The following is a 56,043-nucleotide window of genomic DNA, read 5'->3' on the forward strand; positions in this document are numbered from 1 at the left end:
ACGCCACGGCCAATTTCTCCCGTCCCGCCAGCCGACGGATCACCACGTAGAAGACCGGTGTGAACAGCAGGCCGAAGAAGGTGACGCCCAGCATGCCGAAGAACACGGCCGTGCCCAGGCTCTGGCGCATTTCCGCCCCCGCCCCCGACGCGATCATCAGAGGCACCACGCCCAGGATGAAGGCAAACGACGTCATCAGGATCGGGCGCAGGCGCAGGCGGCAGGCCTCGATCACCGCGTCATAGCGGTTGCGGCCTTCCGCCTCCAACTGGCGGGCGAACTCCACGATCAGGATGGCGTTCTTCGATGCCAGACCGACCAGCACAACAAAACCGATCTGGGCCAGGATATTGTTGTCCATGCCCCGCATCATCAGACCGCCGACGGCCGACAACAGGCACATGGGCACGATCAGCAGGATGGCAAACGGCAGCGACCAGCTTTCATACTGTGCGGCAAGCACCAGGAAGACGAAGAAGACGCAGAGCGGGAAGATATAGAGGGCGGAATTGCCCGTATTCTTCTCCTGGTATGACAGGTCGGTCCATTCCGCCTTGAAGCCCGGCGGCAGGGCCGAGGCCGCCGCCTTCTCCATCTCGATGATGGCCGTGCCGGAGCTGACGCCCGGCAGGTTGTTGCCCTGCAATTCCGCCGCCGGATACAGGTTGTAACGCAACACCCGGTCGGGCCCGGTGATGAACTTGAAATCGACGAAGGAGCCCAACTGCACCATCTGGCCGCGGTCATTGCGCGTTTCCAGCCGGCCGATGCTTTCCGGGTCCAGGCGATATTGCCCATCGGCCTGGGCCGTAACCTGGAAGGTGCGGCCGAACAGGTTGGTGTCGTTGACATAGGCGGAGCCCAGATAGACGGCCAGCGTCTGGAACACGCTGTTCATCGGCACGCCCAGCATCTGCGCCTTCACCCGGTCCACATCCAGATAGACCTGGGGGGCGCGCGACGAGAAGGGCGTGAAGACATTGATCAGGCCGGGGATCTGGTTGCCCGCCTGGGCCAGGGCCCAGGTCGCCTGTTCCAGGGCACCCGGTCCGGCGCTGCCGATATCCTGGATACGCATGGTGAAGCCACCCGAGGTACCCAGGCCACGGATGGGCGGCGGTGGCACCACGAAGATCAGCGCCTCGGGGATGGCCATGGCCACGCGCTTTTGCAGGTTCTGCAGAACAGCGGTGGCGGTCTGGCCCTTGGGCAACCGCTCCTCGAACGGGTCCAGCGGCGTGAAGATGGCGCCGGCATTGGGCGCGATGGTGCGCGTCGCACCGGAGAAGCCGGCGAACTGCACCGAATGCGCGATGCCCGGCGTCTCACGCGCGATCTGTGCGGCCTTCTGGATCACCTTGGTGGTGTTGGAAAGCGAGGTGCCTTCCGGCGTCTGGATGGCCATGATCAGGTAGCCCTGATCAAGGGCCGGGATGAAGCCGCCGGGAATGCGGGTGAACAGGAACCCGGTGGCCGCGATCAGCAGCACATAGATGACGACCACGATCGGCGTCAGATGCGTGATCCTTGCCACCAGCCTGGCATAACCGTCCGCCATCCGGTCGAACAGCCGGTTGAACCCGGCGAAGAACCGGTCGGCCAGATTGGAGACCAGGGCCAGCCGCTGCTGAGCGACATGATGGCCCTCGGTATGCGAACGCAGCAGCCGGGCACAGAGTGCGGGCGACAGGGTCAGCGAATTGAAGGCGGAGATGATGGTGGCCGCCGCGATGGTCACCGCGAACTGCCGGTAGAAGGCACCCTGGATACCCTCGATGAAGGCCGTCGGGATGAAAACCGAGGACAGGACCAGGGCGATGGAGACCAGCGCTCCCCCCACCTCGTCCATGGTGATGCGCGCACTCTCGATGGGCGAATGGCCCAGCGACAGGTTGCGCTCCACATTCTCCACCACGACGATGGCGTCATCGACCACGATACCCACGGCCAGCACCAGGCCGAACAGGGTCAGATTGTTGATGGAATAGCCCAGGGCCGACATCACCGCGAAGGTGCCGATCAGCGAGACGGGAATGGCCAGCACCGGGATGATCGCCGCCCGCCAGCGCTGCAGGAACAGCATCACCACCAGCACGACCAGCACCATGGCCTCGCCGATGGTCTTGATCAGTTCATGGATGCTCTCGGCGATGAAACCGGTGGTGTCATAGACGATGCGATATTCCAGGCCGGGCGGAAAATCCGCCGACAGGGTCTTGATCGCTTCCCTCACCCGCGCCGCCGTCTCCAGGGCGTTGGAGCCCGGAAGCTGAGAGATGGCAAGCACCACGGCCGGCTTGCCGTCCAGGAAGGAATTGGTGACATAGTCACGGGCACCCAGCTCCACCCGCGCCACATCCTTCAGCCGGACAATGCGCCCCTCATCGCCATGCTTGACGATGATGTTCTCGAACTCATGCGGTTCGGTCAGGCGGCCCTGGAGCGTGATGTTCAGCTGGTAATCGCGGGGATTGTCCAGCGGCGGCTGACCCAGGCCACCACCGGCCACCTGGACATTCTGCTGCTGGATGGCGGCCACCACCTCGCCCGCCGTCATGTTCAGGGACGCGATCCTCTGCGGGTCCAGCCAGACGCGCATGGAATAATCGCGGGCACCGAACAGGTTGATATTGCCGATCCCCTCCAGCCGGTTCAGCACGTCGCGGACGCGCAGCAGGGCGTAGTTGGAGATGTAGAGCTGGTCATAGGTGTTGTCGGGCGACAGCAGGTGGACAACCATCATCAAGTCGGGGCTGTCCTTGCGCGTCACCACGCCGTTGCGCCGCACCTCTTCGGGCAGGCGCGGTTCGGCCACGGCCACGCGGTTCTGGACCAGCACCTGTGCCTTGTCCAGGTCGGTGCCCAGCTTGAAGGTGATGGTCAGGTTCATCTGACCGTCGCTGGTGGAGTTGGACGACATGTAGAGCATGCCCTCCACCCCGTTCACCTCCTGCTCGATCGGGGCGGCGACGGTGTTGGCCACCGTCTGGGCGTTGGCGCCGGGATAGCGGGCATTCACCGTCACGGTGGGGGGCACCACATCCGGGTATTGCGAAACCGGCAGCGTGAAATAGGCGATGGAGCCGACGGCGATCAGCAGGATCGACAGGACGATGGCGAACACCGGCCGGTCGATGAAAAAACGGCCGATCTTCATGGCGTACCCCCGGATGCGGCCTGGATCGGCTGTTCAACGGGGGTCACGGCGGCACCCGGCTTCACGCGCTGCAGGCCGGCCACGACCACCTTGTCACCGGCCGTCAGCCCCTCGCGGATGACGCGCAGCCCATCAACCAGCGGGCCGGTGGTGACGCCGCGATATGTCGCCTTGTTGTCCTTGTCCACGACATAGACGAAGCGTCGGTTCTGGTCCGTGCCGATGGCGGCATCGGGCAACAGCAAGCCATCGTAATTCGGCCGCCCCACCAGGCGCAGGCGGGCGAACATGCCCGGCGTCAGCACCATATCGGGATTGTCGAACACAGCGCGGGCGCGGATGGTGCCCGTGCCATCATCGATCTGGTTATCGACGAAATCGATGCGGCCCTGATGGGTGAAACCCTGCTCATCCGGCAGGGACAGGATCACGGGATTGGCATTGTCGCGGCTGCTGGGCCGTTCGCCCGACCGCGACTGGCGCTGATAACGCAGGTAGGAGGCCTGATCGGCATCGAAATAGAAATGGATCGGGTCCAGGGAGACGATGGTGGTCAGCAGGGTCGATTGCGCCGATCCGCCGCTGACCAGATTGCCCACCGACACGCGGTGGTTGGACACGCGGCCCGTCACAGGCGCCTTCACGGAGGTGAATTCCAGATCCAGGTCGGCGGCACGCGCCTGCGCCTGTGCGGCCAGCAGCTGTGCGGTTGCCGCCTGAAGCTGCTGCGACCTTGTATCCAGCACCGATTGCGACACGGCCTGGGTCTGGCGTAGGTCGCGGGCACGGTCCAGTTCACGCTGTGCCAACTGAACCGATGCCTGCGCCTGGGCCACGCCGGCCCTGGCGGCATCGGCCGCCGCCTGATAGGGGCGCGGATCGATGACGAACAGCGGATCGCCCTTGAACACCACCTGCCCGTCCTGGAAATTCACGGCGGTCAGGTAACCGCTGACCCGGGCGCGGATTTCCACATCCTCCACCGCGGCGAAGCGGCCGGTATATTCATCCCATTCCTGGACGTTCTTCTTCACCGGCTGGGAGACGACGACCTGCGGCGGCGGCGGCGTGGCAGCCCCTTGCCCGCCCTTCCCGCACCCGGCCAGGGCCAGAAGACCCGTCAGCCCGGCAGCCACCAGAACCAGCCGGCCGGCATGGCGCGCACCCATAGAAACCTCCAAGAAAACAACCCCGTTCAGCCTTCAGCATGACAAGGGTTGCCCCGGATGCATTCCATAATCTTGCTGCGTCCTTGTTGCGGCAGCGAAGAATGATGCAGGGGAGATATCGATAAATACCTGGACGGGCTGGCTTATACCGTCGGGCGCGTCACATGCCCCATCTTACGGCCGGGACGGGCATCGCCCTTGCCATAGAGATGCAGGCGCGCACCCGGCTCGGCCAGGATCGACTGCCACTGGTCGACATCATCGCCGATCAGGTTGGTCATGACGCACGGGGCGATCACCCCCACAGGTCCCAGTGGCAGACCACAGATGGCGCGGACCAGCTGTTCGAACTGGCTGGTCTCGGCGAAATCCAGGGTCCAATGGCCGGAATTGTGCGGACGCGGCGCCATTTCATTGACCAGGACGCGTCCATCACGCGTCACGAACATCTCCACCGACAGCAGGCCCACCACATGCAGTTCGCTGGCAATGGCCTCGGCGATGCGCACGGCCTCCGCCGCGACATCCGGCGAAATGGCCGCCGGAACGGTCGTGGTCTCCAGGATGCCCGACTTGTGCCGGTTCTCCACGGGCGGATAGGACAGGATGCTGCCGTCGGCCTGGCGTGCGGTGACCACGGAAATCTCGCGCTCGAAATCCACGAAACCTTCCAGTATGGCCTCGTCGCTGCCGATGGCGTCGAAGGCGCCGGTCAGGTCGTCGCCGGGATTGAGGCGCAGCTGGCCCTTGCCGTCATAGCCCATGCGGGTGGATTTCAGGATGGCGGGCAGCCCGATCTCCGCCGTCGCCTGGGTCAGCTGTTCCAGGTTGCGCACGGCGCGGAAGGGGGCGGTGCCGATGCCCAGCTTGTTGGCGAAGCTCTTCTCCGCCACCCGGTCCTGGGCTACCGACAGGACATTGGCGCCGGGATGCACGCCGATATGACGGGCCAGGAATTCCACCGCATAGGTGGGCACATTCTCCCATTCCAGGGTGATGACATCCACGTCATCGGCAAACCGGGCCAGGGCCCGCAGGTCGTGCCATCCGGCCTGGGTATGGTGGGCCACCACCTGGCCGCAGGAACTGTCCATGCTTTCCGGCGCGAAGACATGCACCTTGTAGCCCAGGCGCGCGGCGGCCAGCGCCGTCATGCGACCCAACTGGCCGGCACCCAGGATGCCGATGATGGAGCCGGGGGGGATAACGGTCATGGTCGCAATTCCTTGGCAAACGCGTTCCTGAGAGGCGCGGATCAGACGGGCTCGTCCACGGGCACAAGCGCCACGGCATCCGTCGCCCTTGTACGCCAGGCGGTCAGGGCCCCATCCAGCCGTTCATCGGACAAAGCCAGGATGCCGGCGGCCAGCAGCCCGGCATTGATGGCACCCGCCTTGCCGATGGCCAGCGTGCCCACGGGCACGCCACCCGGCATCTGCACGATGGAAAACAGGCTGTCCTGGCCCTTCAGCGCGTGACTTTCCACGGGCACGCCCAGCACGGGCAGACTGGTCATGCTGGCCGCCATGCCCGGCAGGTGGGCGGCACCACCGGCCCCGGCGATGATCACCTTGATGCCCCGCCCCTTGGCGGAGGTGGCATAATCATAAAGACGCTGCGGGGTGCGGTGGGCGGACACGATCCGCGTCTCGAACGCCACGCCCAGCTCGGCCAGGACATTGGCCGCATGCTTCATGGTGCCCCAGTCGGATTGGCTGCCCATGATGATGCCGACGGGCACGGGTGCGCCCTGGCTGTCGCGGGTGGTATCGAAGCTCACGGCTGCCGGCTCCCCTGTCGTTCCCTGGGTACGATCCTGGAAAGCGCGGGATTATAGGCACCCTACCCCACGGCACAACAGCCGGGCACGCGGGGGCGTCCCGGCGGAAATTCATGCGTGCATGGGAACGGGGCCGCCCGTACGCCCCTTGACCGGTGCTTCGGCAGCCAATACCCCTGGGACCGGATCCGGCGGTGGCGGCCGCGGGCGATTGAGGCCGATGATCGGCGAAACAATTATGATTGGGAAGGCATCATGGCGGGACGGCAGGCGGCGGTCAGGAACATCATCATACCGGGCGGCATGCCCGCCGTGCCTGACCGGGATTGCGGCCTGTGCCCGCGGCTGGCGGATTTCCGCCGGGAGAACCGTATCAAGTTCCCCCCTTATCACAATGCGCCCGTCCCGGCCTTCGGCACGCTGGCGGGCACGCTGCTGATCGTCGGGCTGGCGCCCGGCCTGCACGGGGCCAACCAGACGGGCCGGCCCTTCACCGGCGATTATGCCGGCGACCTGCTGTACGACACGCTGATCCGCTACGGCTTCGCCCGCGGCACCTACGATCGCCGGCCCGATGACGGGCTGGAACTGCTGGACACGCGCCTGACCAACGCCGCGCGCTGCGTGCCGCCGGAAAACAAGCCAACCCCGGCGGAGGTCGCCACCTGTCGCGACTTCCTGACCCAGGAGATCGCGGCGATGGCCAACCTGCGCGCCATCGTGGCGCTGGGCACGGTATCGCATGCCAGCACCATCACGGCGCTGGGCCGGCGGCCGGCGCATTTCGCCTTCGGCCATGGCGCGCGCCATGACGTGCGTAACGGGGTGGTGCTTTTCGACAGCTATCACTGCTCCCGTTACAACACCAATACCGGGCGTCTGACGCCGGAGATGTTCCAGACGGTTTTCGCCGCCGTGCGGGAGCATATCGACCGGGACGGTTGAAACGGCCGAGCCGGCCCCGTTCCACAAAATTCCTTCAAACGATCCCCGGCATCACGCGCGGGCATATCGTCATGACCGTTGATGTCAGGCGCCCAGGGCGGCGCCGACGACGAACCATGCGTACATGGTGCCGAAGAAACCGGTGATGGCCAGGAAATCACGAACGTAAGCAGCGCGGTCCATGTGAGCCTCCTTCGTTTTCGTGAGGCCACATTGTCAGAACGAAATAAGAACATCAAGGGGTTTGTTCCTTTTATGTTCGCATTTCTCCAGCCTGTTCCCATACGCGGGACGCATGGCGACGGCAAAAGGGCCGGACGGTCGCCCGCCCGGCCCCTTGCGTGACATGTCTCAGATCAGCCCGGTATCAGGCTGCCCGTGCCTCATGCAGATAGCGATCGACCTGCTGCGACAGGTTGCCGGCCCCGCGGCTGAGTTCACTGGCCGATCCGCGCACCTGCGCAGCGGCCGCACCGGTTTCGCCAGTGGCTTGGTTCACACCACCGATATGCTCGGTCACGTCACGCGTACCTGCCGCAGCATGGGCCACGTTGGCAGCAATCTCCCGGGTGGCCTGCTGCTGCTGTTCCACGGCGGTGGAAATGGCGGCCGAGGTCGCATGCAGGTCACGGATCATGTCGGTCATGCCACGCAGGGCGGAGCCAGCCCGGCCGGAAGCCGCCTGTATCTCCTCGACCTTGCTGCGGATACGGTCAGTGGCCTGTGCGGTCTGCGTCGCCAGTCCCTTGACCTCTCCCGCCACTACGGCGAAGCCCTTGCCGGCCTCTCCGGCGCGTGCCGCCTCGATCGTGGCGTTCAGTGCCAGAAGATTGGTCTGGGCGGCGATGGCCTTGATCAGTTCCACCACCTCGCCCACCTCCTGCGCGCTTTCCGCCAGCTGGCGCATCATCAGATCGGCCTGCTCAGCTTCACTCACAGCCAGGCTGGCGCGGGTATTGGAGACTTCGGCCTGACGACCGATCTCCTGGATGGAGGCGGCGAGTTCCTCCGTGGCGCTGGCCACGGCAGCGACATTGGCACTGGCTTCCACGGCAGCGGCGGCCACTGCCGTCGACTGGCCGCTGGCACTGCTGGCTGTCAGGCTCAGCGCGTCGGCGGCGCGCGCCATTTCCTCCGCCGCCTGGGTGACCAGATCGACGACGCTTTTCACATTCTGTTCGAAATCGTCGGTCAGATTGACCTGTCTGGTGACCAGCGACCAGCTCAGCATGGGCGCCACATAGCGGCCTTCCTTGTCGCGGATGGCGGTGACCAGCAGATCCATCACCTCTCCACCCAGCTTGATCTTGGCGCGATGGGGCAGATTGTCCGGGTTCGACAGGATACGGCGCTGATGTTCGGGATGGCGGTGCAGGATGTCGATGGATTTGCCCTGAAGCTCCGCCGCCGGACAGGGCAGCAGCCGCTCCACGGTCTTCAGCACCTCGACGCTGCGCTTGTTCATATAGTTGATGCGGAAATCGTCAGCCGGGTCACAGGTCATGACGCCCAGCGGCAGTTCCGCGATCATCTGCGCCTGGGCAAAGGCCAGGGCGGCGGTGTCGCGCAGCGTGTCATAGGCCCGCGCCATGTGCCCGATCTCGTCGCGGCGGGTCCAAGCGAAGGGCAATGTCACCTTGCCGCCCGCCAGTTCGGAGATGGCGCGGCTGACGCGGTTCATCGGCACGACGACGGCGCGGGCCAGGGCGAAGGCGCTGAGGATGGAGACCAGGGCCGCGACGCCGATACCGACCCACAGAGCCACCCTCATGTCGCTGAGGTCCGTATCGGCCTCAATGGCGCGCACCTCCAGAAGCACGCGCTCATTGTCCTCCGCTTCCTGCAAACCGGTATGGATGCGATCGAGCGTGTCGGCCCCCACGCGCCGGGCCACCATGTCATGCGCGACCCTGCGCCCTTCCGGCTGTCCGGCCAGAGCGATCTGCCGCTCCGCCACGTCACGCTGCCAGGTGGCGATATCGGTTGCCACACGCGCCAAGATGGCCTGCTGCGCCTGGTTATCCTGGGTCAAGGTCTGGACCGCCGACAGGGCTTTGCTGAAACTCTCCCGCCCCTTCGTCATCGACGCCAGAACGGCCGTATCGCCGGAGATGACGAAGGTACCCAAGGCCGCTTCCTGCCGCTGGATGCTCTCCTGCAGGTTCGCGATCTGATCCAGCACCTTATAGGTATGGGTGTTCATCTCCACGGCCGCATCCGTGCGGTCCATGAAGCGGGTGACCCCCAGGCCGCTGCCGGCCACAACAGTGATGATGATACCGAATGAAATGCCCAACTTGCCGATGACCGGAATGTCTGCCAGACGCAGTCCCATGACACGCTCCCTCTTCCCCAAGATTGTTGCGTGCGCGGAGAATGATCCGGAGAACATTACCGGTCTTTTAACGATGTTTTAGCCATCTCTGGAAATGCTGGAAACTATCCCTATGCGCTGCAATCGGATAAGCGAAAACAGACCATTCCGATGATCAAATAAGAAAAGCCCCGACACCTTCCGGTGCCGGGGCTTTTCTTTATGACCTTTCGGTCAGGTCTTTCAGGCCACACCCAGCTTGCGATCATCATCGCGCTTGCGGGCCGGCTGATAGGCGATGGCCGCATGTTCGGCGCAATAGGGCAGGCCGTTCAGCGACTGCTTGCCGCAGAAATGGAAGTCCGGGGATTTGGGATCACCCACCGGCCACTTGCACATGCGTTCCGTCAGCGACAGGATCGTGGCGCCCTTGGTCGGCTTCTTCTTGATGGGCGACGGCCGGCCCGACAGGCCCAGGCGATGCGCCTTGCCGATCACGGCATTGCGGGTGACGTTGCCCAACAGCTCGGCGATCTCGCTGGCACTCATGCCTTGACCCCAAAGCTGGCGCAGCTTTTCGACGCGCTCTTCGCTCCAGGTGCTTTCCGTCGCTTCCACGCTCCAGATCCCCTTGTGGTATGGCAATTACCGAAACCGGATCAGGCGTTTATCCACATGCGGCGGGTTCGCCCCGAACCCTGTGGATAGCTGCCTCATCCCTTATCCGGCCACTAAATATGGTGGCCTCTTGCGACTGAACCTACCAAATTTGATTCGGCTTGTGTAGGGGGCGCCGCACGGATTCCTGTGGGTAACTCCGTTACCTGTCCGAAGGGGGAAGGTGGTCCTATGCCCCTTCCCCCAACGGTTGGAAACCCGGCTACTACTTACTTACTGCCCGGCCGCGGCGGAGAAGCCGTTGGCGCCGTCGAAGCTGTATAGGCTGGCCGTCTGCACCACATCCAGGCCGGCATCGGCCAGACGGGTCAGCAGGGCGATGATGGCAGCCGGGGCCACGGCATTCTTGCCCTCGCCCAGCAGGCGCAGGCGCCAATGGTCGGTGCAGAACGTCTCCGGCGCCCCGTCCGGCCAGACCTTCTGGCCGCGGTTGGAGATCATGGAGAGCTTCAGGTCGGTACCGACCAGGCCGGCCACGCGGGCGGCCATGTCGTCGCCATTGCCGCCCTTGTGATCCAGGAACACGTCCACGCCGATCAGCTTCTTCTCGGCGCGCGCATAATCCTTCAGGGCGATGCCGGCGAAGCTGGACTTCTCGCCCACCTGATAGGAGGCGGGGATCAGCTGCGTCGGGCGCTCGCCCAGGCGGTCGATCAGGTTATGGGCGAAATCGCGGGTGCCAACACGGGCCTTGGACACACCGCGCTTGAAGATATCGACGGTGTGGATGCCGTCCTCGATCATGCGCAGCCAGGCATTGTGGATCTTCTCCGCCGCCTCGGCCTGGCCGATATGGACCAGCATCATGACCGAGGCCAGGATCAGGCCCGACGGGTTGGCGATGTTCTTGCCAGCGATGGTCGGGGCCGAACCATGGATGGCCTCGAACATGGCGCACTGATCGCCGATGTTGGACGAACCGGCCAGCCCGACCGAACCGGTGATCTGGGCGGCGATGTCGGAGATGATGTCGCCATAGAGGTTCAGGGTGACGATGACATCGAACTGTTCCGGCGTGTCGGCCAGACGGGCCGCACCGATATCGACGATCATGCTCTCATGCTCGATATCGGGATATTCGGCGGCGATCTCGTCGAAGACGCGATGGAACAGGCCATCGCTGATCTTCATGATATTGTCCTTCACGAAGGCCGTCACCTTGCGGCGATGGTTCGCACGGGCATATTCGAACGCGTAGCGGATGATCTTTTCCGAACCCGGCCGGGTGATCAGCTTCACCGCCTGGGTCACTTCCTGTGTCTGGCGGTATTCGATACCGGCATACAGGTCTTCCTCATTCTCGCGCACGATGACCACGTCCATGGTCGGGTGCTTGGTCGAGACGTAAGGGTGATAGGACACGCAGGGACGGATATTGGCGTAGAGGCCCAGCGCGCCACGGATGGTGACGTTCAGCGACTTGTACCCGCCGCCCTGCGGCGTGGTGATCGGGGCCTTCAGGAACACCTTGGTGCGGCGCAGGCTCTCCCAGGCGCTGGGCTCCATGCCGTTCATGATGCCGCGCTTATAGACGCTCTCGCCGATCTGAATCTCTTCAAAGGCCAGATTGGCGCCGGCCGCCTGCAGCACTTCCAGCGTGGCATCCATGATCTCGGGGCCGATGCCGTCGCCGCGGGCGATGGTAATGGGGGTGGGTTCGGTCATGTGTGAATCCTTTTCGTCAATGCCCGTCCCCTTCAGCGGGGTTTGCCGGACTTGAGGAGGCGCAAAATACGCCCGGTACGCCGCGTGCGCAATCGCACCGAAGGTCGGGGCGGCCCTGCCGGGCTGGCGCAAGTCCTGGACGATAAAGCACTTTTGTGTCGGCTCGGCGTGACCGATCCTAATTATCTGATCAAGCCGGCACGGCCGTTATGTCGCACCGCACATATCGATATGCGCTTCAGGATAGGTTGGTTACCGAAGGATTATACAGTAAAAACGGACACGAGGATTGGTTGCAGTACGTCGTATCTGTCCAATTGGATAGGTGGGGAAGCGGATATATTCCCGCCACCAATAACGACCCGCATACGATGAAGTGTAATAATCAGCTCCAACCTATCGCCAGGGACATGTCATGAACAGCCAGATCGCCGCCCAGGACGCCCATTCCCGCCGTCTCGCCGTCTTCCAGATTACCGAAGCCGACCTGGCGCTGGTGCGCGAACTGAAGGGTTTCGCGCAGACCCGGCTGCCGGGCCTGCTGGAGCAATGGCATTCCCGTTTTGCGGCCTGGCCGGAGATTCAGAAGGCCCTGTCCAACCCGATGGTGCATGAGGTCCGCGTCGATCATTGGCGCCGCGCCGTGTCGGCCCAGCTGGACGATCAGTTCATGGTGTCGGCCAAACGCCTGGCCCAGGCCTTCTATGAGAATGACGTGCCCGGCTATGCGGTGGCCATCTGCCACAGCACGGTGATGAACGGCATCTTCGAGGCGCTGGAGCTGACCCAGAACAAGACGGGCGTGGCCCTGCTGCTGGACCGGGGCGAGGTGGCCCGCAAGTCGGCCCTGCGCGAGGCACTGTCGAAGCTGGCTTGGCTGGATCTGGAACTGCTGCTGGAAACCTATGCCGAGGCCGAGCGCGCCAACCGCACCCAGGCCTTGATCGAAATGGCCGACACGGTGGAACGCGAGGCCAGTGCGGCGGTGGAGAAGGTCGCTTCCCAGACCGGCGGCATGGCGCGTGACGCCGAGGGCATGGCCGGTTCGGCCGAACGCGTCGGCGTGAACGCCCAGGATGTGGCCAGCTCCGCCCGTCAGGCGCTGACCAACGCCCAGACCGTGGCCAGCGCCACCGAACAGCTGGCCGGCTCCATCCAGGAGATCACCAGCCAGGTCACCCATTCCAGCACGGTGACCCGCCGTGCGGTGGAAACCGGCGAACGCGCCAGCAGCACGATCCGCTCGCTATCCGAAACAGTGGGCCGTATCGGCGAAGTGGCGCAGATGATCGCCGGTATCGCCGGACAGACCAACCTGCTGGCGCTGAACGCCACGATCGAGGCGGCACGTGCCGGCGATGCCGGCAAGGGCTTCGCCGTGGTGGCATCGGAGGTCAAGCAGCTGGCCAACCAGACCGCCCGTTCGACCGAAGAGATCGCCCGCCAGATCGCCGAAATCCAGAGCGTGACCGCGTCGGCCGTGGCCGCCATGTCGGAGATCGGCAGCGCCATCAGCGAGATCGACCATGTGTCGACCGCCATCGCCGCCGCCATCGAAGAACAGTCGGCCGCGACCCAGGAAATCAGCCGCAACGTCGTCGCCACCTCGTCGGCCGTCAGCGATGTGGCCAGCAACATCGCCGTCGTGTCGGGCGAGGCTACCCGTACCGGTGAACAGGCCGCCCAGGTGAAGAACGGTTCCGCCGACGTGGCCACCAGCATCGAAGAACTGCGCCGCGTCCTGGTCCGCGTCGTCCGCACCTCCACCGAGGAGGCCAACCGCCGCCGCAAGCCGCGCTACAAGGTGGATGAGAGCTGCACCCTGGATATCCGCGGCCGTGCGACCCAGGCCCGCCTGATCAACATCTCCGCCGGTGGTGCCATGGTCATGGCCGATGGCGTGGATGTGGCGCCGGGAACCGTGACCACCCTGTCCGTCAGCCGCCATGGCATGACGGCGCGCGCCACCGTGCTGAAATACGAGCAGGGCACGCTGCACCTGAAGTTCGACAAGGCCGAAACCGGTGCCGACGCCTTCCGCAACGCCTTCGCCGCCCTGACTCGCGGCCGGCAGGAAGCGGCGTAAGCTTTCCGCTTATCGTTCGATCAAAAGGGGGCGCCTCCTACCGGGGCGCCCCCTTTCATTTTCAGCGCATCAACTCGCGCATCCCGGCATCCAGCCCGGCGAGGGTCAGCGGATACATCCGTTCCTCCATGGTCTTGCGCAGCAGGCCGATCGACTGGGTATAGGTCCAGAACCGTTCTTCCGACGGGTTCAGCCAGATGGCATGCGGGTACTTGTCCAGCAGGCGCCGCATCCAGACGATGCCCGCCTCCTCGTTGAAATGCTCCACGCTGCCGCCGGGTTGCGTGATCTCATAGGGGCTCATCGACGCGTCGCCCACGAACACCAGCTTGTAGTCGGAACCATAGGTGTTGATGACGTCGAAGGTGGGGATGCGCTCCACATGCCGGCGCTTATTGTCCTTCCACACGCCCTCATAGACGCAATTGTGGAAGTAATAATATTCCAGATGCTTGAATTCGCCGCGCGCGGCGCTGAACAGTTCCTCGCACAGGCGGATATGGTCGTCCATCGACCCGCCGATATCCAGGAACAGCAGCACCTTCACCGCATTGTGCCGCTCCGGCACCATCTTGATATCCAGCCAGCCGGCATTGCGGGCGGTGGAACTGATCGTGTCGGGCAGGTCCAGCGTCTCCGCCGCCCCCGTCCGCGCGAATTTGCGCAGGCGGCGCAGCGCCACCTTGATGTTGCGCGTCCCCAGCTCGACACTGTCATCCAGGTTCTTGAATTCGCGCTTGTCCCAGACCTTGACGGCGCGGCGGTGGCGGCTGCCATCCTGCCCGATGCGCACGCCTTCGGGATTGTAGCCATAGGCGCCGAACGGGCTGGTGCCGGCCGTGCCGATCCACTTATTGCCGCCCTGGTGGCGGTCCTTCTGTTCGGCCAGCCTTTGCGCCAGCGTCTCCATCAGCTTGTCCCAGCCGCCCAGCGCCTCGATCTGCGCCTTCTCCTCCTCGGTCAGGAATTTCTCGGCCAGCTTGCGCAGCCATTCCTCCGGGATCTGGGCCGTCAGTTCGTCGGCCCCCACGGCCCCCGCCCCTTCCAGCCCCTTGAACACGGTGGCGAAGACGCGGTCGAACTTGTCCAGGTTGCGTTCATCCTTCACCAGGATGGCGCGGGACAGATAATAGAAATCCTCCACGGCATAGCCGGCGATGCCGGCCTGCATCGCCTCCATCAGCGCCAGATATTCCTTCAGGCTGACGGGCACGCCCGCCTTGCGCAGGTCATAGAAGAAACCGGTGAACATGGGGGCAGCGTTCCGGAAGCATCATGCGTGGGGCGGGCAGGATAGCACAGGCCTCACGCCGCGCACGACGCATCATCACTGCCCGTGGCCAGCGGCCGGTACCATAGCGCCACCGTCCCGTCGCGCCCGCGCAGCGGCATCTCCTCCACCCGGCGGTATCCGGCCAGGGCCGCTTCCCCGTCGGTAACCAGGGCGGCGCCCGCCACCTCGTCGGAAATGACGATGCCGGCTTCCAGCTCGCGCGTCAGGTGCATCAGGCGGCTGGCCACGTTCACCGTGTCGCCGATGACGGTGAATTCCAGCCGCTGGTCGGACCCGATATCACCGGCCACCACCGCCCCGTAATGCACGCCGATGCCCAGCCCCACCGACGGCAGCCCGCGCACCGCGCGGTCGCGGTTCCAGTCATTCACGGCATCCTGCATGTCATGCGCACAGCCCAGGGCCGCCGCCGGGTCGCGGCCGCTTGGGGCCAGCAGGCCGAACGTGGCCATGACGCAATCGCCGATATATTTGTCGACCGTACCGCCGTGGGTGAAGACGGCCTTTTCCATGCGGATGCGGAACTGGCGCAGCAGGTCGATGATCTCCGCCGCCGGCGCGTTCTCGCACAGACGCGTGAAGCCGGTCAGGTCGGCGAACAGCACGGCCACGACCCGGCTGTTGGGCCGCGACAGCGGGCTGTCACTGGAAGCCAGCCGCTCCACCATGTCGGGGGAGAAATAGCGGGCCAGATTCGCCCTCTCGCATTCCGCCGCCGCCTGGTTGACCAGCAGGGTCTTGGCCCGGCGCACGGCGGCGGCCAGGGTCAGGGCCACCAGGATCAGCAACAGCACCTGGGTCAGCCAGTTGGTCAGGTCGATATAGCGCGGGTTCATCATCACCCGCACGAAATCCCCGGCATCGGTGCCCGACCACAGCCAGGTCAGCGGCATGGTGAAGGTGCCGGGCTGGCGCAGGGCATGGATGACCACCGCCGACCATGACAGCGCCGCCGTCAGCCCGCTCCACACCACCAGGGCCGGGCGCTGGACCATGACGGAGCTGGCGATCATCAGGAAATAGATGTCGAACCAGACGCTGCGCGTGCCCATGGCCGGCGACAGCGCCTCCCCCCCGATGATGATCGGCGTGATCATGACAGTGGCGATGGCGACATGGTCGAAAGCCACCGACGCGAACAGCATCCAGGGCCGGAACAGCCGGGTGCGGTGCAGGGCCCACAGCGCCAGGCCGTTGCAGGCGACGATGGCGATACCCAGGTAACCGGCCGCATTCTCCCCGTTCTGGTCCAGCAGGGCCACCCAGGCGAAGATCGACCCCAGGGCGATCAGCCGCGCCCAGGTCGCGACTTCGATGCCCCGCGACTGCTCGCGCTGGAACACGGCCTTCAGCCGCGCCTCGGTCCCCAGGTTGCGATCCGACTGGTTGCTCATGCCACCCTTTCCTCGCCACCCCGATGGATGGCGCCCTCCCCCGGCCAACCTATCGCGGGAACGCACCATCCTATCAGGATTATGCGGCAACCCACACCGGCCGATCCCGCAAGCCGGCGCACAATGATGCGTGAAAATGGAAAGCTGATGGCACGATCGGGCCGGGGACCACAAAAACTTGCAAAGATTTTTGCATATAGCAATGCTATTTTAAAGTAATTGAAAAATGCAATACCATTTTTTGGCATTTAGATATGGCCACCCCAGGGATTCCGCCATTTTCCGACCCCCACCCGATTGGCATACCCCCTGCAATCCTAGGTTCGCATGAAGGCAACAACGCCTCGACACAAACCGAACCGACGGAGCCCACCATGACCAAGTTCTTCGCCAAGACCGCCGCCGCCGCCCTGTTCGTCGCCGCCATCGCCGCCCCCGCCATGGCCCAGAACGCTTCCGGCACGGTCCAGCTGAAGGGCAACGTCGCTCTGTCCTGCACCATCGCCGTCCAGGATCTGGGCCAGTCCCTGTCCCTGAAGAATGGCGAGAGCAACAAGACCGTCGGCTCCGTCACCGAGAACTGCAACGCCGGCTCCGGCTACAAGATCACCCTGGCCTCGTCCAACGCCGGCAAGCTGAAGTCGGGCAACTTCACCATCGACTATCAGGTCAACTACGACAGCTTCACCGGCGCCCTGACCAGCCAGGCCGTTGTCGACCGCGCCAACGCCCAGTTCAACAAGAAGTCCGACCTGAAGGTCACCGTCGGCGCCTCCGACCAATACATCGCCGGCGACTATGCCGACACCGTCACCGTCACCATCGCCGCCAAGTAATGTCCCAGAGATCGCCGGCCCCTCCCCAGGGCCGGCGGTTCTGTTTGAACCCCGTTCAAAATTGGACGGGGTGTTTCCATAACCGGAGAGGTGCAGAATGCGCCATATGCTGGTCCGGGCCGTCGCGGCCCTGTTGCTGTCCACCACCGCCCTGATGCCTGCCGCCAGTCTGGCGCAGAGCAATTCGGGCGGTGTTTCGTTGCGTGGCACCATGCCCATGTCGTGCGCCATCGCCGTGCAGGACATGAACGCCACCTGGAACCTGACTTCGGGTGAAAGTTCCAAGACGGTGGGCTCGGTGACGGAGAGCTGCAATGCCGGCAACGGCTATTCGATCAGCCTGGCCTCGGCCAATGGCGGCAAGCTGAAAAGCGGGGCCAACGAAATCGCCTATACGGTCGATTACGACAGCAGTGCCGGCAACCTGACCAGCCAGATGGTGGTGCAGCGTGCCAGCGCCCAGTTCGGCAAGAAATCAGACCTGAAGGTGACGGTTCCCATCTCCGGCCAGCATGTGGCCGGCGATTATGCCGACACGATCACGGTCACCATCGCCGCACGATAAGCTTTCATTTCCTCAAACGCCGGCGCCGCATGCGCGGCTTGGCTTCACGGCGCACGAGCGCCGCGGCGGCGGTCGCCGCCGGAGCGGATTCCGGTTACCCGAAAACCGCTCTTATCACACCGGCAACAGCGCCGCCGCCACAAGCCGACCTTCGGCCAGCAGCACATTATAGGTGCGGCAGGCGGCGGGACTGTCCATCACGTCCACCACGACCCCCTGCTCCCGCAGTGCCTTGCGCAAGGCCGAGGGCAGCAGTTGCATGCGCGCACCCGACCCGAGCAGCAGCACCTCCGGCTTCGGGGTGGCCGCCAGGACGGCCGCGAAATGATTGGCCGTCAGCCCGGTAAACCCCGGCACATCCCAGGCCACCGTGTGATCGGGAAAGACGATCACCGCCCCCGCATGCAGCACATTCGACACCCGAAAATGCCCGGGGCTGTAGGTGTCGATGACCTGACGGTCGGCGGGGATGATGGGGGTGATATCGACCATTGAAAGGCTTTCACGAATACAGGCGCCCGATATGTAGGGCGCAGCAGGTCTCAGGCCAAGCCAATTGCGCCGCGATGCTGGCGCGCGAAGGCACCGGGCGGGCAGCCGACATGGCGGCGAAATGCCGTGCTGAAGGCGCTGGCTGATTCATAACCGATCTCTTCCGCCAGCCGGTCCAGCGACGTTGCCCCCCGGCTCAGCGCGTCGCGGGCCAGGGACATGCGCCAGCGCGCCAGATATTCCATGGGCCCGCAGCCCAACCCTTCCGAGAACCGCGCGGCAAAGGCCGACCGCGACATGCCGGCCCGCCGTGCCAGATCGGCCACCGTCCAGTTCCCCCGCACATCCCCGTGCATAAGACGCAGCACCCCGGCCAGGGCCGGGTCCCGCATCCCTGCCAGCAACCCGGCCGACAGGCCGGTGCCACCATTACCGGGCCAGCGCAGACATTCGACCAGCATCACCTCCAGCAGCCGCTCCAGCACGATGGCCCGGCCGGGCCGGTCACCGGCACATTCATCCATGACCAGCCGGATCAGGCTGGTCAGCCGGCCCGTATCCCCCGCCGTTGCGCGTATATGGATCATCTCCGGCAGCATGGGCAGCAGCAGCGGCGCGTTCACCGGCTCGATCAGGAAAGTCCCGCCCAGCATCTCCACATCCGGTTCCCCTTCCGGCTCGCCATGACGGACGGCCTGGTTCACCGGCTCCCGGTCCTCGCAGACCACACCTGGATCGCTGTACAGCGAAAAAGCCGGCGTGGCGGGCAACAGGACGAAATCCCCCTGCCGCATCAGCAGTGGCGCCACCCCTTCCACCGCCAGCCAGCACTGCCCCGTCAGCATCAGGGCGAAGCCCGGTTGGCGGTAAGCGGCGTAGCGCACGCCCCACCGCCCCCGCCCGGTGATGGGCTTGGCAATGGCCGTATGCGGGCGCAGCAGGGCGATGATATCGCTGAGCGGGTCCATATTGGACGATCCGTAATTAATTATGGAGCATGAATTATAGATCATCCTGGCAATCTGTCTATCTTCCAGGACACCAACCTTGGGAGAAGACACATGACCCGTACGATCCTGATCACCGGCACCTCATCCGGCTATGGCAAGGCCATGGCCGATCTGTTCCTTGATCGCGGCTGGAACGTCATCGCCACCATGCGCCGGCCGGACCCGACCCTGTTCACCGACCATGCCGGCCGGCTGAAGCTGCTGCCGCTGGATATCACCGACCCGCACAGCATCGATGCCGCCATCGCGGGCGGCGTGGATGCATTCGGCGCCATCGATGCCTGGGTCAACAATGCCGGCATCGGCCTGGGCTCCATCGTGGAAGCCACCCCAAACAGCGTGGTGCGCGAGATTTTCGAGACCAATACCTTCGGCACCTTTGCCGCCTGCCGTGCCATCATCCCGCAGATGCGCCGCCAGGGGCACGGCACCATCATCAATGTGACCTCCAGCGCCACGATCGGCGTCATGCCCCTGGTCGCCATCTATGCCGCCAGCAAATGCGCGGTGGAAGGCTTCACCGAATCCCTGTCGCATGAGTTGGAAGGGTTCAATATCAAGGCGCGGCTGGTGGAGCCGGGCTATGCCCCGACCACCAATTTCACCGCCAACGGCATGGCGCGGATGCAGGGGCTGATCCCCGCCGACTATGCCGGCTTCGCCCAGGCCTGCTTCGCGAAGATGGGCGATTACCCGACCGGTTTCTGCACGGAAGCAGAGGTGGCGGAAGCAACCTTCGCCGCCGCCATCGATGATGGCGTGCGGATACGCTATCCGGCGGGTGCCGACACGAAACTGCTGGCCCAACTGCGCTGGAGCAGTTCGGAGGAGCATTATCAGATGAGGATGCGGGAGATGTTCAGTCCGGCGATTGCGCCCTGAACGGGGATTTCCGAAGAGATGGCTCCCAGGGAGGGATTCGAACCCCCGACCGGGCGGTTAACAGCCGCCTGCTCTACCACTGAGCTACCTGGGATCAGGCCATCATCAACGTCGGAACTACTTGTTTAAGCGTGCCAATCGTGACCCTGAATGAACAGGGCCGGACGCTTTGGACATCCGGCCCTGCCGATTGGCTCCCAGGGAGGGATTCGAACCCCCGACCGGGCGGTTAACAGCCGCCTGCTCTACCACTGAGCTACCTGGGATCAGTGCTCACAACGCAACGCCGGTTTGGGGCGCCGCATCGTGCGGTGGGCGGGCTTATAGCCAACCCTGTCCTTGTTTGTAAACCCCTGTTTCGCATTTTCGGGCAATTTATTCAACAGGCTGGAAAATCCCTGTGATTCCAGTAGCATCCACCCATGTCTGACAAGGGGGACACGCATGCGCGACCATGATGCGGACGCCAATCCCTGGCGCACCCTGACGCGCCGGGCGGTCTATGGGAATCCATGGATCGACGTGGCCCATCATGAGGTGCTGAAGCCCAGTGGCGATCCCGGCATCTATGGGGTTGTGCATTTCCGCAATCATGCCGTCGGTGTCGTACCCGTGGATGCCAATGGCGATACCTGGCTGGTGGGTCAGTACCGCTACCCCCTGAACCGCTACAGCTGGGAAATCCCGGAAGGCGGCGTGCCAGCCGGAGAAGACCCGGCGGCGGGGGCGGCCCGCGAACTGCGGGAGGAGACCGGCCTGACCGCGCGCCACATGATCCCCATCATCGACCGCGTGGCCTTGTCGAACAGCGTATCGGACGAGGAAGGCACGCTTTATGTCGCCTGGGACCTGACCCAGGGAGAGACGGAACCCGATGATACCGAACAGCTCCGTCTGCGCCGGCTTCCCCTGCGCGACGCCCTTTCCATGGCCCTGTCGGGAGAGATCACCGACGCCCTGTCACTGATGGCCCTGATGCGCCTGGTGCTGATGCGCGACGCAGCCGACACGCCGGAGGATTTACGAGCGGCGCTGGCGAGGGGGTTGGGTTGATCAGGGATCGACCAGTTCGACCTTCAGGCGCTTGCCCACCGCCTCGGCGGCACGGGCCAGCAACTCAAGTGATACCGCAACATTCTCGGGGTCCAGCACACGGCCAACCTGGGTACGGCTGGTATCCATCGCCCCCGCCATTGCGGATTTCGATAGATCAGCGCCATTGCGGGCAGCTTCCAGCTGATAGGCGATGACGCGTTTCACCGCGACGCCATAGACCTCTTCCTTGATTCCCAGCTCATCCAGGAAGGATTCGAAGCTGTCCCCCATCGGATCGTGATGCGACTGGCTCATGCTGGTTTTCCTTTCCGCGCCATGAAGTCCGCCAAACGTTCCCGGGCCACGGCAATTGCCCGCTGCTGCAAATCCTTGCCGGTATGACCATGCAGCAGCACCGCATTTCCTTCCCAAGCCGCGAAATACAAGCGGGCTTCGACGCGACCGGCGCTCACCGTGGATCGGATTTCCCAGATGCCCTGGCCTAGTGATCGGCAAACAGGCATGCCCACCGGCCATCCGAATTCCACGGTCGCAATGTCCTGGCCGATAATGCGGCGATCACCTTCGGATAAGGACAACAACCAGCCCGAACCGGCTGTGTACCGCCAGCATTGCGGTAGAAGATGGCGGCCAGTTTCTTCATGCCTCACTTTACCTCGTCGGGATCAAGTGCGCAAGAAAACCGTACCGTATAAGGTTCACTTTCGGGTCAAGCAAAAAGGCCCGCCCCACAGCGTGGAACGGGCCTTTTCGTATTCTGGAGGCACGGCCGGGAATCGAACCCGGATTCACGGATTTGCAGTCCGTTGCATCACCATTCTGCCACCGCGCCATCGGTGCCCCATGAGCGCCCCGGTTGCGTTTCCGTCCAGGGTGGGGCCGGTATATAGACGGGTGCTACCTCCCTGGTCAAGGGTCTGACGCAAGAATTCCGTCGCATCCTTGCGTGGTGCAGCCGCAACATTGTGTTCCCTGTCCGGGACGGATATATAGCAGCGTGGTCCTGCGCTTAGAGGCGCGGGGCCTTGAGCCCTTCCTATCCCCAGCGCGACAGACCCGTCCATGATGGCCACCCCCGAATATAGCGCCGCCCGCCTGAACATGGTCGACAGCCAGATCCGGCCGAACAAGGTGACCGACCAGCGTGTCGTCGACGCCTTCCTGGCGATTCCCCGCGACCAGTTCGTGCCGGCCGGCCTGCGCGGTGTGGCCTATGTCGATACGGGCATCGCCATCGGCAAGGGCCGCTTCCTGCTGGAACCGATGGTCCTGGCCCGTCTGCTGAACGAGGCGAAGGTGGAAGCGTCCGACATCGTCCTCGATGTGGGCACCGGCACCGGCTATTCCGCCGCCATCATCGGCCGTCTGGCCTCCACCGTCGTGGCGCTGGAATCGGATGCCGATCTGGCGGCGCAGGCCAACCAGGCCATGCAGACCCACGGCATCGACAATGCCGCCATCATGCAGGGTCCGCTGGCCGCCGGCTGGGCCAAGCAGGGTCCCTATAATGTGATCGTCGTGCAGGGTGCTGTGGCGTCCGTGCCGCAGACGCTGCTGGACCAGCTGGCCGAAGGTGGTCGTCTGGTCGCCGTGGTCCTGCCGGAAAGCGGCCAGGGCGTTGCCCGCCTCTATCAGAAGAAGGGCGGCCAGGTGACCGGCCGCATCCTGTTCGATGCCTCGGCGACCCTGCTGCCGGGCCTGGAATCCAAGCCCGATTTCCAGTTCTGATCAGTATACAAGGAGAACCCTGTGCGCCCCATCACAGACAATGAGCTGACGGTGGAGGATTTGGCGGACAGGCTCCGGACGGATGATGGGGTTGTCGTGCTGGATGTACGCGAACCCTGGGAAGTGGAACTTTGCGATATTGCGCAGAGCATCCACATTCCGCTCGGGCAATTGCCGTCGGCCGTGGCGGCATTGCCAAAGGATCGTGATATCGCGGTCCTTTGCCACCACGGCATGAGAAGCGCGTATGCCACGCAATGGCTGCGCAGCCAGGGTTTCGACCGGGCCATCAATCTTGCGGGCGGAATCGACGCTTGGGCCCGGCGTATCGATCCGACCATGAAGGTGTATTGACATGGACGCCAACCGTCTGACGCAGTCCCCGACCAGCCTGATCCTGCGCCGCGTGGCGCGTGCCGCCCTGCCGGCCATGGCACTTGCCTTCGGGCTGGGCCTGTCTCCCGCCCAGGCGCAGTCGCTTGAGGACGCGCTGGCCCAGGCCTACCAGTCCAACCCCACCCTGGATGCCGCCCGCGCCCAGCTGCGCGCCACCGACGAACTGGTGCCGCAGGCCCGCTCCGGCTTCCTGCCCACGATCTCCGCCAGTGGTGATGTCAGCCGCAACCTGCAGAAGAACGGCCCGGCCGAAACCTACTGGACCGAAAAGTCGGTGGGTGCCGAGATCGTGCAGCCGATCTTCCGCGGTGGCCGCACCGTCGCCGCGATGAGCCGGGCCGAAGCCCTGGTGCAGTCGCAGCGTGCCTCGCTCCTGTCCACGGAGCAGAGCCTGCTGCTGGCCGCCGCCCAGGCCTATTGCGACGTGGTCCGCGACGAGGCGGTGTTGCAGCTGACCATCAATAACGAGACAGTGCTGAAGCGTCAGCTGGAAGCGTCCAACGACCGTTTCCGCGTGGGTGAGATCACCCGCACCGACGTCAGCCAGTCCGAGTCGCGTCTGGCCCTGTCGACGTCGAACCGCATCGCCGCCGAAGGTGCGCTGAACGCCAGCCGCGCCACGTTCGCCCGCCTGATCGGCGCCGTGCCGCAGGGCCTGAAGCAGCCGGCCCCGCTGACCGGCCTGCCCGCCTCGCTGGACGCCACGCTGGCGCTGGCCGACCAGAACAACCCGCTGATCGTGTCCGCCCGGTTCGCGGAGCGTGCGGCCGATGCCGCCGTCGACCAGACGGCCGGCGAACTGCTGCCGACCGTATCGCTGGTCGGCTCCTACAGCCGCACCTGGGATCGTCCGGGCTCGCTGGGCGATCTGGACAGCGGCGCCATCATGGCCCGCGTTTCGATCCCGATCTATGAGGCCGGCGCCACCACCGCCCGCGTCCGCGAAGCCAAGCAGACCGCGTCGCAGCGCCGCATCCAGATCGATGAGGCCGCGCGCAATGTGCGTGAAACGGGCATCCGCGCCTGGGAAGCGCTGAGCACGTCGCGCGCCTCCATCAAGTCGCGCAACGAGCAGGTGCGTGCCGCCAACATCGCCCTGGAAGGCGTGCGCCAGGAAGCCACGGTGGGTTCGCGTACCGTGCTGGATACCCTGGACGCCGAACAGGAACTGCTGAACGCCCAGGTGGAACTGGTTCGCGCCCAGCGTGACGAGGTTGTCGCCAGCTTCCAGGTGAAGGCCGCCACCGGCGAACTGACCGTCGGCGCCCTGGGCCTGCCGGTCCAGATCTATGACGTGGAGACGCATTACAACAGCGCCTCCAGCAAGATCTGGGGTCTTTCGGCGGATTGATGCCAACAGCCTGGGCTGTTGGAGGCCGGCAACTGCCGGCCCGCCGCTCATGCGGCGTCAAGCCAAGCCGCCGGATGGCGGCACCCGGCGCTTGAGGGGCGCAGACATGATTCGCCGTCATTGCCGGTGATTGAGCGTATATGGGGGAGGCCGAAAGGCCTCCCCTTCGCTTTTAGGCCCTTCGCAGGGTCAATTCTTCAATCCTGTTAACAAGTTCGTGGAAATTTCGCGCGTTCTGCCCTAGGCTTGCCGTCGAATTCGTGGAAGGTCAGGTTACGCGCGAAATGGCCGACAAAGGGTCCTCACAAGAACCATCGATGGAAGAGATCCTCGCTTCCATTCGCAGGATCATTTCCGAAGATGGCGAGACGCCGGAAGAGGCTGCGGCACCGCCGCCCCCTCCGCCGCCACCTCCCCCGCCTCCGCCGCCACCCCCTCCTCCCCCACCGCCGCCCCCTCCTCCCCCGCCGCCCATGGCGATGATGATGGAGCCGGAACCGGAACCCGAGCCGGATTACGGCCCCGTGGAGGATGAACCGCTCGAACTGACCCAGATGGTTCAGGAAGAGCCGGAGCAATATTATTCGCCGCCTCCGCCGCCGCGCCGCGCACCGCCGCCGATGGAAGATGGCGGTCTGATCTCCGACTATGCCGCCGACGCCGCCAGCCGTGCGTTCGCCAGCGGTCTGGCCGGCTTCCGCCGTGGCGGCCCCAGCCTGACCGGCGATGGCCCGGTCGGCCGTGGCGACGTCACACTGGAACAGATCGTCTATGAGATCGTGCGGCCGATGATCCGCGAATGGCTGGATGACAACCTGCCCGGCATGGTGGAACGGATGGTCAAGAGCGAGATCCAGCGGGTAGTACGGCGCGGCCTCGACTGACGCGCCTGCCTGCATTGTCATGAACAAAAGGGGCGGCGCCTTGATGGTGCCGCCCCTTTTCCTTTATCAACGCTAATCCCCTTACCCGGAAGGTCCGGCCATCATGTTGGAAAAGACGTTCTCCCCCGCCGAGGTGGAAGCCAGCCATTACCAGCGTTGGGAGCAGACGGGTGCGTTCGCCGCGCACGTCGATTCGAACCAGACGCCCTATACCATCATGATGCCGCCGCCCAATGTAACCGGCAGCCTGCATATGGGCCACGCGCTCACCTTCACCTTGCAGGACATCCTGATCCGGTATCAGCGCATGCGCGGCAAGGATGCGTTGTGGCAGCCGGGCACGGACCATGCCGGCATCGCCACCCAGATGGTGGTGGAGCGTAATCTGGCCAAGGAAGGCGTGTCCCGCCAGGATCTGGGCCGCGAGAAGTTCCTGGAGAAGGTCTGGGAATGGAAGGCGGAATCCGGTGGCACCATCACCCGCCAGCTGCGCCGCCTGGGTGCGTCCACGGATTGGGAGCGTGAGCGCTTCACCATGGATGAAGGCCTGAACAAGGCCGTCCGCAAGGTGTTCGTGGAACTGCACCGCCAGGGCCTGATCTATCGCGACAAGCGTCTGGTCAACTGGGACCCCAAGCTGCACACCGCCATCTCCGACCTGGAGGTCGAGCAGAAGGAGGTCAACGGCAATCTCTGGCACTTCCGCTATCCCATCGACGGGCAGGAAGGCCGGTACATCGTCGTCGCCACCACGCGTCCGGAAACCATGCTGGCCGATACCGCCGTCGCCGTTCACCCGGACGATGAGCGCTATAAGGACCTGATCGGCAAGTTTGTGCGCCTGCCCCTGGTCGGCCGTCTGATCCCCATCGTGGCTGACGAATATGCCGATCCGGAAACGGGGTCGGGGGCCGTGAAGATCACGCCCGCCCATGACTTCAACGATTTTGAGGTCGGCCGCCGCCACAAGCTGCCGCTGATCAACCTGCTGGACCGCGATGCCCGCATCGTGCAGTCCTTCGAAGGCTATAAGCCCGACGCCAATGGCCGCCTGGAAGCCTTCAGCGAGCCGGTGCCCGATGCCTATCGCGGCCTGGACCGCTATGAGGCGCGCAAGAAGGTGGTGGCCGATCTGGAGGCGCTGGAGCTGCTGGAACAGATCGTCCCGCACAAGATGACCCAGCCGCATGGCGACCGGTCCGGCGTGGTGATCGAACCCTGGCTGACCGATCAATGGTATTGCGATGCCGCAACGCTCGCCAAGCCAGCCATTGAGGCGGTGGAGACGGGCAAGACCCAGTTCGTGCCGAAGAACTGGGAAAACACCTATTTCGAATGGATGCGCAATATCCAGCCCTGGTGCATCTCGCGTCAGCTCTGGTGGGGTCACCAGATCCCCGCCTGGTATGATGGGGACGGCAATGTCTTCGTGGCGGAAACCGAAGAGGAAGCGCAGGCCCAGGCCGGCGCCGGTGTGGCCCTGACCCGCGACAGCGACGTGCTGGACACCTGGTTCTCCTCCGCCCTGTGGCCGTTCAGCACGCTGGGCTGGCCGGAACAGGTGCCGGAGCTGGATCGCTATTATCCCGGCGACGTGCTGGTCACCGGCTTCGACATCATCTTCTTCTGGGTCGCCCGCATGATGATGATGGGCATCCATTTCATGGGCGATGTCCCCTTCAAGACCGTCTATATCCACGCCCTGGTCCGTGACGAGAAGGGCCAGAAGATGTCGAAGTCGAAGGGCAACGTCATCGATCCGCTGGAAGTGATCGACCAGTATGGCTGCGACGCCCTGCGCTTCACCTTGACCGCCATGGCGGCCCAGGGCCGCGACATCAAGCTGGCGGTGAACCGCGTCGAAGGCTACCGCAACTTCGCCACCAAGCTGTGGAACGCCGCCCGCTATGCGGAAATGAACCAGGTCGCAGCATTGCCCGGCTTCGACCCGGGGGCCGTGAAGCTGACCGTCAACAAGTGGATCGTGGGTGCGGTCCAGCAAGCGGCGGCCCGTGTCACCGACGCCTTGGACGCCTACAAGTTCAACGAGGCGGCCAACGGTATCTATCAGTTCGCCTGGAACAGCTTCTGCGACTGGTATCTGGAATTCACCAAGCCGATCCTGAATGGCGAGGATGAGGCCGCCAAGGCCGAAACCCGCGCCACCACCGCCTGGGTGCTGGACCGTATCCTGCACCTGCTGCACCCGGTCATGCCCTTCATCACCGAAGAGCTGAACGAGAAGCTGGGCGGCACGGGCCAGACCCTGATCTCCGCCCCCTGGCCGGTAGCCCAGGCTGCGCTGATCGACGCGGCGGCCGGTGACGAGATGGAATGGGTGGTGCGCCTGATTTCCAATATCCGCACCGTGCGCTCGGAAATGAACGTGCCCCCCTCGGCCCAACTGCCGCTGCTGCTGAAGGGTGCCAGCGACGTGACCCGCCAGCGCCTAGCCACCCACCGCGACCTGATCCTGCGCCTGGCCCGCCTGTCGGGCGTGGAAGCCACCGGTGACGAGCCCCCGAAGGGCTCGGCCCAGGCCGTGCTGGACGAAGCCACCCTGATCCTGCCGCTGGCCGACTTCATCGATGTGGAGAAGGAAAAGGCCCGTCTGGCCAAGGAGATCGGCAAGCTCGAAGGCGAGATCACCAAGATCGACGCCAAACTGTCGAACAAGAACTTCGTCGACAAGGCGCCGGAAGAGGTGATCGAAGAACAGCGGGAACGCCGCGCGGACGCGGACACGACGCGGGCGAAGCTGGCCGAGGCGTTGACGCGGCTGGGGTGAATTCTGCGACTTTGAGAAGTAGGATAGGGGCACAGCGTCCAGGCGCCGTGCCCCTATCCATTTCAAGGCCAGCAAAATTTGAGAAGGAGGCTTTATCATGACGATGATGGACGACGAGCCCCTCGACTGGACGTTGGAGGAACATATTGCTGCCGGACAGAAAGCGCTCGAAACCATCGCGACGGATACGAGCCACACCCATCCTGAACCGGTATGCCACCATTTTTCCCAACTGTGCCCCGTTGATCCGATGGAGATGAGCGTCGAGGAGACTTACCAGCACCTCATTCCCCTATACGCCGCACTGGGCGTGGACTTCCTTGCGGATCGGCTGGAGGCATGGGAGAGATTACGGCCGGACAATGAATGGCTCCTGGTCCGCATCCGCGCCCTGTTTCATGCCGCCGCCGCTTCCGGTTTAAGCTACGACGGTTGGACCTGGGAACCAAGGAATCGCCAACCGGTTGGTGCATGCCGCTTCCAGGTGATCAACAATAGAACCCCTGAACTATGAGTCTGACGCGCGACACTGCGTGCTCCCCACGCGAGATCGGGTTGCAGGCGAGCAATGCCCCACGACACTGGGTACTCAACGGATTGAAATGAGGAAGAAGGCGTCCCGGTTGGGGTGCTTTGGGGCCACTGTTATGGGGCCGATTGCGGACGTGCGGGTTTCGGTCAGGGGCGGCAAAAGGTGGATTGCGGGCTTAGCCCGATCTCTGTTTTTTCCAGGAGCGACGGCGGCATCTGAACGCAGAAAGACTCGTATCACACCCCTATCTTGAGGCGTTGGAACGTGCGAACCGCTCATCGTTCAAAAGTCCAGTTCCGCGCTTCATAGTCCAGCCATCACCGGAAACAATGTACTGGAACTCCCGGTCACGCGCATAAACTTGCCGCTCGGCGTGGGCCGCAATGATTCCGTTCGTCGCTGCGATCAAGGTAGCAGGGGCATCCATTTCGCCATTTTGCCCCTCAAATGTCCCGACCATCGCCAGTTCGTTCGAGATGGGAAAAATCACCTGGGTGTCCTTCAGGCCCAGGCCAGGGCCGGACAGCCCCGGCCTCGGACGCTGCCACATCAGGCACATTGGATGATCCGATGTGATAAACCCTGTCGCCTTCGGCGGAGCTTTCAGCAGCAGCCAGCGCCGTTTATACAAAAGCTGCAGCGCTGTCTCGAAAGCGGAAAGCTCTGTCCTCAAATGACGGTTGTTGGGAATAGCGATCTCATATTGTTTTTCATCGACAAATTTCCTGGCTTCTTCGTAGCTGATATCCGCAAGTTCGTCTGGGTAGCCTTCGCCCCGCGCCCGTTTCAAGCTGGCGGCCCAACGCTGCGGCGTCGCAGTTATCATATCCATCCAGATTTTGGCGGTTTGCGTATAGGCTCTGGTCATGCTTTGCCGCCAGCGGGGATTCTTGACAGCGACCAGTGCGACGAAATTCAACAGGATGATACTATCGGCTTCATTGCTGATCGAACGCGCTGCAATGATCCGAGACAGGGCTTCGGCAAGCTGTGTTTCAAATTTGGACAGTTCTGTTTCCAGAAAATCGGGTCGAATACCTTCCACCTCTATCCTGTGGAAATCCCGGATTGCCGCGATATTTTCAGGATGCGTGCTGAAAGTCTTCCGTTCCTTGATATCTGTCACATACAGCTTCGGCTTCTTAGGGAATTGTGCAAATCCCTTCAGATAGCATTGCGAAAGAAAATGGTGATTCCGGGCTATCATTTCCTACTTGTCGCAAAGGCAATGGATGATCTGCCATGGGCTTCGGCCGCAATGTACCTCACTTCTTTCCGCCCTTGCCGGGCCGCTGGGTAAGCGCGGAAGCGGCGGCCATCTTCGCAGCCGGTTTTGACTTAGGATCGCGTAGAACCTTCGATGCCGCTGAGGCGGCCTTGGCGCTGGTCACCTCATTCTTGGACTTGCTCATGGTCGGCACCTCATCGGGGATGGCTGGTCTGCCGCAGTGGCGTGAACACAACATCCAGCGGCCTTTTCTTAAAATAGGCACATATCTGGTGTTATGTTGGGGAACTTCGGCATGGCCAACACTGACGGTTATGCATATTTGGCGAGACTCCTACTTTACTTCACACACTTGTCTCTCTACAGGGCTTTTCCGACGAAACGTCTGTCGTAATGTCCGCTGACGGGGTCTCCGTCAGAGTGGATGAAAGACAGCAACGGCGCGCGTACCGGCCGATGCCAGCCTTCCATGAGCAATGATCGCCTTCGCATATGTAGCACTGTAGGCACAACGACATTGACCAAGCCCTGTGCTGAATGTAGCATTGTACCCTCAAGCAATATGGGTAGGAGCCCGATCATGAGCCGGGTGATGTCCAGTCGCGAGTTCAACCAGAACCCCAGCGAGGCGAAGCGGGCGGCTGAGGGCGGGCCCCTCATCGTCACCGACCGCGGCGAGCCGGCATTCGTGCTCCTCCGATACGATGCCTACAGGCGCTTGGCCGGCGAAAGCGGACCATCGCTGTTGGATGCCCTTCGCCAGGACGAGCCCGAAGCGGATTTCGACTTCTCTCCGCAACGGATCGGCGATGTCGCCCGGCCGGTCGAACTCGGCTGATGTTCCTGCTCGACACCAATGTCCTGTCAGAACTGCGCCGTCCCGAACGTGCCGACGCGGGCGTTGTTACCTGGGCGGCGGATGCCGATCCCGCCAGCCTGTTCGTGTCGGCCATCTCCATCTTCGAGATCGAATTGGGCGCGGCCTTGGCCGGACGACGGGATGCCGTCCAGGGCAGGATGTTGCGCGCGTGGATCGACGGCCGCGTGATGCCGATATTCCGTGATCGCATCCTGCCGATCAATGCCGCCATTGCGCAACGATGTGCCCATCTTCATGTGCCCGACCGGCAGCCGCAGGGCGACAGCCTGATCGCGGCCACGGCACTCGTCCACCGCCTCACCATTGTCACCCGCAATGTGCGCGACTTCGAACCTATGGGCGTTCCGATCCTGAATCCCTGGGGCGCTGGCTGAAAGGCGCAAAGCAATGGCTGGCAGGCGCCCTCCCGGACGCCTGCCAGCCCCTCCCCTTAAATCCCGAACCCGCCGGCCACGTCGATCACCCCGCCGGTAATGTACCCCCCGTTCGGCCCCGCCAGGAAGCAGACCAGGGCCGACACCTCCTCCAGGGTGGCGATGCGGCGGATGGCGTGCAGGTTCATCAGGAAATCGGGCACGCCGTCGCCCAGCACGGCGGCCGCCATGTCGGTCGGCATCACGCCGGGCTGCACGACATTGACGGTGATGTCGCGGCCACCCAGGTCGCGGGCCACACCCTTGGCATAGCCGGACAGCGCCGACTTGGTGCCGGCATAGTCGGCCACACCGGGGAACGGCACATGGCTGCCCAGGCCGGAGCCGATGAAGATGATCCGGCCGCCATTGGACAGGACCGGGGCCGCGGCGCGCGTGGTCGCCACCGTGCCCATGACATTGATCTGCCATTGCCGGTCCAGGTTCACGGTGTCCAGGTCGGGATCATCCACCGGCTTGCCCTGCACGGCGATGGCCGCATTGTTGACCAGGATGTCGAGCCGGCCAAACGCGGCCATCACCTGGTCGACCAGCGGCCTGGCCGCCGCCATGTCGGCCTGGTCGCTGCGGATGGCGATGGCCCGAACGCCCTTGGCCTTCAGGCTCTCCACCACCGCTTCAGCCTTGTCCGCCGAGGCGACATAGCTGATGGCGACATCGGCCCCCTGCTCGGCCAGCGCCAGCGCCGTGACGGCGCCCAGGCCGCGTGACCCGCCGGTGACCAGGGCCACCTTGCCCTTCAACTCTTTCGACATGGGAATTCCTTTCCAAAAGGAGAGATGAACGTCGCTCCGCTTAACGTAACGAACGTTATGATAATGATCGTTATGAAATATGGACATCCCCTGTCAAGCGGTTTAATAATGACCGTTATGAAAAACATCGGACCGGGTTGATGGGACGCCATCGCGAATTCGACGTGCAGAAGGCGCTGGATGCCGCCCTTTGCGTTTTCTGGCGCAAGGGCTATGAGGGCGCGTCCTATGCCGACCTGACGGAGGCGACGGGGGTGGAGCGCCCTGCCCTTTACGCCGCCTTCGGCAACAAGGAGGCTTTGTTCCGCCGGGCACTGGAGCGCTATTACGAGCTGTATCTGGATTTCATCCCCCAAGCGCTGGCCAAGCCCACGGCGCGGGAGGTGGCGGCCCACATGCTGTACAATTCGGTGGAGCTGAACACCCGCTTTCCCGACCGCACCGGCTGTTTCAACATCAATGGCGCGCTGGCCGTGTCGGACGGGGCTGAACCGATGCGCCAGACCCTGATCGATGTCCGCGCCGCCGGTGAGGCGCAGTTCCGTGAACGGTTCGAACGGGCGAAGGCGGAGGGTGACCTGCCCGCCACCGCCAGACCCGATGTGCTGGCCGCCTTCCTGATGGCCGTGCTGCACGGCATGGCGGTGCAGGCCAAGGCCGGTTTCAGCCGGGAAAGGCTGATGGCGGTGGCCGAACAGGCACTGTCTTCCTGGCCCGCCAACAGCACTGCCGGCTGACCAGGGCCAAACTGTGATGCCCGTCACAGGGCGGCATAGTTGCCCCCTATGTCGGCGATGACAAACGTGCTATAGGGCGCAATCCTCAGCATCCAACATAACAGGCAGCAATGGCTTGGATATCAAACGACCCTGAACGGGGTTTTTTCGGGCATCCGCGTGGTCTGGCGCCGCTTTTCTTCGCCGAGATGTGGGAACGTTTCTCCTTCTATGGCATGCGCGCCCTCCTGACGCTCTATCTGGTCAAGCATTTCCTCTATAGCGACGGTCAGGCCGGCTTCATCTATGCCAGCTACGCGTCACTGAACTATGCGATGCCGGTGATCGGCGGCCTGATCGCCGACCGTTACCTGGGCAGCCGCAAGGCGGTGATGCTGGGCGCCATCCTTCTGGTCTGCGGCCATATCGGCATGGCCTTCGAAGGTGCTCCGTCCCAGGTGATCGACGGCGTCGTGGTGCGCCAGTCGCCCTATGACCAGATCATGTTCCTGTCGCTGGCCTTCATCATCACCGGCGTGGGCTTCCTGAAGTCGAACATCTCCACGATGGTCGGCAAGCTGTACAACAGCAAGGACGATCCCCGCCGCGACCCCGGCTACACGATCTTCTACATGGGCGTGAACCTGGGTTCGTTCTTCTCCACCATCGCCTGCGGTTACCTGGGCGAGACCTATGGCTGGAAATACGGCTTCGGTCTGGCCGGTATCGGCATGATCTTCGGCCTGATCGTGTTCGCCCGCGGCACCAAATGGTACCGCAATTCCGAGGCACCCGATCCGGTGAAGCTGTCCAAGCCGATGGCTTTCGGCCTGTCGCTGGAATGGCTGATCTATGCCGCCGCCATCGTCGGTGTCATCGTCAACTGGCAGCTGGTGCAGAACCATCACGTCGTCGGCACGCTGCTGCTGGCCGTGGTGGCGCTGGTCGTCATCGGCCTCACCTGGTTCTCGCTGACCCAGTGCACGAAGATCGAGCGTGAACGCCTGATCGCGATGATGATCATGATCTCGCTGTCGGTGGTGTTCTGGACCCTGTTCGAACAGGCCGGCACCTCGCTGACCCTGTTCGCCGACCGCAATTCCGACCGCCTGCTGTTCGGCATGGTGGTTCCGGCATCGGTGGTGCAGGTGTTCAACCCGATGTTCATCGTCCTGCTGGGCCCGCTGTTCAGCTGGGGCTGGGTGGCGCTGGCCCGCAAGGGTCTGGAGCCGTCCACGCCGCTGAAGTTCGGCCTGGCCATCATCCAGGTGGCTTTGGGCTTCGGCGCCCTGGTCATCGGCGCTTCGCTGGTGGGCGAGGATGCCCAGACCGGCATCATCTGGCTGGTCCTGGCCTATCTGCTGCACACGACCGGCGAGCTGTGCCTGTCGCCCGTCGGCCTGTCGATGATCAGCCGCCTGTCGGTGGCCCGTATCACCGCCATGATGATGGGCGTGTGGTTCCTGTCGTCCGCCGGTGCGCATTACCTGGCCGGCTTCATCGCCTCCATGGCCAGCGCCAGTGCGGAGGGCGGTGCCGTCCTGTCGCCGCAGGAAAGCCTCAAGGTCTATGCCGGCGTGTTCCAGGATCTGCTGATCTGGGCCGGTGGCATCGGCGTCGCGGTCTGCGTGGCCTCCCCGCTGATCAAGAAGCTGATGCATATGGGTGCGGCCGACATGCACACGGAAATCCCGCCGGAAGACGTGCGCAAGTCCGCCTGATCATCGGCACAAGCCGCATGAGAAAGGGCCGTCCGGATCACTCCGGGCGGCCCTTTTGTTTGGGCGCGACCGGGAGCGGATCAGCCCAGCTTCTTGCCCGCGGCACCCGCCAGATCCTGGATCAACTGCCAGGCCACGCGGCCCGAGCGGTTGCCGCGCGTCACCGACCATTCCACGGCGGCCGCATGCAGCTGTTCCACCGTCAGGTCCAGCCCATGGGCGGCGGCGTAACCTTCGACCATGGCGAAATAGCTGTCCTGGTCGCAGGCATGGAAGCCCAGCCACAGGCCGAACCGGTCGGACAGGCTGATCTTCTCCTCCACCGCTTCGGCCGGGTTGATGGCGGTGGACCGCTCATTCTCAATCATGTCGCGCGGCATCAGGTGCCGGCGGTTGGACGTGGCGTAGAGCACGACATTGTCGGGCCGCCCCTCGATCCCGCCTTCCAGCAGCGCCTTCAGCGACTTGTAATCGCTGTCATCGGTGCTGAAGGAAAGATCGTCGCAGAACAGCACGCAGCGCCGGTCGCTGGCGCGCAGCACCTCCAGCAGCCGGCCGAGCGTCGGGATGTCATCGCGGTGGATTTCCACCAGCGCCAGCGAACCCGGCGCATCCCGGTTCACCCGTGCATGCACGGCCTTGACGATGGAGCTCTTGCCCATGCCACGCGCGCCCCAGAGCAGGGCGTTGTTGGCGGGCAGGCCACGGGCGAAGCGGGATGTGTTCTCCAGCAGCAGCACCTTCTGCCGGTCGATGCCCTTCAGCAGGTCGTAATCGACATGGGCGACCCTGGCCACCGGTGCCAGGGACAAGGTATCGCCATGCCAGACGAAAGCATCGGCGGCCGACAGGTCGCCCGTGGGCCGGGCCGGCGGGGCCAGCCGGTCCAGGGCGTCGGCGATGCGGGACAGAAGGGGCAGGATATCCTGTTCGGCCATGGTCAAGATCGCTCGAAATATCGGTGGCGCCCCTTGCGCGGTTCTGCCGGCGGGGCCAGATGAGGTGCGCGCACGCTATCATGGGGCCAGCTTGCGTCCGAAGCCCGCTTGCCGCATGGCAGCGTGGCCGGTTTCGGTTGCAACGGTCCTTGCGGCTTGTATAGTCCCCGCATCCGGCGCCGCCGGGATGTAAAGAATTGAGGAGCAGTTGATGTTCATTTCCACGGCCTATGCCCAGGCCGCTGCCGGTGCGCCGGGCGGTGGTGGCATGGAATCCCTGATGTCGCTGGCCCCGCTGGTGCTGATCTTCGTCGTCTTCTATTTCCTGCTGATCCGTCCGCAGCAGAAGAAGCTGAAGGAGCACAAGTCCATGCTGGACGCGCTGCGCCGGGGTGACAAGGTCGTGACGGGCGGCGGCATCGTCGGCTCCGTCGTCAAGGTCGCCGATGACGAGGTGACGGTGGAAATCGCCAATGGCGTGCAGGTGCGCGTCCTGCGCCCCACCATCACCAGCGTCCTGGCCAAGACCGAGCCGGCCAAGGCCGAGGAAAAGTAAGAGCCTCCCGTAAATCGGAAGGCCGACAGTAGAAAGCCCCGATCCCGGGTGACCCGGGATCGGGGCTTTTCTTTTGGGCGAACGGGGCGGGAAAGAGCTTGCGCCCTTCCCGTCCCGCCACTCGATATCTGTGCGGTGAAAACCGCCCCCGGGCCTGAGCCCGGGGGCGATGATCATCAGAACGACTTGGAGACGGTCATGTAAACACGACGGCCGTTATAGTCGTACCCGCTATACAGCGGCGAGTTGCCGATACGGTTGTACGTGGCCTTCGCACCCGTCAGGCCGGCCGAAATCTTCGGCGGCTGCTTGTCGAAGGCGTTACGCACGCCGACCGTCACACCCCAATCCTCTGCCTTGTACTGGGCGGAGAAGTGATGCAGGTCGTAGGACGGAACCTTGGCGATACGGACATCCGTCGCCGGGTTCAGGCCCAGCAGCTCATAGCTGTCCATGCTGGCGATCCATTCCAGACCGTAGCGGAAGCTGAAGCCGTCGATGCGGTAGGTCAGGTCGGCATTGAGCGTGTATTCCGGCGTGTTCAGGGTGCCGTTATACTCGTCCCACGCCTGATCGGCGAAGGTCTTGCTCTTCTGCTTGAAGAACTGCGTCAGCTGGCCATTCAGCGTGACATCGCCCTCACCCACTTCCGTACGGTAGCGGATGTTGTAATCCAGACCCGACGTGATGGAGGAAGCGATGTTGGTGTAGCTGTCGGACACGATCAGACGGTTGGTACCGGCTTCACGCGCAGAAACCAGACGGCACAGCGGGGCGCCGTTGCGGAACTCGGCCGACGTGTAGCAACGCGTCAGGATTTCCGAGTAGCCGATACGGGAGACCGAATTGTCGATCTGGATGTCGAAATAGTCGGCAGCGAACGAGAACTCGCCGAACTCTTCCGGCAGGTCCGGCTGGAACACCGCGCCCAGACCGAAATTCTTAGAGGTTTCGGCTTCGACGCCGGCGGCGCGACCACCACCGGAATTGACCTGGATGCTCTGCGTGGCCGAATAGGTCGGTGCCAAGCCTTCGGCAGCGCAGTTCGCCTTGACGTTGGCGTTGACGCCGGCAGCGCCCCAGTTGTTGCAGGGATCGTTCTGCGACGACTGGAAGCCCGAGGTCGTGCCCAGGAACTGTTCATACAGCGCCGGAGCGCGGAACGAGGTGCCATAGGTCGACCGGATGGAGAACCACTTGGTCGCACGGTAGTTACCGCCCACCTTGTAGGTCCAATCCGAACCGTAGCTGTCATACTCGGTATAGCGGCCCGAACCGGTGAAGGTCAGTTCCTCGACCAGCGGCAGATCCTTCAGCAGCGGAACTTCCACTTCGCCGAACAACTCGTACACATTGTCCTTGCCGCGTGTCGGGGCCGACGTCGTCAGGTTCAGCAGGTTGCCGGCGACGCTGTTGGGATCCGGCGTATCGTCGATCTTGGCTTCGCGATATTCCGCACCCAGGGCCAGCTGCACCGTACCGGCCGGCATTTCGAAAATCGGGCCGTCCATGTTCAGAGTGGCCGTGTTCTCGCGGTACTCCGTGTTGCCGATGACATCGCGGAACACGTAGTTGACCCAGTCCTTCGGCAGTACGCCGCCGATGGTGGCGCTGTTCAGGATTGGGGCCGCGATGCAGTTCTCGGCCGGGTTCGTGATGTTGACAGCGCAGGTGACGTTGCCGCCATTGGCGCCCGGACGGACCAGGGCAGAGTTGAAGCCAGCCGGAGCGGCGACAACATTGACCGAGTTCGACATCTTGTCGGTCAGGAACGACTGCTGCTTGTAGCTGCCTTCGGAATTGGCGTGGCTGACATTGAAGTCATAGCGCCAGTTCGGCACGAAGGTCAGGTCGCCGCGCAGGCCGCCCGTGCCCTTGTAGAAGTCGATTTCCTGCTCGGAACGGTCGTTGCCGAAGCCGATGAAGGCGCGCAGGCCCGAACCGGTGTGCAGCAGCGAACCGAAGGCCGTACCGCGACCCTGCAGGCTGGTGGGGACCAGCGCGCTCATGTGCGGATAGTCCAGCGACAGCTGGCGATAGCCGGTCTGCCAGGATTCACGACGGTTGTACAGGAACTCGGCATAGGCCTCGGCCGCACCTTCCTCGTCCAGCTGATAAGAAGCCTGGCCGAAGAAATTGTAGGTCTTGACCGGGGACAGCAGCGAACGGTTCAGCGTGCGCGGATCGAACGTGTCGCGGACATTGATGTTGTTCGTGCCGCCGCCAACGCCTTCGAAGCCCGGCAGGCCCGCGGTGATGGCGGAATTCGGACGCCAGCGGTTGAAGGTCGAGGACGTGCCGGGGCTGACCGAACCGGGGGCGCCGATGCCGGCGATGCTGGCGGTGCCCAGCGTGTTGATGGTCACGCCGTTGGAACCGGTGCCGGTGACGGGATAGCACTTGGGCTGGCCGGTCATCGGGTCGATGAAGTCGGTGGAGGCGCCGGTGGTCGGGTTGCGCTGGTAATCCAGGTTGCACTGGGTCCAGTCGCGATCGGCCAGGGTCAGGTTCATCTGCTGGTAATATTCCAGCGAACCGGCAACCTGCCAGCGGTCGCCCGAGGTGCCGCCGACGATGGAGGCGCGAGCCTGCTCGCCACCATTGTCGAACGGACGGGTGAACTGGCCTTCGGCCGTCACGCCCTCGACGTTCTTCTGGGTGACGATGTTGATGACGCCGGCGATGGCGTCCGAACCATAGATCGAGGAGGCGCCTTCACGCAGCACTTCGACATGGTCGACAATGGCGTTCGGCAGGGTGTTCAGGTCGGTGGAGCCGACCGAACCGCGCGTGCCCGACGGCATGACGCGACGACCGTTGATCAGCACCAGCGTGCGGCCGGCACCCAGGCCGCGCAGCGACACGGTGTTGGCGCCCGGGCCACCATTGGTCACGAAGCCACCGAACGCGTTGTTCAGCTGCGACGAACCGCTGGTGATGCCGCTGCTCTGCAGCAGGTCGCCGGTGGAAACCAGACCGGCCAGGACGCTTTCCTCACGGTTGATCACCTGCACCGGGGACGGCGAATTGAATTGGTCGCGGCGCAGGCGCGAGCCCACCACGACGATTTCAGTCAGCGACTCACCTTCGCTCGCGCCCTGGCTGGACTGCGCCATGGCCGGAACGGAGGTCAGGAGCATCGCCGCCGCGCCCGTCAATAGGGCGGCGCGCAGGGCGCCAGACTTGGAAACCCGATAGTTCGTCATCTCTCAGCATTCCTTTTTGCTTATCGACGGGCTTTCGGCCCATGCGGTCATGCCACAGGGTCCGACACCTCGGCCCGCCGTTATGACAGTTAAGTGTCGCGACCCGCCGCCCGACAAGCCTGCTTGCGCCGAAGATAAATCTTTGGCCCAAAGTGTTGCATTAATGCACTGGATAGGGTTAATTGAGCCACAAATGTTTCAAATGACCTATAGTTTTCGTAACTTTTAAACGGTACAAAAATACAACAGCCTTCATATGTATCGGCTCTGTAACCGAACCTCAAACTGTTTGCAGTATCGAAACGGTATATCGGCGCGACTTCAATCGGATTCTCCGGCCCGTCCACATACGCCTGGCTTCAGAGAAGGATCAGCGTCGCCAGGCCGAGGAAAGCCAGGAAACCGACCACGTCGGTAATCATGGTCAGGAAGACGCCCGACGCCACGGCCGGGTCGATCTTCATGCGGTCCAGCAGGAAGGGGATCAGACCGCCGAACAGGCCGGCGCAGATCAGGTTGATGATCATGGCACCGGCGATGATCAGGCCCATCAACGAATGGCCGAACCAGAAAAAGGTGATGCCGCCCACGATGCTGGCCAGCGCCATGCCGTTCAGCAGGCCGACAAGCACCTCCTTGCCGATCACGCGGGCGGCGTTGGAGGTGGTCAGTTCCTTGGTGGCCAGCGCGCGCACGGCGACCGTCAATGCCTGGGTCCCGGCATTGCCGCCCATGCTGGCCACGATGGGCATCAGGGCTGCCAGCGCCACGACATGGGCGATGGTGTCGGTGAACTGGTTGATGACGGTGGCGGAGATCAGCGCCGTCACCACATTGAAGGCCAGCCAGCGGAAGCGGGAACGCGCGGTGGACAGCACGGCGCGGTAAAGATCGTCCTCACCCACGCCACCCATGGCCAGAAGGTCGGCCTCCGCCTCCTCCTCCATCACGTCCACCACGTCATCGACGGTGATCACGCCCAGCAGCCGCCCGCCCTTGTCCACCACGGGGGCAGAGACCAGGCCGTAATTGCGGAACAGGCGGGCCACCTCTTCCTGGTCCATGGTCACGGGGATGCGATGGATATCCTCGTGCAGGATATCGGCCAGTTTCACACCGCGCTTGGCGCGCAGCACGCGCGACAGGGGCACGCTGCCCACGACCCGGTGCATCGGGTCGACGACGAAGATGTCGTAGAATTCCTCCGGCAACTCGCTGTCATCGGTGGTGGCGGCGGCGCGCAGATAATCCAGTAGCCCACCCACGGTCCAGAATTCCGGCACCGACACGAATTGCCGGCCCATCAGGCGGCCGGCGGAATATTCGGGGTAGGTCAGCCCTTCCTCGACCAGCGCCCGCGCCTCGGGCGGCAGGTTGGACAGGATGGAAAGCTGCGCGTCGGCGTCCAGGTCCTGGATGACATCGACGGCGTCGTCGGTATCCAGTTCCGCGACGGCGGCGGCCAAAGCCTTGGGCTCCAGCCGTTCCACCACCTCGTCGCGCAGGTCCACGGAGAGATAGGTGAGGATTTCAGCGTCGAACTGTGGGCGCAGCAGCGCGATCAGCAGTTCGCGCCGTTCCTCGTCCGCCTGCTCCAGCAGGTCGGCGATGTCGGACGGATGCAGGTCGGCCAGCGCGTTGGCCGCCGCCGCCAGTTCATCGATGTCCAGCAGGCGGTTGATGGACGCGATCTCCCCTTCCCCGCCGTCGGCCTCTATCTCGACCGGACGGCGGGGGGAGGATTTGGGCCGATCCTGTTCATGGAGATCGGCCGGATCACTCATGCGCCACCCGTGGAAGCGCTGTGCATCTGGGCATCGATGACGGCCAGGGCCGACATGTTGACGATGCCGCGCACGGTGACCGACGGGGTCAGGATATGCGCCGGCTTGGCCGTGCCCAGCAGCACGGGGCCGACCGTCAGGCCGTCGCCGAGCACCTTCAACAGGTTGAAGGAAACGTTGGCGCTGTCACGGTCGGGCATGACCAGCAGGTTGGCGGAGCCCTGCAGGCGGCTGTTGGGGAAGATGCGGCTGCGGATTTCCGGAACGATGGCGGCATCGGCATGCATCTCACCCTCCACCTCCAGATCGCCGCAACGGGCACGGATGGCCTGCAGTGCCTCGCGCATCTTCAGGGCGGCGGTGTCGTTATGACTGCCGAAGCTGGAATGCGACAAGAGCGCCACCTTGGGCGACAGGCCGAAACGCCGCACCTCCTCTGCCGCCAGATCGGTGATCTCCGCCAGGTCCGATGCGGTCGGGTTGGCATTCACATAGGTGTCGGTCAGGAAGAAGGTGCCACGATTGAGGATCAGCACCGACAGGGCCGCCATGACGCGGGCCCCCTGCTTCCTGCCGATCACGTCGTTCACATGCTTCAGGTGCCAGTCGTAAAGGCCGACAGTACCGCAGATCAGGGCGTCGGCATCGCCCTTCTCCACCATCAGCGTGCCGATGACGGTGCTGTTGGTGCGCACAACCTGGCGGGCACGGTCGGGCGAGACGCCGTTGCGCTCCATCTTGCGATGATAGGTCTGCCAATAATCGTTATAGGCCTTGTCGTTCTGCGGATCGATCAGGCGGACATTCTCGTCCAGGCGCAGGCGCAGGCCCAGCTTCTCGATACGCCGCGCCACGACCTCGCGGCGGCCGATCAGGATCGGCTGGGCGAGACCATCCTCCAGCACCTGCTGGGCGGCGCGCAGCACGCGCTCCTCCTCGCCCTCGGCATAGGCGATGCGGCGCGGATCGGCCTTGGCCTTGGCGAAGACCGGCTTCATCAGCAGGCCGGAGCGGAAGACGAACTGGCCCAGCTGTTCCAGATAGGCGTCGAAATCCTTGATGGGGCGGGTGGCGACGCCGCTTTCCATGGCGGCCCTGGCCACGGCGGGTGCGATTTCCAGGATCAGGCGCGGATCGAAGGGGCGCGGGATCAGGTAGTCGGGGCCGAAGCTGGGCGGCGCCTCGCCATAGGCCATGGCCACCACGTCATGCACCTCGGCCTGGGCCAGCCGGGCGATGGCGTTGACGGCGGCGATCTTCATCGCCTCGTTGATGGTGGTTGCCCCGACATCCAGCGCACCACGGAAGATGAAGGGGAAGCACAGGACATTGTTGACCTGGTTGGGGAAGTCCGACCGGCCGGTGCCGACGATGGCCTCCGGCCGCACGGCCTTCACCTCGTCCGGCATGATTTCCGGCGTCGGGTTGGCCAGCGCCATGACGATGGGCTTCTCCCCCATCTTCTTCACCATGTCCTGGGTCAGGACGCGGGGGGCGGACAAGCCCAGGAAGATATCGGCGCCGCCGATGATGTCGTCCAGCGTGCGGGCGTTGGTGGCCTTGGCGTAACGCTCCTTGCGCGGGTCCATCAGTTCGGTACGGCCCTGATAGACCACACCCTTGATGTCGCTGACCCAGACATTCTCCACCGGCAGGCCCATGTCGACCAGCAGGTCCAGACAGGCCAGTGCGGCGGCGCCGGCACCGGAGCAGACCAGCTTGACCGAGGCGAAATCGCGGCCCGTCAGCTTCAGCGCGTTGGTGATGGCGGCGGCCACGATGATGGCGGTACCGTGCTGATCATCATGGAAGACCGGGATCTTCATGCGCTCGCGCAGCTTCTTTTCGACATAGAAGCATTCCGGCGCCTTGATATCCTCCAGGTTGATGCCACCGAAGGTCGGCTCCAGCGCCGCGATGACATCGACCAGCTTGTCGGGGTCCTTCTCGCTGATCTCAATATCGAAGACATCGATGCCGGCGAACTTCTTGAACAGCACCCCCTTGCCTTCCATCACCGGCTTGGACGCCAGCGGACCGATGTCGCCCAGGCCCAGCACGGCCGTGCCGTTGGTGATCACGGCCACCAGGTTGCCGCGGCTGGTATATTTGGCGGCATTCGCCTCGTCCTCGACGATGGCCTCGCAGGCATGCGCCACGCCGGGGGAGTAGGCCAGCGCCAGATCGCGCTGCGTCGCCAGGGGCTTAGTGGGCGTTACGGCGATCTTGCCGGGAACGGGAAGGCGATGATAGTCGAGCGCCGCGTCGCGGAAGGCATCGGTCATTTCAGGGTGAACTCCCAACGAACCTGAACGGATTTTTATTGGCCCTTAGTTAGGCCCGGAGCAACGCCGCTGTCCAGCCATAGGACAATGCCCAGGGCGGGAGGCAGCCCCGTGCCGCCCGACACGCCGAAGAGAAGCCCACGCAATGACGGCACCCCTTGGCCAATGCTCCTTAAGTCACTGTACCAGATCGGATTTCATGATCTTATCACTCACTCCCGGCAGGCAGCCTGATCGACCCGCTCACGATTTTCTGCCCAATGACGCCGCATGAATGGCATGCTGTGCCGCGGGAACCACGATATGTCCGGAACGTTCCGGAATGCCGCCATGCGGATCATCGGAAGGCTTCATCATGTTGGCGTCCGAATACAGGGTAGACTATTCCCCCGAGGAGACCCGCAACCATATCGACTTCATGCGGCTCAAAATGGGGGTGCGGAACATCGAGTTCCAGCCCAGGGCGGGCCGCGGGCTCCACGCGCATCTCCTGCCCAACGCCGACCAATGCACGGTCCGCACCCGTTGCGACTTCTCGATAACGCCATTCGTGCTGGTGAACCATCATTGGGAAGTCGAACAGCTTCTCTTCGCACGCAAGGCGATGGAACGTCACAACAATGTCGTGGTCGTCGATGTCGGCGCGAATATCGGCCTGTTCTCCCGCCAGATCCTGGGCTGGCTGAACAATACGCACCATCTTTACGCCTATGAGCCTGAGCCGGAGAATTTCTCCTGCCTGATGCACAATCTCGGTTTCTTCAAGAATTTCACGGCGCAAATGGTGGGGCTGGCCGACCATGAGGGCTCGACCACCCTGCATATCGATCTCAGTAATTGCGGAAACAACAGCCTGGTATCGGATGACCTGGCCGGCGCGTGGAGCAAATCGGCGATGGAGGTCCGGATTCTGGATATCGTGACGGAAAGCCGGCGATGGCTGAGGCATGGGCTGCCGATATTCTACAAGTCCGACACACAGGGTTATGACGAGTTTCTGGCAAGCCTGCTGCCCGATGACGTCCGCGCCGCCCTTATCGGCGGCATCATCGAGATCGAACAGACCGAAAAGCCGCCGTTCGATATTGCACGGTTCCGGAGTTTTCTGGACTCTTTCGAATACAAGGCCATCCTGCATCCGGACGCCACCGAAGACCCGATCAGCACGGAGCAGACGCTCGATCTGTTGAACAGCACGGCCGAAGCCGGCAGCAACATTGCCTTCCGGCGTCTCTGAATCCCGGAATTACATGCCCTCACCGGCCCGTGGACCGGTCCGGAAATTGCTGGATCGGCCTTATTGCCGGTGCTAGGTTCGCCTTGGGACCAAACTGTTCGATAGATACCGCCCCGGCTGTAACCGTCAGGTTCTGTCTTGATGGTGCGGGTATTTGTCATGATGGAGCGCTGGGATCGACGTCCCGATCCCGATGTCAGGAAGGTCGAAGATGGGCACCCCTACCAACATCGCGCTGCGTCTGTTCGACATCTACAATCGGCAGGGCTTTCAGATCACGTCCGAGCTGAACAGCGAACATGTCTATTCCGATACTTACATCTTCACCCGGATATACCAGAACAACAGAAGCCAGACCCATCATCTGGGTATCGCCATGCGCGAGGTCCATTTTCTGGAATCCCTCTGTTCCCTGCGCGATATCCGCAACATTTTCGTCATCGGCAACAGCTTCGCCTTCAGCACCTTTGCCCTGGCGCTCATCAATCCGCAGGCCAAGGTCGTGGCGATCGAAATCGGGGATGAGGATTTCACCGCCGAATGGATCGACCGGACGAACCGGATCGCTCGGGAAGAAGGGCTGAACATCACGGTGATCAAGGGCTCATCGCCTGAGAATAATGCGGACATCATCAACAGGGAGTTCGATGGCCGCATCGATCTGGCCTTTGTCGACGGTCTGCATACAACGGCAGCCGTCGAAGCCGATTTCGAGAGCCTGATCCCGTTCGGACATGACGAAACCATGTTCGTCTTCCACGATGTCCTGAGCTTCTCCCTGACCGAGGGGCTGTCCCGCGTCGTGACCCGCCATCCAATGGATGGCCGGGTCTTCTTCGCCACCCCTTCCGGCATGGCGGTCGTGCAGAAGACCCTGCCGCCCAACTATGACATTTTCAGCGAGACCTACGGCTGCAGCGCCCTGGTGCAGATCATCATCAATGCCTATCGCGCCGCCAAGGAAGAGGAAGAGGCGAAGCGGAGGCAGGCGCTGTCGGCCTGACAAGGCACATCGCGCCAATTCCCCCTGTCAGCCCGGATTGGCCGCGGCCCAGCGGCCCTCCTGCGTTCGTCCGCCATAGCCATAGGCATGACCGTCCACCCCATGGACCAGGACATAGCTTTCAGCATGCGTCGGCCCCAGCAGCGCGGACATGCCGCTGAATGCGGCTTCGACGAAGCGCGTCGTTTCCGCCTTCACGTTGGTGCCGGCGGTGACCTTGACATCGATCCAGAAGGCGGACAGCCCGTCATCAACCGGGCGCCGTCCCGCAATCCACCAGTTCCGGCCGGCCGCCGGCTCCACCAGTACGGCCGTCACACCCGGGTCCTTGCCCAGATGGTCGGCCGACCAGCCGGAAACGGCGGCTGCAATGCGGTCCTCCAACCCGGGAAGCGGGTTCGGCGTGACATAACGAACAATGATCATCGGCATCTGAAGCCTCCATCCAAAGGGTGATGACTGCAATCTGGCATCAATGAACCATTCATGTAATCATATGGATTAATATGAATATCATAGTGGATTCCTATGATGCTGGACCTCGAATCCATCCGCCTCTTCGTGCTGACGGCCGATCTGGGCAATCTGACGCGCGCGGCGGAGGCGGCGGGCACGGTGCAGCCGGTGGTCAGCCAGCGGCTGCGGGCACTGGAGGAACGGCTGGGCTGCCGGCTGCTGGACCGCAATGCTCGCCGTGCCGTGCCGACGGCCGAGGGGGCCGCCTTCCTGGAACGGGCGCGCCGACTGCTGTCGGCCCATGACGCGGCCCTTGGCTTTCGTGACGATGGCGATGGCATGGAACTGCGGCTGGGCATCAGCGACCATGCCCTGGGCTTGAGCGCTGGACCGCTGTTCCAGCGTCTGCGGACCTCCCTGCCCACCCGTTGCCGGCTGGAAGTGCGGGTGGGCCTATCCCAGAACCTGCGCGGATCCTTCGATGCCGGGGCGCTGGATGCGGTGATCATCCGCAGGGAGGCCGGCGGCCAGGAGGGGGAAAGCCTGGGGCTGGACCCGCTGGGCTGGCGTGGGCTGGCATCGGCGCATGTGCCGGGGCAGCCGCTGTGCCTGGCCACCCTGGGGGCACCCTGCGGCGTGCGGGCCCAGGCCATCCGGGCCCTGGAGCAGGCGGGCATCCCGTGGCGCGAAAGCCTGGTGGCCGGCAGTTGTGCCATGCTGGCTGACGGCGCGCGCGCAGGTCTTGGCATCGCCCCGATGGGGCGGCTCGCCGGCGGAGATCTGCCGGAGCTTGGCCACCTGCTGCGGTTGCCCGCTTTGAAACCGTCGGAGATCGTGTTGCTGGGCCGGCAGCGGGACGCAGCCATGGCCACGGCGCTGCGCGTGCTGGCCGCCGGGGTGCGGGCGGTCCTTTGAAAACACGAAGCCCCGGAACATCGCTGTTCCGGGGCTTATCGCGAAATCATGGTGCGGCCGAAAAGACTCGAACTTTCACGGGTTGCCCCACAGCGACCTCAACGCTGCGCGTCTACCAATTCCGCCACGGCCGCAAGCACATGTCGAAAACCAAACGGGGTTGCCGTTCGGTGGAGCGGTGGATAGCAAATCGCGAACGGCCGTTCAAGCTTCAAATCCGGAACCCCGACCATGCTACGGATTTGACGGGCCGGTCACGCATGATAGCTTCTGCACCACGTTCCACGCCCTGATGGGAGACCGGCGACAATGAACCTGAAGAAAACCCTGACCGCGGCGCTGACGGCCGCGACCATGCTGACCGCGATGCCGGCCCTGGCCGACACGGTGGTCGGGCTGGTGGCGCCGCTGACCGGCCCCAACGCGGTTTTCGGTGAGCAGATGCGCCGCGGGGCCGAGATGGCCGTGGCCGACATCAACGCCAAGGGCGGTCTGCTGGGCGAAAAGCTGGTGCTGGTCAACCTGGACGATGCATCGAATCCCAGCCAGGGCGTGGCCATCGCCAACAAGCTGGCCACCCAGGGCGGCGTGGCCGCCTTCGGCAACTTCAATTCCGCCGTCTCGATTCCCTCCTCCAAGGTGTTCGCGGATGAAGGAATCATCATGATCTCCCCCGCCTCCACCAACCCGCAACTGACCGAGCAGGGCTTCACCACCGTCTTCCGCACCTGCGGGCGCGATGACCAGCAGGGGGACGTGGCTTCCGCCTGGCTGATCAAAAACCACAAGGACGGCAAGATCGCCGTCATCCATGACCAGACCACCTATGGCCGCGGTCTGGCCGAGGCCACCCGCGCCGCGCTGAACAAGGGCGGCAAGAAGGAGGCGATGTTCGACGCGGTGAATGTCGGCGACCGCGACATGTCGGCCCTGGTCACCAAGATGAAGGATGCCGGCATCAATGTCGTCTACTTCGGCGGCCTGCATACCGAAGCCGGGCTGCTGGTCCGCCAGATGGCCGATGCCGGACTGAAGGCCGTGTTCATGTCGGGCGACGGCGTCGTCAACCAGGAATTCTGGAACATCGCCGGCACCTCGGCCGAGGGGGCGCTGGTCACCTTCGGCAACGAATACCGCGACAAGCCGGAAGCCTTGGAGGTTGTGAAGCGCTTCCGTGCCGGCGGGTTCGAACCGGAGGCCTATACGCTCTACACCTATGCCGCCGTGCAGGTCTGGGCCGGCGCCGCAGTGAAGGCCAAGTCGGCGGATGCCGACAAGGTGGCGGCGAGCATCCGTGACGGCGTCTATACCACCGTGATCGGCCCGCTGTCCTTCGACGCCAAGGGCGACCGCAAGGTCACGGACTATGTCGTCTACCGCTGGTCCAACGGCAAGTACACGCCGATTCCCGGCCAATAATACCCATTCCCGATGGGTGGAACTCATCGGGAATGGGTTCGGCGGCGACCGAGGCCCGGTGATCGGAGCCGATCACCGGAACTTCTATAAGCTGCCCGGAGAATGCCCCCGGACCGCAATCCGATCCGGGGCGTTTCTTTTTGGAACTATCACTTTAATCCATATACATTCTTTTGGCCTAGAGGTTTGGACGAGTGGCCGGGTTGTCGGCCGTTGCCCCTTGCCGTAATCAACGTGGGATCGGTGCCGCTATCTCTATGCGGTTTGACCGCCTGCCTTGTTTCCCAGGTAGAAGGAAAAATAGTGACCGAATCCCCCGCCACGCCAACGCCCTTGAGGATAATGATCGTGGAGGATGATGCGCTGGTCGCACTGGGCGTCCGGCTCACGGTCAGTGAACTGGGCTATGATGTCGTCGGCATTGCCGCGTCGGAACATGAGGCGCTGGCCCTGGCGCAGGTTGAGCGGCCACAACTGGCCCTGATGGATATCAGGCTGCGCGGCACCAGCGACGGGGTGAAGGTGGCCCAGCGGCTGTGGCAGGAACTGCGGGTGCGCTGCATCTTCCTGTCCGCCTATGCCGATGAACATACGATGGAGCGGGTGGCCCAGACGCGGCCCCTTGGCTTCGTCCAGAAACCCTATTCGGCGCTGCAGTTGAAGGGTGCTTTGGAACAGGCGCGGCTGCGGTTGAATGAAATCGAAAAGCCGTTAAGCCCCTGAAAATCCCCATATGCGGCATGGGTTTGCCGCAATTCAGTGTGATATTGCCCATCAAGGCAGCCGTGATCGAAGCAGATTGCCAGGAAAATACGCATTTCCTGGGGAAAACCGCATCGACCCTGTTGTCAACGGACACTCAAGGCTTCAAGGTTGGAGCGTTGAAGCGTACCCGGTTACGGGGGGATGGGCCTCCGTCGCCGGCCACAATAATGCGAAGGAGCGAACAAATGCGCGTGCTTCCCCTGGTTTTCGCCGGCCTGATGGTTGTCGGTCTGGCCGCCTGCGGCAAGAAGGAAGAGGCTGCCGCCCCGGCACCGGCCCCCGCCGCCGAGACCCCCGCCCCGGCCCCGGCTGAGCCCGCGCCGGCCCCGGCGGAAGTGCCGCCCGCTCCGGCCGAAGGCACCACCACGCCCCCGGCTGACGGCACCACGCCGCCGACCACGCCGCCGCCGGAAAACAAGTAAGATCGCCTTCGGGTGATCCAAGGAGGGCCGGGCACCATCGAGGTGCCCGGCCCTTTTGTTTGGGGCTCCGTTATCTCTCCAGTTGGTCCACGGGGTTGAGCACCTGCTCCCCCTTGCGGACGGCGAAATGCAGCTGGGCGGAGCGGACATTGCCGGTCTGGCCAACCGTGCCGATGCCCTGGCCGCGCGTCACGCGCTGCCCCTGTTCCACCGCGATCACGTCCAGATGCGCATAGACGGTGACGAAGCCGCCATCATGGCGGATCAGAACCAGATTACCGAATGATTTCAACTGGTTGCCGGCATAAGCGACGATGCCGTTCTCCGCCGCCGCCACGGCCGTGCCCTTGGGCGCGCCGATATTGATGCCGTCATTGCGCAGCCCCCCCGGCTTGTCCCCGAAGGTCGACAGGATGGGACCGCGCACGGGCCAAAGGAAACGGTTGCCGGCGCGGGCCGGCGGCACCTCATCCTTGGGCGGGGCCGGGGGCGGTGCCACAGCGGCCACCTGGGCGGGTGGCGTTTCCACCACGGGCGCCGGCTGGAGTGCCGGGGCTGGACGACGGTCGGGCGTGACGGCTGGTGGCGGTGTGGGGGACGGCGGGGCCAGGCTTTCCGTCTCCACCCCCTTGCGGCCGGCAGCCGAAGCACCGGATGGGATCGTGGTCGACGGGCGCGTGGCCACGGTCCCCCCCACGGTGACGGGAGGTGCTGCGGATGTCGTGGCCGGGGCCGGCGGCGAAAGCGGCGTCACTTCGATGGCCGGGCGCTGGCTACGCTCCAGGGGGCTGGAACTGGCGGCGGGTGGCAGATCGGGCTTGCGGCCGGGTGCGGGCATGGCGGGCTTGGCCGCAGGTACTGGAACCGGCGGCGGGGCGGCAGCAGCGATGGCGGTACCGGAAACCGGGCTTTGCCCCGGCAGGTGCAAGGTCTGGCCGGCCTTCAGGGTGTAAGGCTGCTGCAAACCGTTCAGCCGCACCAGTTCCGCCATGTCCACCTGATACTGGCGCGACAGGCCATAGAGCGTGTCGCCGGGCCGGACGGTATAAACCTTGGGTGTGGGCAGGGTCAGGCGCTGGCCGGGCTGCAGCACATAGGGCGCTACCAGGCCGTTGGCTTCGATCAGGTCGCGGACGGGGACGTTATATTGCTGGGCCAGCTTGTACAGCGTGTCGCCGCGCGAGACGAACAGGCTGTTGGGCGATGCCGCCGGCGCACGGGCGGCCGGGCTGGGCAGGTCGCCTTCGGTGGAGCAGCCGGCGAGCGTCAGCCCGGCCAGCAGGGCCAGGGCCAGACGCGCGGAGCGGCGGCCAGCCTTCATCATGCCGGCACACTGTCCGGGGCGACATCCGGCAGCAGGGGAACGAACCTGACGGGCCACAGTACCTCTCGCTTCAATCCATCCACGTCCCGGCGAATGCGCACCACATTCAGCGCCCGGTGATCCGGCCCCAGCGGGATCACCATGATACCACCAACCGCCAGTTGCTCCACAAGCTCCGGTGGCGGATTACCGATGCAACCTGCGGTGACGAGGATGCGTTCAAAGGGTGCCGCCTCTGGCCAGCCCTTGATCCCATCCCCCACCCGTGCCGTCATATTATGCAGGCGCAGGGCCGTGAACCTTTGTTCAGCCTCCAGCGCCAGGGGGCGGTGGCGCTCGATCGTATAGACCCGCCGCGCCACCTTGGCCAGAATCGCGGCCTGATATCCGGAGCCCGTTCCAATTTCCAGCACCTTATGCCGGTCGGTCAGTTCCAGGGCCTGGGTCATCAGCCCCACCACCTGCGGCTGGCTGATGGTCTGGCCATGGCCGATGGGCAGGGCCGTATCCTCATACGCCTGGTCGCGGAAGGGGCGCGGCACGAACAGTTCGCGCGGGATCAGCTCGATCGCGCGCAGCACATTGACGTCCGTCACCCCCTGGCGGCGCAGCAGCATCAGCAATCTGATCTTGCGCGCCGCCCCACCGCTCATGCAAAGGCGCCTTTCAGGCCTTCCAGGCAGCCATAATGGGTCAGGTCCAGATAAATCGGCGTGACCGCGACGCCGCCATGATTGACGACATGTACATCGGTATCGGCGGGCACATCTTCATCCCCGCGCGCGGCCCCGATCCAGAAATAGCGCCGGCCGCGCGGGTCCACCCGTTCGTCCAGCTCATCCCCGATCTTGCGGTTGCCGTGGCGGACCACCTGCACGCCGGTGACATCGCCGACAGACACGTCCGGATAATTCACATTCATCAGGACAAGCTTCGGCCAGTCCGCCGACATCACCTTGCGCACCACGTCGGCCCCCATGGCTTCCGGCACCGCCCAGTTGGGCGGGCCGCCATGGGGCATGCGCTGGCTCATGGCGATGGCGCGCACACCCAGCAGCGTGGCTTCCATGGCGCAGGCGATGGTGCCGGAATAGGTGACATCCTCCCCCAGGTTGGACCCGTGGTTGATGCCGGACAGGACCAGGGTCGGCCGCTTGTCCGCCATCAGATGGTTGATGGCCAGCAGCACGCAGTCGGTGGGCGTGCCGTCAATGGCAAAGCGTTTCGGCCCCAGTTCCCGCACGCGCAGCGGCCGGTGCATGGTCAGGCTGTGGCTGGCGCCGGATTGTTCCAGTTCCGGCGCCACCACCCAGACATCATCGGTCAGCTGCCGCGCGATCGCCTCCAGCACAGCCAGACCGGCGGCATTGATGCCGTCATCATTGCTGACCAGGATGCGGGCGTCGGTGAAATCGAACTCAGCCATTGATCGCGATCCGGTCCACGCCACCCATATAGGGGATCAGCGCCTCGGGGATCAGGATGGAGCCGTCGGCCTGCTGGTAGTTCTCCAGCACGGCGACCAGGCAGCGGCCGACAGCCGTGCCCGACCCGTTCAGCGTGTGCACGAACTGGGTGGCCTTGTCGCCCTTGGCGCGGAAGCGGGCCTTCATGCGCCGTGCCTGGAAATCCCCGCAGTTGGAGCAGCTGGAGATTTCGCGATAGGCGCCCTGCCCCGGCAACCAGACCTCGATATCGTAGGTCTTCTGGGCGGTGAAGCCCATGTCGCCGGCGCACAGGGTCACGGTGCGGAACGGCAGGCCCAGACGCTTCAGCACCGTCTCGGCGGCATCGGTCATCCGCTCATGTTCGGTGGCCGACTGGTCCGGCGTGGCGATGGAGACCATTTCCACCTTGTAGAACTGGTGCTGGCGGATCATGCCGCGTGTATCGCGGCCGGCCGAGCCGGCTTCGGACCGGAAACAGGGCGTGCGGGCGGTCAGGCGCAGCGGCAGTTCATCGGCATCCAGGATAGCGTCATTGACCAGATTGGTCAGCGGCACCTCGGCCGTGGGGATCAGCCAGAAACCGTTGGTGGTCTGGAACAGATCCTCGGTGAATTTGGGCAGCTGGCCGGTGCCGAAGGCGGCGTCATCCTTGACCAGCAACGGCGGCGACACCTCCTCATACCCGTATTCGGTGGTGTGGATGTCCAGCATGAAGTCGCCCAGCGCGCGTTCCAGGCGGGCCAGCTTGCCACGCAGCACGGTGAAGCGCGCGCCCGACAGCTTGGCCGCCAGATCGAAGCTCATCAAGCCCAGGGCTTCCCCCAGCTCGAAATGCTGCTTGGCATTGTTGATGCCGGCCGGCGTGCCCACGCGGCGGATCTCGACATTGTCATGCTCGTCCTTGCCATCGGGCACATCCGAGGCGGGGATGTTGGGGTAGGAGGCCAGGATGCGATCCAACTCGGCCGCCAGTTCCTTCTCGCGCTCCTCGAGCTGCGGCATCTTTTCCTTGATGGATGCCACCTCGTCCAGCAGCGGTTGGGCGTCCTTGCCTTCCTTCTTATAGGCACCGATCAGCTTCGACGCCTCGTTCCGGCGGGCCTGAAGCTCCTGCGACTGCGTCTGGCAGGCGCGACGCTCCTGATCCAGTTCCAGGATGCGGGAGGACAGCGGTTCCACGCCGCGCCGGGCCAGGCCGGCATCGAAGGCAGCGGGATTGTCGCGGATGGAACGGATGTCGTGCATGGAAAACCAGATGGATAGGGTTCAAATCGGTCGCACGTTTATAGTGGCGGAGGGGGGATGCCGTCCAGCGCCCACAGGTCGCGGGGGCGTAACCCGTGTGAACGTCGCGCGACATCCCTGCCTTCACGCTTGCTCCATCATCGGACTCCGAATATAAATCCAGCCTGCAACCAGAGGCTGGAAAACCCGATGATCGAGGATATGTTCGACCGGTTGAGCGAGCCTGCGGCGAACCGGCTGGCCGATGGGTTCGTGCGGGTGGCGGCGGCGTTGAAGGCCAATGACTGGAAGGATGCCACGCCGCACGGGCTGACCGCCACGCAGGCCCGCATCCTGACCCTGCTGCGCGACAATCCCGAGGGGTTGCGCCCCGTCACCATCGCCGCCCGCATCGGGGTGAAGGCGCCCACGGCCAGCGAGGCCACCACCACCCTGATCCAGAAGGGGCTGGTCCTGCGCGTGGCCGCCCCCGATGACGGGCGCGGCAGCCTGGTGCTGGCCACGCGGGAGGGGCTGGCCCTGGCCGACCGGTTCGGTGGCGGCCCGCTGTTCCTGATCGATGCGCTGGGCGACATGCCGGAAACGGACCAGCTATCGCTGCTGCGCCTGATGCTGCGGCTGGTGCGCACGCTGCAGCGCGCCGGGCATGTGCCGGTCAGCCGAATGTGCTTGGATTGCAAGTACTTCCAGCCGAACGTGAATCTGGGCACGGACCTGCCGCACCATTGCCATTTCGTGGGAGCACCACTGGGCGACCGGCATCTGCGCCTGGACTGTCCCGAACAATCCCCCGCTCCCATCCCCGTCGCCAACGAGGTATGGGCCGGGTTCCTGAATGCCAGCGGAGAAGCGCGATGAGCGGCCCCATCATCCTGGACCATCTGCTGGTCGGTACGCCAAGGCCGCTGGGCGACAAACAGGTGCCCAGCTCCATCGCCAGCCGGCAGCCGGCCCTGGGCCCCGTGCGGGCCGGGACGCTGGGGCTGGATGGCGATGCGGTGGGCGATAGCAAGGTGCATGGCGGGCCGGACAAGGCCATCCATCTCTACCCGCATGACCATTACGCCGCCTGGGCGGCGGAGCATCCGGAGATGATCCCGGCCCTGTCCCTTCCGGGTGCGTTCGGGGAGAATTTTTCCGTCTCCGGGATCAATGAGGCCGATGTCTGCCTGGGCGATGTGGTGGCGGTGGGCGGGGCCGTTCTGCAGGTCGCACAGGCACGCCAGCCCTGCTGGAAGCTGGGCGTGCGGTTCGCCCTGCCGGTGCTGCCGCGCCTGCTGCAGAAGACCGGGCGGACGGGGTGGTACTATCGCGTGCAGGAGGAAGGCGCGGTGCAGGCGGGCGATGCGCTGCGCCTGTTGGAGCGGCCCAACCCGGCCTGGACGCTGGCCCGCACGCTGCGCACGCTCTATGTCGACACGCTGGACCGGGACGCGCTGGGGGAACTGGCCGACCTGCCGGGGGCGAGTGCGGGGCTGAAGCGGCTGGCGGCCAACCGGCTGGCCAATGCGGCGGTGGAGGATTGGGAGAAGCGGCTGGCGGGGGCGCCCTAAACCGCCGTGCCCGCCGGCGGCACCACGGGACGGGGCCGCCCGCCCTCGCCCAAGGCCACATAGGTGAACACGCCTTCCGTCACCTTGTAGGCGGTGCCGTCATAGCGGCGTACCCAGACATCGACGCGCACACGGATCGACGTGGTGCCGATGCGTTCCACCTCGGTATAGCAGTTGACCTCGTCGCCCACGGCGACCGGGCGATGGAATTTCATGGCTTCCACGCCCACGGTCGCCACCGGGCCGCGCGCCACGCGGACGGCGGGTGCCGCCCCGGCCAGATCCATCTGCGACATCACCCAGCCGCCGAACACCTGGCCATTGCCGTTCAGGTCGGCCGGCATGGCGAAGGTGCGCATCGAGGGCGCGTCGCGGTCGAAATCGGGCATCCGGTCCTGGCTCATCGCCTGTCGCTCCGTTTTCATCAAAATGTAGGGGTCTATGTCGTCGGGAGATACCGCATCTCCTTGAACAACGCCCCGGCTCCTTCCTATAATGGCGCATGAGCGACCTCTTCCAGAATACCGCCGCCAAGCAGGACAGCTATTCCGCCCAGGACATCGAGGTCCTGGAGGGGCTGGAACCTGTCCGCCGCCGCCCCGGCATGTATATCGGCGGCACGGATGACCGTGCGCTGCACCATCTGGTGGCCGAGATCCTGGATAACGCCATGGACGAGGCGGTGGCCGGCCATGCCAGCCGCATCGACCTAGACCTGTCGGCCGACGGCACGGTCACGGTGCGCGACAAT

52 protein-coding genes and 4 tRNA genes (1 of these 56 only partly in view) are annotated in these 56,043 nt (G+C 64.1%); 26 read left to right on the forward strand and 30 right to left on the reverse strand.

Annotated elements, in window-relative coordinates:
* The 4 genes from ACM9HJ_RS20495 to purE form a co-directional block, all read right to left on the reverse strand.
* On the reverse strand, positions 1 to 3,157 hold a 3,157-nt coding region (locus ACM9HJ_RS20495; RefSeq protein WP_416573620.1), incomplete at its 3' end, for an efflux RND transporter permease subunit.
* A complete protein-coding gene (locus ACM9HJ_RS20500) occupies positions 3,154 to 4,326 on the reverse strand; it encodes an efflux RND transporter periplasmic adaptor subunit (RefSeq protein ID WP_416573621.1) in 1,173 nt (390 codons plus the stop codon). The genes ACM9HJ_RS20500 and ACM9HJ_RS20495, both read right to left, overlap by 4 nt.
* A 143-nt stretch (positions 4,327 to 4,469) precedes the next feature.
* Entirely contained in the window at positions 4,470 to 5,540 is a 1,071-nt protein-coding gene (locus ACM9HJ_RS20505) for a 5-(carboxyamino)imidazole ribonucleotide synthase (protein ID WP_416573622.1), read from the reverse strand.
* 41 nt (positions 5,541 to 5,581) lie between these two features.
* Positions 5,582 to 6,049 carry a 5-(carboxyamino)imidazole ribonucleotide mutase gene (gene purE / locus ACM9HJ_RS20510; protein ID WP_416573789.1) on the reverse strand — a complete coding sequence of 156 codons (468 nt, stop codon included), beginning with the start codon at positions 6,047 to 6,049 and terminating at the stop codon, positions 5,582 to 5,584.
* 312 nt (positions 6,050 to 6,361) lie between these two features.
* On the opposite strand from purE, the gene ACM9HJ_RS20515 reads away from it, so the two are divergent.
* Positions 6,362 to 7,051: a uracil-DNA glycosylase gene (locus ACM9HJ_RS20515; protein ID WP_416573623.1), complete on the forward strand. Its 690-nt coding sequence runs from the start codon at positions 6,362 to 6,364 to the stop codon at positions 7,049 to 7,051.
* Positions 7,052 to 7,418: 367 nt separating this feature from the next.
* Here the strand turns inward: ACM9HJ_RS20515 and ACM9HJ_RS20520 are convergent, their stop codons facing one another.
* From ACM9HJ_RS20520 to ACM9HJ_RS20530, 3 genes are all read right to left on the reverse strand, one after another.
* A complete protein-coding gene (locus tag ACM9HJ_RS20520) occupies positions 7,419 to 9,386 on the reverse strand; it encodes a methyl-accepting chemotaxis protein (RefSeq protein WP_416573624.1) in 1,968 nt (655 codons plus the stop codon).
* A gap of 222 nt (positions 9,387 to 9,608) precedes the next feature.
* Entirely contained in the window at positions 9,609 to 9,983 is a 375-nt protein-coding gene (locus ACM9HJ_RS20525; RefSeq protein WP_416573625.1) for a GcrA family cell cycle regulator, read from the reverse strand.
* 273 nt (positions 9,984 to 10,256) lie between these two features.
* Positions 10,257 to 11,708 (reverse strand): NADP-dependent isocitrate dehydrogenase, encoded by a 1,452-nt coding sequence (locus ACM9HJ_RS20530; protein ID WP_416573626.1) that lies wholly within the window; start codon positions 11,706 to 11,708, stop codon positions 10,257 to 10,259.
* 415 nt (positions 11,709 to 12,123) lie between these two features.
* On the opposite strand from ACM9HJ_RS20530, the gene ACM9HJ_RS20535 reads away from it, so the two are divergent.
* A complete protein-coding gene (locus tag ACM9HJ_RS20535; RefSeq protein ID WP_416573627.1) occupies positions 12,124 to 13,794 on the forward strand; it encodes a methyl-accepting chemotaxis protein in 1,671 nt (556 codons plus the stop codon).
* Positions 13,795 to 13,855: 61 nt separating this feature from the next.
* Here the strand turns inward: ACM9HJ_RS20535 and ACM9HJ_RS20540 are convergent, their stop codons facing one another.
* A complete protein-coding gene (locus ACM9HJ_RS20540; RefSeq protein WP_416573628.1) occupies positions 13,856 to 15,046 on the reverse strand; it encodes a vWA domain-containing protein in 1,191 nt (396 codons plus the stop codon).
* 53 nt (positions 15,047 to 15,099) lie between these two features.
* Positions 15,100 to 16,482 (reverse strand): adenylate/guanylate cyclase domain-containing protein, encoded by a 1,383-nt coding sequence (locus ACM9HJ_RS20545; protein ID WP_416573629.1) that lies wholly within the window; start codon positions 16,480 to 16,482, stop codon positions 15,100 to 15,102.
* A gap of 374 nt (positions 16,483 to 16,856) precedes the next feature.
* On the opposite strand from ACM9HJ_RS20545, the gene ACM9HJ_RS20550 reads away from it, so the two are divergent.
* Entirely contained in the window at positions 16,857 to 17,318 is a 462-nt protein-coding gene (locus ACM9HJ_RS20550; protein ID WP_416573630.1) for a spore coat protein U domain-containing protein, read from the forward strand.
* 97 nt (positions 17,319 to 17,415) lie between these two features.
* Positions 17,416 to 17,883, forward strand: a complete 468-nt coding sequence (locus ACM9HJ_RS20555; protein ID WP_416573631.1) for a spore coat protein U domain-containing protein — start codon at positions 17,416 to 17,418, stop codon at positions 17,881 to 17,883.
* A gap of 114 nt (positions 17,884 to 17,997) precedes the next feature.
* Here the strand turns inward: ACM9HJ_RS20555 and ACM9HJ_RS20560 are convergent, their stop codons facing one another.
* Together ACM9HJ_RS20560 and ACM9HJ_RS20565 are read right to left on the reverse strand one after the other, a co-directional pair.
* Positions 17,998 to 18,375, reverse strand: a complete 378-nt coding sequence (locus tag ACM9HJ_RS20560) for an Mth938-like domain-containing protein (RefSeq protein WP_416573632.1) — start codon at positions 18,373 to 18,375, stop codon at positions 17,998 to 18,000.
* A gap of 50 nt (positions 18,376 to 18,425) precedes the next feature.
* Positions 18,426 to 19,343, reverse strand: coding sequence for an AraC family transcriptional regulator (locus tag ACM9HJ_RS20565; RefSeq protein WP_416573633.1), 918 nt, complete (start codon positions 19,341 to 19,343; stop codon positions 18,426 to 18,428).
* A gap of 93 nt (positions 19,344 to 19,436) precedes the next feature.
* Here ACM9HJ_RS20565 and ACM9HJ_RS20570 point away from each other — a divergent pair, with 93 nt between their 5' ends.
* Positions 19,437 to 20,267: an SDR family oxidoreductase gene (locus ACM9HJ_RS20570; RefSeq protein WP_416573634.1), complete on the forward strand. Its 831-nt coding sequence runs from the start codon at positions 19,437 to 19,439 to the stop codon at positions 20,265 to 20,267.
* A gap of 19 nt (positions 20,268 to 20,286) precedes the next feature.
* On the opposite strand, the gene ACM9HJ_RS20575 is transcribed toward ACM9HJ_RS20570, so the two are convergent.
* Both ACM9HJ_RS20575 and ACM9HJ_RS20580 read right to left on the reverse strand, forming a co-directional pair.
* Positions 20,287 to 20,361 (reverse strand) — tRNA-Asn (locus ACM9HJ_RS20575).
* A 97-nt stretch (positions 20,362 to 20,458) separates the two neighbouring features.
* Positions 20,459 to 20,533 (reverse strand) — tRNA-Asn (locus tag ACM9HJ_RS20580).
* A 178-nt stretch (positions 20,534 to 20,711) separates the two neighbouring features.
* Between ACM9HJ_RS20580 and ACM9HJ_RS20585 the strand changes: the two genes are divergently transcribed.
* On the forward strand, positions 20,712 to 21,320 hold the full coding sequence (locus ACM9HJ_RS20585; RefSeq protein ID WP_416573635.1) for an NUDIX domain-containing protein: 609 nt from the start codon (positions 20,712 to 20,714) through the stop codon (positions 21,318 to 21,320).
* On the opposite strand, the gene ACM9HJ_RS20590 is transcribed toward ACM9HJ_RS20585, so the two are convergent.
* The 3 genes from ACM9HJ_RS20590 to ACM9HJ_RS20600 form a co-directional block, all read right to left on the reverse strand.
* A complete protein-coding gene (locus ACM9HJ_RS20590) occupies positions 21,321 to 21,617 on the reverse strand; it encodes a Fis family transcriptional regulator (protein WP_416573636.1) in 297 nt (98 codons plus the stop codon).
* A complete protein-coding gene (locus ACM9HJ_RS20595; RefSeq protein ID WP_416573637.1) occupies positions 21,614 to 21,901 on the reverse strand; it encodes a type II toxin-antitoxin system RelE/ParE family toxin in 288 nt (95 codons plus the stop codon). Before ACM9HJ_RS20595 ends, ACM9HJ_RS20590 begins: the two co-directional genes overlap by 4 nt.
* A 180-nt stretch (positions 21,902 to 22,081) precedes the next feature.
* Positions 22,082 to 22,155: transfer RNA gene (locus tag ACM9HJ_RS20600), tRNA-Cys, on the reverse strand.
* A 230-nt stretch (positions 22,156 to 22,385) separates the two neighbouring features.
* Between ACM9HJ_RS20600 and ACM9HJ_RS20605 the strand changes: the two genes are divergently transcribed.
* The 6 genes from ACM9HJ_RS20605 (at position 22,386) to ACM9HJ_RS20630 (ending at position 28,984) form a co-directional block, all read left to right on the forward strand.
* Positions 22,386 to 23,051 carry a protein-L-isoaspartate O-methyltransferase family protein gene (locus ACM9HJ_RS20605; protein WP_416573638.1) on the forward strand — a complete coding sequence of 222 codons (666 nt, stop codon included), beginning with the start codon at positions 22,386 to 22,388 and terminating at the stop codon, positions 23,049 to 23,051.
* Between the two features lie 21 nt (positions 23,052 to 23,072).
* Positions 23,073 to 23,405, forward strand: coding sequence for a rhodanese-like domain-containing protein (locus ACM9HJ_RS20610; RefSeq protein WP_416573639.1), 333 nt, complete (start codon positions 23,073 to 23,075; stop codon positions 23,403 to 23,405).
* A gap of 1 nt (position 23,406) precedes the next feature.
* Positions 23,407 to 24,798 (forward strand): TolC family outer membrane protein, encoded by a 1,392-nt coding sequence (locus ACM9HJ_RS20615; protein WP_416573640.1) that lies wholly within the window; start codon positions 23,407 to 23,409, stop codon positions 24,796 to 24,798.
* A gap of 485 nt (positions 24,799 to 25,283) precedes the next feature.
* A complete protein-coding gene (locus tag ACM9HJ_RS20620) occupies positions 25,284 to 25,682 on the forward strand; it encodes a DUF2497 domain-containing protein (RefSeq protein ID WP_416573641.1) in 399 nt (132 codons plus the stop codon).
* Positions 25,683 to 25,785: 103 nt separating this feature from the next.
* Positions 25,786 to 28,470: a valine--tRNA ligase gene (locus tag ACM9HJ_RS20625; protein ID WP_416573642.1), complete on the forward strand. Its 2,685-nt coding sequence runs from the start codon at positions 25,786 to 25,788 to the stop codon at positions 28,468 to 28,470.
* A gap of 97 nt (positions 28,471 to 28,567) precedes the next feature.
* Positions 28,568 to 28,984: a hypothetical protein gene (locus ACM9HJ_RS20630; RefSeq protein ID WP_416573643.1), complete on the forward strand. Its 417-nt coding sequence runs from the start codon at positions 28,568 to 28,570 to the stop codon at positions 28,982 to 28,984.
* A 262-nt stretch (positions 28,985 to 29,246) separates the two neighbouring features.
* Here the strand turns inward: ACM9HJ_RS20630 and ACM9HJ_RS20635 are convergent, their stop codons facing one another.
* Both ACM9HJ_RS20635 and ACM9HJ_RS20640 read right to left on the reverse strand, forming a co-directional pair.
* Positions 29,247 to 30,209 carry a DUF4238 domain-containing protein gene (locus ACM9HJ_RS20635; RefSeq protein WP_416573644.1) on the reverse strand — a complete coding sequence of 321 codons (963 nt, stop codon included), beginning with the start codon at positions 30,207 to 30,209 and terminating at the stop codon, positions 29,247 to 29,249.
* A 58-nt stretch (positions 30,210 to 30,267) separates the two neighbouring features.
* A complete protein-coding gene (locus tag ACM9HJ_RS20640; RefSeq protein WP_416573645.1) occupies positions 30,268 to 30,414 on the reverse strand; it encodes a hypothetical protein in 147 nt (48 codons plus the stop codon).
* A 396-nt stretch (positions 30,415 to 30,810) separates the two neighbouring features.
* Between ACM9HJ_RS20640 and ACM9HJ_RS20645 the strand changes: the two genes are divergently transcribed.
* Positions 30,811 to 31,068 (forward strand): type II toxin-antitoxin system Phd/YefM family antitoxin, encoded by a 258-nt coding sequence (locus ACM9HJ_RS20645; protein WP_416573646.1) that lies wholly within the window; start codon positions 30,811 to 30,813, stop codon positions 31,066 to 31,068.
* A complete protein-coding gene (locus ACM9HJ_RS20650) occupies positions 31,068 to 31,484 on the forward strand; it encodes a type II toxin-antitoxin system VapC family toxin (protein ID WP_416573647.1) in 417 nt (138 codons plus the stop codon). The genes ACM9HJ_RS20645 and ACM9HJ_RS20650 overlap by 1 nt, the downstream gene beginning before the upstream one ends.
* A 56-nt stretch (positions 31,485 to 31,540) precedes the next feature.
* Here the strand turns inward: ACM9HJ_RS20650 and ACM9HJ_RS20655 are convergent, their stop codons facing one another.
* A complete protein-coding gene (locus ACM9HJ_RS20655; protein WP_416573648.1) occupies positions 31,541 to 32,299 on the reverse strand; it encodes an SDR family NAD(P)-dependent oxidoreductase in 759 nt (252 codons plus the stop codon).
* A 140-nt stretch (positions 32,300 to 32,439) separates the two neighbouring features.
* Between ACM9HJ_RS20655 and ACM9HJ_RS20660 the strand changes: the two genes are divergently transcribed.
* The gene (locus ACM9HJ_RS20660; RefSeq protein ID WP_416573649.1) at positions 32,440 to 33,036 is read left to right on the forward strand and encodes a TetR/AcrR family transcriptional regulator; all 597 of its coding nucleotides are present in this window, start codon (positions 32,440 to 32,442) and stop codon (positions 33,034 to 33,036) included.
* A 110-nt stretch (positions 33,037 to 33,146) separates the two neighbouring features.
* A complete protein-coding gene (locus ACM9HJ_RS20665; protein ID WP_416573650.1) occupies positions 33,147 to 34,736 on the forward strand; it encodes a peptide MFS transporter in 1,590 nt (529 codons plus the stop codon).
* Positions 34,737 to 34,816: 80 nt separating this feature from the next.
* On the opposite strand, the gene ACM9HJ_RS20670 is transcribed toward ACM9HJ_RS20665, so the two are convergent.
* Positions 34,817 to 35,674 carry an ATP-binding protein gene (locus ACM9HJ_RS20670; protein ID WP_416573651.1) on the reverse strand — a complete coding sequence of 286 codons (858 nt, stop codon included), beginning with the start codon at positions 35,672 to 35,674 and terminating at the stop codon, positions 34,817 to 34,819.
* 211 nt (positions 35,675 to 35,885) lie between these two features.
* Here ACM9HJ_RS20670 and yajC point away from each other — a divergent pair, with 211 nt between their 5' ends.
* Complete coding sequence (gene yajC, locus ACM9HJ_RS20675) at positions 35,886 to 36,230, forward strand: preprotein translocase subunit YajC (RefSeq protein WP_416573652.1); 345 nt, start codon at positions 35,886 to 35,888, stop codon at positions 36,228 to 36,230.
* Between the two features lie 176 nt (positions 36,231 to 36,406).
* Here the strand turns inward: yajC and ACM9HJ_RS20680 are convergent, their stop codons facing one another.
* The 3 genes from ACM9HJ_RS20680 to ACM9HJ_RS20690 all read right to left on the reverse strand — a co-directional run bounded on the left by ACM9HJ_RS20680 (position 36,407) and on the right by ACM9HJ_RS20690 (position 43,505).
* Entirely contained in the window at positions 36,407 to 39,436 is a 3,030-nt protein-coding gene (locus ACM9HJ_RS20680; protein ID WP_416573653.1) for a TonB-dependent receptor plug domain-containing protein, read from the reverse strand.
* 359 nt (positions 39,437 to 39,795) lie between these two features.
* The gene (mgtE, locus tag ACM9HJ_RS20685) at positions 39,796 to 41,220 is read right to left on the reverse strand and encodes a magnesium transporter (protein ID WP_416573654.1); all 1,425 of its coding nucleotides are present in this window, start codon (positions 41,218 to 41,220) and stop codon (positions 39,796 to 39,798) included.
* Entirely contained in the window at positions 41,217 to 43,505 is a 2,289-nt protein-coding gene (locus ACM9HJ_RS20690; protein WP_416573655.1) for an NADP-dependent malic enzyme, read from the reverse strand. The genes mgtE and ACM9HJ_RS20690 overlap by 4 nt, the downstream gene beginning before the upstream one ends.
* 358 nt (positions 43,506 to 43,863) lie before the next feature.
* On the opposite strand from ACM9HJ_RS20690, the gene ACM9HJ_RS20695 reads away from it, so the two are divergent.
* Positions 43,864 to 44,742 (forward strand): FkbM family methyltransferase, encoded by an 879-nt coding sequence (locus ACM9HJ_RS20695; protein WP_416573656.1) that lies wholly within the window; start codon positions 43,864 to 43,866, stop codon positions 44,740 to 44,742.
* A gap of 211 nt (positions 44,743 to 44,953) precedes the next feature.
* Entirely contained in the window at positions 44,954 to 45,745 is a 792-nt protein-coding gene (locus tag ACM9HJ_RS20700) for a class I SAM-dependent methyltransferase (RefSeq protein WP_416573657.1), read from the forward strand.
* Between the two features lie 27 nt (positions 45,746 to 45,772).
* Here the strand turns inward: ACM9HJ_RS20700 and ACM9HJ_RS20705 are convergent, their stop codons facing one another.
* Positions 45,773 to 46,177, reverse strand: a complete 405-nt coding sequence (locus ACM9HJ_RS20705; protein ID WP_416573658.1) for a 4-oxalocrotonate tautomerase — start codon at positions 46,175 to 46,177, stop codon at positions 45,773 to 45,775.
* A 99-nt stretch (positions 46,178 to 46,276) separates the two neighbouring features.
* On the opposite strand from ACM9HJ_RS20705, the gene ACM9HJ_RS20710 reads away from it, so the two are divergent.
* Positions 46,277 to 47,116, forward strand: coding sequence for a LysR family transcriptional regulator (locus ACM9HJ_RS20710; protein ID WP_416573659.1), 840 nt, complete (start codon positions 46,277 to 46,279; stop codon positions 47,114 to 47,116).
* A 49-nt stretch (positions 47,117 to 47,165) separates the two neighbouring features.
* Here ACM9HJ_RS20710 and ACM9HJ_RS20715 read toward each other — a convergent pair.
* A tRNA-Leu gene (locus tag ACM9HJ_RS20715) sits at positions 47,166 to 47,250 on the reverse strand.
* A 175-nt stretch (positions 47,251 to 47,425) separates the two neighbouring features.
* Here ACM9HJ_RS20715 and ACM9HJ_RS20720 point away from each other — a divergent pair.
* The 3 genes from ACM9HJ_RS20720 (at position 47,426) to ACM9HJ_RS20730 (ending at position 49,722) form a co-directional block, all read left to right on the forward strand.
* A complete protein-coding gene (locus ACM9HJ_RS20720; protein WP_416573660.1) occupies positions 47,426 to 48,535 on the forward strand; it encodes a branched-chain amino acid ABC transporter substrate-binding protein in 1,110 nt (369 codons plus the stop codon).
* A 303-nt stretch (positions 48,536 to 48,838) separates the two neighbouring features.
* The gene (locus tag ACM9HJ_RS20725; protein ID WP_416573661.1) at positions 48,839 to 49,258 is read left to right on the forward strand and encodes a response regulator; all 420 of its coding nucleotides are present in this window, start codon (positions 48,839 to 48,841) and stop codon (positions 49,256 to 49,258) included.
* Positions 49,259 to 49,485: 227 nt separating this feature from the next.
* Positions 49,486 to 49,722: a hypothetical protein gene (locus ACM9HJ_RS20730; RefSeq protein WP_416573662.1), complete on the forward strand. Its 237-nt coding sequence runs from the start codon at positions 49,486 to 49,488 to the stop codon at positions 49,720 to 49,722.
* Positions 49,723 to 49,792: 70 nt separating this feature from the next.
* On the opposite strand, the gene ACM9HJ_RS20735 is transcribed toward ACM9HJ_RS20730, so the two are convergent.
* Genes ACM9HJ_RS20735 through serS form a run of 4 tightly spaced genes read right to left on the reverse strand, consistent with a single transcriptional unit; the run spans position 49,793 to position 53,739 of the window.
* Positions 49,793 to 51,046: a LysM peptidoglycan-binding domain-containing protein gene (locus tag ACM9HJ_RS20735; RefSeq protein ID WP_416573663.1), complete on the reverse strand. Its 1,254-nt coding sequence runs from the start codon at positions 51,044 to 51,046 to the stop codon at positions 49,793 to 49,795.
* Positions 51,043 to 51,699: a protein-L-isoaspartate(D-aspartate) O-methyltransferase gene (locus ACM9HJ_RS20740; RefSeq protein WP_416573664.1), complete on the reverse strand. Its 657-nt coding sequence runs from the start codon at positions 51,697 to 51,699 to the stop codon at positions 51,043 to 51,045. The genes ACM9HJ_RS20735 and ACM9HJ_RS20740 overlap by 4 nt, the downstream gene beginning before the upstream one ends.
* Positions 51,696 to 52,472 (reverse strand): 5'/3'-nucleotidase SurE, encoded by a 777-nt coding sequence (gene surE, locus ACM9HJ_RS20745; RefSeq protein WP_416573665.1) that lies wholly within the window; start codon positions 52,470 to 52,472, stop codon positions 51,696 to 51,698. Before surE ends, ACM9HJ_RS20740 begins: the two co-directional genes overlap by 4 nt.
* On the reverse strand, positions 52,465 to 53,739 hold the full coding sequence (gene serS, locus ACM9HJ_RS20750; RefSeq protein WP_416573666.1) for a serine--tRNA ligase: 1,275 nt from the start codon (positions 53,737 to 53,739) through the stop codon (positions 52,465 to 52,467). The genes surE and serS overlap by 8 nt, the downstream gene beginning before the upstream one ends.
* Before the next feature lie 189 nt (positions 53,740 to 53,928).
* On the opposite strand from serS, the gene ACM9HJ_RS20755 reads away from it, so the two are divergent.
* Entirely contained in the window at positions 53,929 to 54,597 is a 669-nt protein-coding gene (locus ACM9HJ_RS20755) for a MarR family winged helix-turn-helix transcriptional regulator (RefSeq protein WP_416573667.1), read from the forward strand.
* Positions 54,594 to 55,292, forward strand: coding sequence for an MOSC domain-containing protein (locus ACM9HJ_RS20760; protein WP_416573668.1), 699 nt, complete (start codon positions 54,594 to 54,596; stop codon positions 55,290 to 55,292). The genes ACM9HJ_RS20755 and ACM9HJ_RS20760 overlap by 4 nt, the downstream gene beginning before the upstream one ends.
* Here the strand turns inward: ACM9HJ_RS20760 and ACM9HJ_RS20765 are convergent.
* Positions 55,289 to 55,696, reverse strand: a complete 408-nt coding sequence (locus ACM9HJ_RS20765) for an acyl-CoA thioesterase (RefSeq protein WP_416573669.1) — start codon at positions 55,694 to 55,696, stop codon at positions 55,289 to 55,291. The two genes, ACM9HJ_RS20760 and ACM9HJ_RS20765, sit on opposite strands and share 4 nt — an antisense overlap.
* Before the next feature lie 98 nt (positions 55,697 to 55,794).
* Between ACM9HJ_RS20765 and parE the strand changes: the two genes are divergently transcribed.
* A protein-coding gene (parE, locus tag ACM9HJ_RS20770) for a DNA topoisomerase IV subunit B (RefSeq protein WP_416573670.1) crosses the window boundary here: on the forward strand, positions 55,795 to 56,043 show its start. Its footprint extends 1,743 nt past the window's final position; only the first 249 of its 1,992 coding nucleotides appear in the window; it begins with the start codon at positions 55,795 to 55,797; its stop codon lies off the right edge, out of view.

The sequence above is a fragment of the Niveispirillum sp. KHB5.9 genome, assembly GCF_048066115.1.
Classification (GTDB): Bacteria; Pseudomonadota; Alphaproteobacteria; order Azospirillales; family Azospirillaceae; genus Niveispirillum.

Coding starts and splice junctions, on each gene's coding strand:
- ACM9HJ_RS20500 (WP_416573621.1), bottom strand. CDS start 4,326: ATGGGTGCGCGCCATGCCGGCCGGCTGGTTCTGGTGGCTGCCGGGCTG.
- ACM9HJ_RS20505 (WP_416573622.1), bottom strand. CDS start 5,540: ATGACCGTTATCCCCCCCGGCTCCATCATCGGCATCCTGGGTGCCGGC.
- purE (WP_416573789.1), bottom strand. CDS start 6,049: ATGGGCAGCCAATCCGACTGGGGCACCATGAAGCATGCGGCCAATGTC.
- ACM9HJ_RS20515 (WP_416573623.1), top strand. CDS start 6,362: ATGGCGGGACGGCAGGCGGCGGTCAGGAACATCATCATACCGGGCGGC.
- ACM9HJ_RS20520 (WP_416573624.1), bottom strand. CDS start 9,386: ATGGGACTGCGTCTGGCAGACATTCCGGTCATCGGCAAGTTGGGCATT.
- ACM9HJ_RS20530 (WP_416573626.1), bottom strand. CDS start 11,708: ATGACCGAACCCACCCCCATTACCATCGCCCGCGGCGACGGCATCGGC.
- ACM9HJ_RS20535 (WP_416573627.1), top strand. CDS start 12,124: ATGAACAGCCAGATCGCCGCCCAGGACGCCCATTCCCGCCGTCTCGCC.
- ACM9HJ_RS20540 (WP_416573628.1), bottom strand. CDS start 15,046: ATGTTCACCGGTTTCTTCTATGACCTGCGCAAGGCGGGCGTGCCCGTC.
- ACM9HJ_RS20545 (WP_416573629.1), bottom strand. CDS start 16,482: ATGAGCAACCAGTCGGATCGCAACCTGGGGACCGAGGCGCGGCTGAAG.
- ACM9HJ_RS20550 (WP_416573630.1), top strand. CDS start 16,857: ATGACCAAGTTCTTCGCCAAGACCGCCGCCGCCGCCCTGTTCGTCGCC.
- ACM9HJ_RS20555 (WP_416573631.1), top strand. CDS start 17,416: ATGCGCCATATGCTGGTCCGGGCCGTCGCGGCCCTGTTGCTGTCCACC.
- ACM9HJ_RS20560 (WP_416573632.1), bottom strand. CDS start 18,375: ATGGTCGATATCACCCCCATCATCCCCGCCGACCGTCAGGTCATCGAC.
- ACM9HJ_RS20565 (WP_416573633.1), bottom strand. CDS start 19,343: ATGGACCCGCTCAGCGATATCATCGCCCTGCTGCGCCCGCATACGGCC.
- ACM9HJ_RS20570 (WP_416573634.1), top strand. CDS start 19,437: ATGACCCGTACGATCCTGATCACCGGCACCTCATCCGGCTATGGCAAG.
- ACM9HJ_RS20585 (WP_416573635.1), top strand. CDS start 20,712: ATGCGCGACCATGATGCGGACGCCAATCCCTGGCGCACCCTGACGCGC.
- ACM9HJ_RS20590 (WP_416573636.1), bottom strand. CDS start 21,617: ATGAGCCAGTCGCATCACGATCCGATGGGGGACAGCTTCGAATCCTTC.
- ACM9HJ_RS20605 (WP_416573638.1), top strand. CDS start 22,386: ATGATGGCCACCCCCGAATATAGCGCCGCCCGCCTGAACATGGTCGAC.
- ACM9HJ_RS20615 (WP_416573640.1), top strand. CDS start 23,407: ATGGACGCCAACCGTCTGACGCAGTCCCCGACCAGCCTGATCCTGCGC.
- ACM9HJ_RS20620 (WP_416573641.1), top strand. CDS start 25,284: ATGGAGCCGGAACCGGAACCCGAGCCGGATTACGGCCCCGTGGAGGAT.
- ACM9HJ_RS20625 (WP_416573642.1), top strand. CDS start 25,786: ATGTTGGAAAAGACGTTCTCCCCCGCCGAGGTGGAAGCCAGCCATTAC.
- ACM9HJ_RS20630 (WP_416573643.1), top strand. CDS start 28,568: ATGACGATGATGGACGACGAGCCCCTCGACTGGACGTTGGAGGAACAT.
- ACM9HJ_RS20635 (WP_416573644.1), bottom strand. CDS start 30,209: ATGATAGCCCGGAATCACCATTTTCTTTCGCAATGCTATCTGAAGGGA.
- ACM9HJ_RS20640 (WP_416573645.1), bottom strand. CDS start 30,414: ATGAGCAAGTCCAAGAATGAGGTGACCAGCGCCAAGGCCGCCTCAGCG.
- ACM9HJ_RS20645 (WP_416573646.1), top strand. CDS start 30,811: ATGAGCCGGGTGATGTCCAGTCGCGAGTTCAACCAGAACCCCAGCGAG.
- ACM9HJ_RS20650 (WP_416573647.1), top strand. CDS start 31,068: ATGTTCCTGCTCGACACCAATGTCCTGTCAGAACTGCGCCGTCCCGAA.
- ACM9HJ_RS20655 (WP_416573648.1), bottom strand. CDS start 32,299: ATGTCGAAAGAGTTGAAGGGCAAGGTGGCCCTGGTCACCGGCGGGTCA.
- ACM9HJ_RS20660 (WP_416573649.1), top strand. CDS start 32,440: ATGGGACGCCATCGCGAATTCGACGTGCAGAAGGCGCTGGATGCCGCC.
- ACM9HJ_RS20665 (WP_416573650.1), top strand. CDS start 33,147: ATGGCTTGGATATCAAACGACCCTGAACGGGGTTTTTTCGGGCATCCG.
- ACM9HJ_RS20670 (WP_416573651.1), bottom strand. CDS start 35,674: ATGGCCGAACAGGATATCCTGCCCCTTCTGTCCCGCATCGCCGACGCC.
- yajC (WP_416573652.1), top strand. CDS start 35,886: ATGTTCATTTCCACGGCCTATGCCCAGGCCGCTGCCGGTGCGCCGGGC.
- ACM9HJ_RS20680 (WP_416573653.1), bottom strand. CDS start 39,436: ATGACGAACTATCGGGTTTCCAAGTCTGGCGCCCTGCGCGCCGCCCTA.
- mgtE (WP_416573654.1), bottom strand. CDS start 41,220: ATGAGTGATCCGGCCGATCTCCATGAACAGGATCGGCCCAAATCCTCC.
- ACM9HJ_RS20690 (WP_416573655.1), bottom strand. CDS start 43,505: ATGACCGATGCCTTCCGCGACGCGGCGCTCGACTATCATCGCCTTCCC.
- ACM9HJ_RS20700 (WP_416573657.1), top strand. CDS start 44,954: ATGGGCACCCCTACCAACATCGCGCTGCGTCTGTTCGACATCTACAAT.
- ACM9HJ_RS20705 (WP_416573658.1), bottom strand. CDS start 46,177: ATGCCGATGATCATTGTTCGTTATGTCACGCCGAACCCGCTTCCCGGG.
- ACM9HJ_RS20710 (WP_416573659.1), top strand. CDS start 46,277: ATGCTGGACCTCGAATCCATCCGCCTCTTCGTGCTGACGGCCGATCTG.
- ACM9HJ_RS20720 (WP_416573660.1), top strand. CDS start 47,426: ATGAACCTGAAGAAAACCCTGACCGCGGCGCTGACGGCCGCGACCATG.
- ACM9HJ_RS20730 (WP_416573662.1), top strand. CDS start 49,486: ATGCGCGTGCTTCCCCTGGTTTTCGCCGGCCTGATGGTTGTCGGTCTG.
- ACM9HJ_RS20735 (WP_416573663.1), bottom strand. CDS start 51,046: ATGATGAAGGCTGGCCGCCGCTCCGCGCGTCTGGCCCTGGCCCTGCTG.
- ACM9HJ_RS20740 (WP_416573664.1), bottom strand. CDS start 51,699: ATGAGCGGTGGGGCGGCGCGCAAGATCAGATTGCTGATGCTGCTGCGC.
- surE (WP_416573665.1), bottom strand. CDS start 52,472: ATGGCTGAGTTCGATTTCACCGACGCCCGCATCCTGGTCAGCAATGAT.
- serS (WP_416573666.1), bottom strand. CDS start 53,739: ATGCACGACATCCGTTCCATCCGCGACAATCCCGCTGCCTTCGATGCC.
- ACM9HJ_RS20755 (WP_416573667.1), top strand. CDS start 53,929: ATGATCGAGGATATGTTCGACCGGTTGAGCGAGCCTGCGGCGAACCGG.
- ACM9HJ_RS20760 (WP_416573668.1), top strand. CDS start 54,594: ATGAGCGGCCCCATCATCCTGGACCATCTGCTGGTCGGTACGCCAAGG.
- ACM9HJ_RS20765 (WP_416573669.1), bottom strand. CDS start 55,696: ATGAGCCAGGACCGGATGCCCGATTTCGACCGCGACGCGCCCTCGATG.